52 protein-coding genes and 1 pseudogene (2 of these 53 cut by a window edge) are annotated in these 56,390 nt (G+C 66.7%); 26 read left to right on the forward strand and 27 right to left on the reverse strand.

Going from position 1 to position 56,390, the window contains the following annotated elements; all coding sequences use genetic code 11:
• Positions 1-1,171, forward strand: partial view of a thiol reductant ABC exporter subunit CydC gene (cydC, locus tag AC5P6X_RS09405; RefSeq protein ID WP_099606082.1) — the 3' portion only. The gene continues 503 nt to the left of window position 1, outside the view; 1,171 of the gene's 1,674 nt are visible here — the last part of the coding sequence; its start codon lies off the left edge, out of view; its stop codon occupies positions 1,169-1,171.
• 92 nt (positions 1,172-1,263) lie between these two features.
• Here the strand turns inward: cydC and AC5P6X_RS09410 are convergent, their stop codons facing one another.
• From AC5P6X_RS09410 to ccmA, 11 genes are all read right to left on the reverse strand, one after another.
• Positions 1,264-1,608, reverse strand: coding sequence for a DUF1294 domain-containing protein (locus AC5P6X_RS09410; protein ID WP_099606083.1), 345 nt, complete (start codon positions 1,606-1,608; stop codon positions 1,264-1,266).
• Positions 1,608-2,720, reverse strand: coding sequence for a homoserine O-acetyltransferase MetX (gene metX / locus AC5P6X_RS09415; RefSeq protein ID WP_099606084.1), 1,113 nt, complete (start codon positions 2,718-2,720; stop codon positions 1,608-1,610). The genes AC5P6X_RS09410 and metX overlap by 1 nt, the downstream gene beginning before the upstream one ends.
• A 149-nt stretch (positions 2,721-2,869) precedes the next feature.
• Positions 2,870-3,859: a tetratricopeptide repeat protein gene (locus tag AC5P6X_RS09420; protein WP_099606085.1), complete on the reverse strand. Its 990-nt coding sequence runs from the start codon at positions 3,857-3,859 to the stop codon at positions 2,870-2,872.
• On the reverse strand, positions 3,853-4,302 hold the full coding sequence (locus tag AC5P6X_RS09425; protein WP_099606086.1) for a cytochrome c-type biogenesis protein: 450 nt from the start codon (positions 4,300-4,302) through the stop codon (positions 3,853-3,855). Before AC5P6X_RS09425 ends, AC5P6X_RS09420 begins: the two co-directional genes overlap by 7 nt.
• Positions 4,303-4,306: 4 nt before the next feature.
• Positions 4,307-4,924: a DsbE family thiol:disulfide interchange protein gene (locus tag AC5P6X_RS09430; protein ID WP_005410345.1), complete on the reverse strand. Its 618-nt coding sequence runs from the start codon at positions 4,922-4,924 to the stop codon at positions 4,307-4,309.
• Positions 4,925-4,932: 8 nt separating this feature from the next.
• Complete coding sequence (locus tag AC5P6X_RS09435; RefSeq protein WP_099606087.1) at positions 4,933-6,852, reverse strand: heme lyase CcmF/NrfE family subunit; 1,920 nt, start codon at positions 6,850-6,852, stop codon at positions 4,933-4,935.
• On the reverse strand, positions 6,853-7,314 hold the full coding sequence (gene ccmE / locus AC5P6X_RS09440) for a cytochrome c maturation protein CcmE (RefSeq protein WP_005413989.1): 462 nt from the start codon (positions 7,312-7,314) through the stop codon (positions 6,853-6,855).
• Positions 7,311-7,499 (reverse strand): heme exporter protein CcmD, encoded by a 189-nt coding sequence (gene ccmD, locus AC5P6X_RS09445; protein WP_005413988.1) that lies wholly within the window; start codon positions 7,497-7,499, stop codon positions 7,311-7,313. The genes ccmE and ccmD overlap by 4 nt, the downstream gene beginning before the upstream one ends.
• Entirely contained in the window at positions 7,496-8,266 is a 771-nt protein-coding gene (ccmC, locus tag AC5P6X_RS09450) for a heme ABC transporter permease CcmC (RefSeq protein ID WP_099606088.1), read from the reverse strand. Before ccmC ends, ccmD begins: the two co-directional genes overlap by 4 nt.
• A gap of 43 nt (positions 8,267-8,309) precedes the next feature.
• A complete protein-coding gene (ccmB, locus tag AC5P6X_RS09455) occupies positions 8,310-9,005 on the reverse strand; it encodes a heme exporter protein CcmB (RefSeq protein WP_005410340.1) in 696 nt (231 codons plus the stop codon).
• Positions 9,002-9,865: a heme ABC exporter ATP-binding protein CcmA gene (ccmA, locus tag AC5P6X_RS09460; protein ID WP_407073027.1), complete on the reverse strand. Its 864-nt coding sequence runs from the start codon at positions 9,863-9,865 to the stop codon at positions 9,002-9,004. Before ccmA ends, ccmB begins: the two co-directional genes overlap by 4 nt.
• On the opposite strand from ccmA, the gene AC5P6X_RS09465 reads away from it, so the two are divergent.
• The 3 genes from AC5P6X_RS09465 to AC5P6X_RS09475 all read left to right on the forward strand — a co-directional run bounded on the left by AC5P6X_RS09465 (position 9,819) and on the right by AC5P6X_RS09475 (position 12,325).
• Positions 9,819-10,967, forward strand: a complete 1,149-nt coding sequence (locus AC5P6X_RS09465; protein WP_005410338.1) for a pyridoxal phosphate-dependent aminotransferase — start codon at positions 9,819-9,821, stop codon at positions 10,965-10,967. The genes ccmA and AC5P6X_RS09465 overlap by 47 nt on opposite strands.
• 13 nt (positions 10,968-10,980) lie before the next feature.
• Positions 10,981-11,787: an amidohydrolase gene (locus AC5P6X_RS09470; RefSeq protein ID WP_099606089.1), complete on the forward strand. Its 807-nt coding sequence runs from the start codon at positions 10,981-10,983 to the stop codon at positions 11,785-11,787.
• A gap of 103 nt (positions 11,788-11,890) precedes the next feature.
• On the forward strand, positions 11,891-12,325 hold the full coding sequence (locus AC5P6X_RS09475) for a hypothetical protein (RefSeq protein ID WP_005410336.1): 435 nt from the start codon (positions 11,891-11,893) through the stop codon (positions 12,323-12,325).
• Here AC5P6X_RS09475 and AC5P6X_RS09480 read toward each other — a convergent pair.
• Together AC5P6X_RS09480 and AC5P6X_RS09485 are read right to left on the reverse strand one after the other, a co-directional pair.
• Entirely contained in the window at positions 12,312-12,605 is a 294-nt protein-coding gene (locus AC5P6X_RS09480) for a hypothetical protein (RefSeq protein ID WP_005413984.1), read from the reverse strand. The genes AC5P6X_RS09475 and AC5P6X_RS09480 overlap by 14 nt on opposite strands.
• Positions 12,606-12,700: 95 nt before the next feature.
• Positions 12,701-13,828 carry an MFS transporter gene (locus AC5P6X_RS09485; protein WP_099606090.1) on the reverse strand — a complete coding sequence of 376 codons (1,128 nt, stop codon included), beginning with the start codon at positions 13,826-13,828 and terminating at the stop codon, positions 12,701-12,703.
• A 90-nt stretch (positions 13,829-13,918) separates the two neighbouring features.
• On the opposite strand from AC5P6X_RS09485, the gene AC5P6X_RS09490 reads away from it, so the two are divergent.
• Positions 13,919-14,707 carry an AraC family transcriptional regulator gene (locus AC5P6X_RS09490; protein WP_005410333.1) on the forward strand — a complete coding sequence of 263 codons (789 nt, stop codon included), beginning with the start codon at positions 13,919-13,921 and terminating at the stop codon, positions 14,705-14,707.
• A 116-nt stretch (positions 14,708-14,823) separates the two neighbouring features.
• Here AC5P6X_RS09490 and AC5P6X_RS09495 read toward each other — a convergent pair whose 3' ends face one another.
• Genes AC5P6X_RS09495 through AC5P6X_RS09505 form a run of 3 tightly spaced genes read right to left on the reverse strand, consistent with a single transcriptional unit; the run spans position 14,824 to position 18,239 of the window.
• Complete coding sequence (locus AC5P6X_RS09495) at positions 14,824-16,452, reverse strand: pseudouridine synthase (RefSeq protein ID WP_005413982.1); 1,629 nt, start codon at positions 16,450-16,452, stop codon at positions 14,824-14,826.
• The gene (scpB, locus tag AC5P6X_RS09500; protein ID WP_005410331.1) at positions 16,445-17,320 is read right to left on the reverse strand and encodes an SMC-Scp complex subunit ScpB; all 876 of its coding nucleotides are present in this window, start codon (positions 17,318-17,320) and stop codon (positions 16,445-16,447) included. The genes AC5P6X_RS09495 and scpB overlap by 8 nt, the downstream gene beginning before the upstream one ends.
• A gap of 13 nt (positions 17,321-17,333) precedes the next feature.
• On the reverse strand, positions 17,334-18,239 hold the full coding sequence (locus AC5P6X_RS09505; protein WP_005410330.1) for a segregation and condensation protein A: 906 nt from the start codon (positions 18,237-18,239) through the stop codon (positions 17,334-17,336).
• 374 nt (positions 18,240-18,613) lie between these two features.
• On the opposite strand from AC5P6X_RS09505, the gene AC5P6X_RS09510 reads away from it, so the two are divergent.
• From AC5P6X_RS09510 to AC5P6X_RS09555, 10 genes and pseudogenes are all read left to right on the forward strand, one after another.
• Positions 18,614-18,913 (forward strand): YciI family protein, encoded by a 300-nt coding sequence (locus AC5P6X_RS09510; RefSeq protein ID WP_049451704.1) that lies wholly within the window; start codon positions 18,614-18,616, stop codon positions 18,911-18,913.
• Between the two features lie 20 nt (positions 18,914-18,933).
• Complete coding sequence (locus AC5P6X_RS09515; RefSeq protein WP_032963317.1) at positions 18,934-19,185, forward strand: BolA family protein; 252 nt, start codon at positions 18,934-18,936, stop codon at positions 19,183-19,185.
• Positions 19,186-19,334: 149 nt separating this feature from the next.
• Complete coding sequence (locus tag AC5P6X_RS09520) at positions 19,335-20,372, forward strand: LacI family DNA-binding transcriptional regulator (RefSeq protein WP_012480808.1); 1,038 nt, start codon at positions 19,335-19,337, stop codon at positions 20,370-20,372.
• Between the two features lie 76 nt (positions 20,373-20,448).
• Positions 20,449-23,518: pseudogene (locus tag AC5P6X_RS09525) on the forward strand (TonB-dependent receptor).
• 247 nt (positions 23,519-23,765) lie between these two features.
• Positions 23,766-25,370, forward strand: coding sequence for a glucoamylase family protein (locus tag AC5P6X_RS09530; RefSeq protein ID WP_049451706.1), 1,605 nt, complete (start codon positions 23,766-23,768; stop codon positions 25,368-25,370).
• 4 nt (positions 25,371-25,374) lie between these two features.
• A complete protein-coding gene (locus AC5P6X_RS09535; RefSeq protein WP_099606091.1) occupies positions 25,375-26,715 on the forward strand; it encodes a sugar ABC transporter substrate-binding protein in 1,341 nt (446 codons plus the stop codon).
• Entirely contained in the window at positions 26,712-27,593 is an 882-nt protein-coding gene (locus tag AC5P6X_RS09540) for a carbohydrate ABC transporter permease (RefSeq protein WP_005410323.1), read from the forward strand. The genes AC5P6X_RS09535 and AC5P6X_RS09540 overlap by 4 nt, the downstream gene beginning before the upstream one ends.
• Complete coding sequence (locus tag AC5P6X_RS09545) at positions 27,590-28,426, forward strand: carbohydrate ABC transporter permease (RefSeq protein ID WP_005410322.1); 837 nt, start codon at positions 27,590-27,592, stop codon at positions 28,424-28,426. The genes AC5P6X_RS09540 and AC5P6X_RS09545 overlap by 4 nt, the downstream gene beginning before the upstream one ends.
• The gene (locus AC5P6X_RS09550; RefSeq protein ID WP_099606092.1) at positions 28,423-31,590 is read left to right on the forward strand and encodes a discoidin domain-containing protein; all 3,168 of its coding nucleotides are present in this window, start codon (positions 28,423-28,425) and stop codon (positions 31,588-31,590) included. Before AC5P6X_RS09545 ends, AC5P6X_RS09550 begins: the two co-directional genes overlap by 4 nt.
• Before the next feature lie 2 nt (positions 31,591-31,592).
• On the forward strand, positions 31,593-32,477 hold the full coding sequence (locus AC5P6X_RS09555; RefSeq protein WP_049451712.1) for an endonuclease/exonuclease/phosphatase family protein: 885 nt from the start codon (positions 31,593-31,595) through the stop codon (positions 32,475-32,477).
• 224 nt (positions 32,478-32,701) lie between these two features.
• Here AC5P6X_RS09555 and rne read toward each other — a convergent pair whose 3' ends face one another.
• A complete protein-coding gene (rne, locus tag AC5P6X_RS09560) occupies positions 32,702-36,007 on the reverse strand; it encodes a ribonuclease E (RefSeq protein ID WP_099606093.1) in 3,306 nt (1,101 codons plus the stop codon).
• 407 nt (positions 36,008-36,414) lie between these two features.
• On the opposite strand from rne, the gene AC5P6X_RS09565 reads away from it, so the two are divergent.
• A complete protein-coding gene (locus AC5P6X_RS09565; RefSeq protein WP_012480803.1) occupies positions 36,415-37,389 on the forward strand; it encodes an RluA family pseudouridine synthase in 975 nt (324 codons plus the stop codon).
• A gap of 411 nt (positions 37,390-37,800) precedes the next feature.
• On the opposite strand, the gene zupT is transcribed toward AC5P6X_RS09565, so the two are convergent.
• The 3 genes from zupT to AC5P6X_RS09580 all read right to left on the reverse strand — a co-directional run bounded on the left by zupT (position 37,801) and on the right by AC5P6X_RS09580 (position 39,472).
• Positions 37,801-38,610 (reverse strand): zinc transporter ZupT, encoded by an 810-nt coding sequence (gene zupT, locus AC5P6X_RS09570; RefSeq protein ID WP_005410317.1) that lies wholly within the window; start codon positions 38,608-38,610, stop codon positions 37,801-37,803.
• A gap of 98 nt (positions 38,611-38,708) precedes the next feature.
• Positions 38,709-39,125 (reverse strand): energy transducer TonB, encoded by a 417-nt coding sequence (locus AC5P6X_RS09575; protein ID WP_005410316.1) that lies wholly within the window; start codon positions 39,123-39,125, stop codon positions 38,709-38,711.
• Positions 39,122-39,472 carry a 4a-hydroxytetrahydrobiopterin dehydratase gene (locus tag AC5P6X_RS09580; RefSeq protein WP_005410315.1) on the reverse strand — a complete coding sequence of 117 codons (351 nt, stop codon included), beginning with the start codon at positions 39,470-39,472 and terminating at the stop codon, positions 39,122-39,124. The genes AC5P6X_RS09575 and AC5P6X_RS09580 overlap by 4 nt, the downstream gene beginning before the upstream one ends.
• Positions 39,473-39,562: 90 nt before the next feature.
• On the opposite strand from AC5P6X_RS09580, the gene AC5P6X_RS09585 reads away from it, so the two are divergent.
• Together AC5P6X_RS09585 and AC5P6X_RS09590 are read left to right on the forward strand one after the other, a co-directional pair.
• Positions 39,563-40,162: an NfuA family Fe-S biogenesis protein gene (locus AC5P6X_RS09585; protein WP_005410314.1), complete on the forward strand. Its 600-nt coding sequence runs from the start codon at positions 39,563-39,565 to the stop codon at positions 40,160-40,162.
• A gap of 10 nt (positions 40,163-40,172) precedes the next feature.
• The gene (locus AC5P6X_RS09590; protein WP_099605546.1) at positions 40,173-41,939 is read left to right on the forward strand and encodes a hypothetical protein; all 1,767 of its coding nucleotides are present in this window, start codon (positions 40,173-40,175) and stop codon (positions 41,937-41,939) included.
• Positions 41,940-42,080: 141 nt separating this feature from the next.
• Here the strand turns inward: AC5P6X_RS09590 and AC5P6X_RS09595 are convergent, their stop codons facing one another.
• Both AC5P6X_RS09595 and AC5P6X_RS09600 read right to left on the reverse strand, forming a co-directional pair.
• Complete coding sequence (locus AC5P6X_RS09595) at positions 42,081-42,494, reverse strand: barstar family protein (protein WP_099605545.1); 414 nt, start codon at positions 42,492-42,494, stop codon at positions 42,081-42,083.
• Positions 42,494-42,946 (reverse strand): guanyl-specific ribonuclease, encoded by a 453-nt coding sequence (locus tag AC5P6X_RS09600; protein WP_049451456.1) that lies wholly within the window; start codon positions 42,944-42,946, stop codon positions 42,494-42,496. The genes AC5P6X_RS09595 and AC5P6X_RS09600 overlap by 1 nt, the downstream gene beginning before the upstream one ends.
• Before the next feature lie 221 nt (positions 42,947-43,167).
• On the opposite strand from AC5P6X_RS09600, the gene AC5P6X_RS09605 reads away from it, so the two are divergent.
• Complete coding sequence (locus AC5P6X_RS09605; protein ID WP_005410310.1) at positions 43,168-43,779, forward strand: superoxide dismutase; 612 nt, start codon at positions 43,168-43,170, stop codon at positions 43,777-43,779.
• A gap of 175 nt (positions 43,780-43,954) precedes the next feature.
• Here the strand turns inward: AC5P6X_RS09605 and AC5P6X_RS09610 are convergent, their stop codons facing one another.
• Positions 43,955-44,803 carry an endonuclease/exonuclease/phosphatase family protein gene (locus AC5P6X_RS09610; protein ID WP_108270379.1) on the reverse strand — a complete coding sequence of 283 codons (849 nt, stop codon included), beginning with the start codon at positions 44,801-44,803 and terminating at the stop codon, positions 43,955-43,957.
• 163 nt (positions 44,804-44,966) lie between these two features.
• Here AC5P6X_RS09610 and AC5P6X_RS09615 point away from each other — a divergent pair, with 163 nt between their 5' ends.
• Entirely contained in the window at positions 44,967-46,532 is a 1,566-nt protein-coding gene (locus AC5P6X_RS09615; protein ID WP_005413967.1) for a POT-type proton-dependent oligopeptide transporter, read from the forward strand.
• Between the two features lie 7 nt (positions 46,533-46,539).
• Positions 46,540-47,166, forward strand: coding sequence for a rhomboid family intramembrane serine protease (locus tag AC5P6X_RS09620; RefSeq protein WP_005410307.1), 627 nt, complete (start codon positions 46,540-46,542; stop codon positions 47,164-47,166).
• Between the two features lie 55 nt (positions 47,167-47,221).
• Here the strand turns inward: AC5P6X_RS09620 and AC5P6X_RS09625 are convergent, their stop codons facing one another.
• Positions 47,222-47,383, reverse strand: coding sequence for a hypothetical protein (locus AC5P6X_RS09625; protein ID WP_005413966.1), 162 nt, complete (start codon positions 47,381-47,383; stop codon positions 47,222-47,224).
• 209 nt (positions 47,384-47,592) lie between these two features.
• Between AC5P6X_RS09625 and AC5P6X_RS09630 the strand changes: the two genes are divergently transcribed.
• The 4 genes from AC5P6X_RS09630 to AC5P6X_RS09645 all read left to right on the forward strand — a co-directional run bounded on the left by AC5P6X_RS09630 (position 47,593) and on the right by AC5P6X_RS09645 (position 50,853).
• Positions 47,593-47,895, forward strand: a complete 303-nt coding sequence (locus AC5P6X_RS09630) for a GNAT family N-acetyltransferase (protein WP_005410305.1) — start codon at positions 47,593-47,595, stop codon at positions 47,893-47,895.
• Between the two features lie 37 nt (positions 47,896-47,932).
• A complete protein-coding gene (locus tag AC5P6X_RS09635; protein WP_049451503.1) occupies positions 47,933-48,814 on the forward strand; it encodes a DUF3298 and DUF4163 domain-containing protein in 882 nt (293 codons plus the stop codon).
• 19 nt (positions 48,815-48,833) lie between these two features.
• Positions 48,834-49,949 carry a cyclopropane fatty acyl phospholipid synthase gene (gene cfa, locus AC5P6X_RS09640; protein ID WP_049451468.1) on the forward strand — a complete coding sequence of 372 codons (1,116 nt, stop codon included), beginning with the start codon at positions 48,834-48,836 and terminating at the stop codon, positions 49,947-49,949.
• Positions 49,950-50,091: 142 nt separating this feature from the next.
• Complete coding sequence (locus AC5P6X_RS09645; protein WP_108270378.1) at positions 50,092-50,853, forward strand: hypothetical protein; 762 nt, start codon at positions 50,092-50,094, stop codon at positions 50,851-50,853.
• 202 nt (positions 50,854-51,055) lie between these two features.
• On the opposite strand, the gene AC5P6X_RS09650 is transcribed toward AC5P6X_RS09645, so the two are convergent.
• Entirely contained in the window at positions 51,056-53,224 is a 2,169-nt protein-coding gene (locus AC5P6X_RS09650; RefSeq protein WP_049397923.1) for a M3 family metallopeptidase, read from the reverse strand.
• A gap of 130 nt (positions 53,225-53,354) precedes the next feature.
• Here AC5P6X_RS09650 and AC5P6X_RS09655 point away from each other — a divergent pair, with 130 nt between their 5' ends.
• Complete coding sequence (locus AC5P6X_RS09655) at positions 53,355-53,834, forward strand: glutathione peroxidase (RefSeq protein ID WP_005413962.1); 480 nt, start codon at positions 53,355-53,357, stop codon at positions 53,832-53,834.
• Between the two features lie 76 nt (positions 53,835-53,910).
• Here AC5P6X_RS09655 and AC5P6X_RS09660 read toward each other — a convergent pair whose 3' ends face one another.
• Positions 53,911-54,690 carry a ferredoxin--NADP reductase gene (locus tag AC5P6X_RS09660; protein WP_005410300.1) on the reverse strand — a complete coding sequence of 260 codons (780 nt, stop codon included), beginning with the start codon at positions 54,688-54,690 and terminating at the stop codon, positions 53,911-53,913.
• An 80-nt stretch (positions 54,691-54,770) separates the two neighbouring features.
• A protein-coding gene (locus AC5P6X_RS09665; RefSeq protein ID WP_108270377.1) for an ABC transporter ATP-binding protein crosses the window boundary here: on the reverse strand, positions 54,771-56,390 show its 3' portion. 252 nt of this gene lie beyond the right edge of the window; the window shows 1,620 of its 1,872 coding nt (coding positions 253-1,872); the start codon falls outside the window, past its right edge; it ends in the stop codon at positions 54,771-54,773.

The raw sequence follows: 56,390 nt of genomic DNA on the forward strand, positions 1-56,390 counted from the left end.
GGCGGTGCTGGCGCTGCTGATCGCCTTCGGCGTGCCGTGGCTGGGCGTGCGTGGCCATGACGACGAAGAGGCCGACCGTGCCGCGCATCGTGCCGCATTGCGCACCGCGGCCTTTGAAGGGTTGGAAGGTGCGGGTGACCTGGCCGCGCTGCATGCCGATGCAGCGTGGCAGCTGAAGGTGCGCGTGGCAGCCAAGCAGCTGGCCTCGCGTGACCGCCGTCGCCGCTGGCGCCTGATCGCGGCCTCGACCCTGCACGGCCTGGTGGCGGGGCTGGGCCTGGTGGCGATGCTGGCGTTGGCCCTGCACGCGGCCGAGCAGCAGCGCATCGCACCGGAAATGGCCGCAGGTTTGGTGTTCCTCACCGTGGCGTTGGTCGAGCTGTGGGCCGGCATGGGCCTGGCCTGGCAGTCGCTGCAGTCCGGGCGCATTGCCGCCGATCGCCTGCAGGCGATCGTCGAGCAAGCGCCGACGGTGGACGATCCGCAGGCGCCACAGGTGGTGCCGCCGGCTGCGCGCGTGCATTGGGATGACGTGCATTTCCAGTGGCCAGGCGGCGCGCGGCCGGTGCTGTCCGGCCTGCAGCTGACCCTGGCGCCAGGCGAACGCATCGCGATTCGCGGCGACAGCGGCAGTGGCAAGACCACGCTGTCGAGCCTGCTGCTGCGGTTGTGGGATCCGCAGCAGGGACGGCTGACCTACGGTGGCCGCGACCTGCGTGATTTCGCCCAGGCCGACTGGCACCGGCAGCTGGCGTGGCTGCCGCAGAACGCGCCGGTGTTTGCCGGCAGCGTGGCCGAGAACCTGCGGTTGGGTGATCCCGATGCCAGCGACGCCGCCTTGTGGGCGGTGCTGCGCCGCGTGCGCCTGGGCGAATGGGCCGAGCGCAACGGCGGCCTGCAGGCCTGGGTGGGCGAGAACGGCGCGACGATGTCGGCCGGGCAGGCGCGGCGGTTGGCGTTGGCCCGTGCACTGCTGCGCAATGCGCCGATCCTGCTGCTGGACGAACCGACCGAAGGCCTCGACGTGGATACCGCACGTGCGTTGCTGCAGGACCTTTCCGGTTTGCTGGACGGGCGCAGCCTGTTGATGATCACCCACGACGACCTGCCCGAAGGCGTGGTCGATGCGCAGTACCGGTTGCGCGACGGGGCTCTGGTCCGCGAAGCGTGAACCGGTAGTGCCGGCCGCTGGCCGGCAACCTCATGGCGCTTGATGCGGACACGGAATTGCCGGCCAGCGGCCGGCACTACCGATTGCGAGGGTTACCGCGAGAACTCGCGCAGCATCACCGCGATCGAGGCCACGTTGGCCAGCACGCACAACCAGAACACCCACTGGAATGCGGCCTTGCGGTGCTTGTGTCGGAACAGCGCCTGGCCCAGCAGCGCGCCCGGCCAGCCACCGGCAAAGGCCAGCAGTTGCAGGGGGCGTTCGGGAATGCGCCATTGCTTTCGCTGCGCCGCGCGCTTGTCCTGGCCGTACAGCGCGAACGAAACCGCGCTGGCCAGCATGCACCAGCCACCCAGCCACAGCGGCAGCACACCGCTGACCATCAGCGCGATCAACGCGCCGAACGCGGCGAGCGCCAGGTTGCGCCGCCAAGCCACTACAGCGCGTCGAGGAAGCCGCGCACGGCGGGGCCGAAACGATCGAAGTCGACCAGGAAGGCGTCGTGACCCTGCGGTGACTCCAATCCGATGAAATGGGCGTCACCGCCTCCGGCACGCAGGCCATCGGCGACCTGCTGCTGCTGCTGCACCGGGAACAGGATGTCGGTGTTGGCGCCGATGGCCAGCGCCTTCTCCACCCGGATCTTCGCCAGCCCGGCCAGCACATCGCCATCGGCGTACTCGGCCAGGTCGAACCAGTCCATCGAGCGGCTCAGGTACAGATAGCAGTTGGGGTCGAAGAAACGCACGAAGCGCCGTGCGTGGCCTTCCAGGTAGCTTTCCACCTGGAATTCGAGGCCGAACGGATCGTCGTCGGTCTGGTCCGAATCCAGCCGCACGCGGCCAAAGCGGCCATCCCATTCCAGTGCCGAACGGTAGGTGATCACGCCCAGCTTGCGCGCCATGCGCATGCCGGACTCGGGATACGCGTCGTCGTCGTAGTGGCCACCATTCCAGCGTGGATCAAGGCGGATCGCTTCGCGCTGCAGCGAGCGGATCGCGATGGAAAACGGCAGCGCCTGCGCGCTGCCGGAAATGTTGACGTGGCTGCGCGCAATGCCCGGGTGCAGCATCAGCACGGCCAACGCGGTCATGCCGCCCATCGAATTGCCGACCACGCAGGCCAGCTGTTCGATGCCCAGGGCGCGCACGACTTCGATCGCGGCGCGCGCGCCGTCTTCGATCGACAGCTCGGGGAAGTCGAGACGATACGGTTGGCCGGTGGCCGGGTTGAGCGAGGCCGGACCGGTCGAGCCCTTGCAGCTGCCCAGCGAGTTCACGCAGACCACGAACCAGCGGTCGGTATCGATCGCCTTGCCGGGTCCGACCATGCCTTCCCACCAGCCCGTTGCCGGGTTGGCGTCGTTGGCTGCCGCATGTGCATCCGGCGAGAGGCCGGTCACGATCAGGATCGCGTTGCTGGCGTCGGCCGCCAGTGTTCCCCAGGTCTCATAGGCGACGCGCGCGCCGTGCAGGGCGCCGCCGCGCTTGAACGGGAAGGGCGAGGGCAGGGCGTGGAAGCGGGTGCCGGGCGGGATGAATTCGGTCATGCAGGCATTCTAGCGGGGGCCGCATGTGGAGCTGGCGACACGCTGGTTTCCATCGGCGATGCAGGTAGTGCCGGCCGCTGGCCGGCAACCTCGCAGGCGCATCACGATTCATGAGGTTGCCGGCCAGCGGCCGGCACTACCGCGGCGCGTTACGGGAAGCGCAGCTCCACAACACCGTCGTGGGGCAGGCTCACCTTCACCGGTACGCTCTGCAGGTCATCCTCGCTGCGGTTGGCGCTGCCGGTGCGCGAGATGCGTGCCAGCACTTCCACTTCGCGATGGGCCGACAGCGGTGCGGTTGGCATCGGGCTGTCAGCGTCACCCAGCCCGACCGTGGCCGGGAATCCGGCCAAGGGCAGCTTGCGTGCGGCCACCGGCATCGGCGGTCCACCCACGGCGCGGGCCAGCACGAATACCTGGGTGCTGGCCGGCCACTCGGTGCCCTTCAACGCAGGCAACTGCACGCGCACCTGCAACAGCGCCGGTGGCGCCGCAACGGCTGCATCGGACGGTTGACCGGCGGCTTCACGGGCGATGGCGATCTGTGCCTGCAGCGCCTGCGCGGCGCCGGGCTCAAGCCGTGGCAGCAGGCCGCTCCACACATCTGCGGCCTCGGCATTCTTTCCGCGCTGGCGCAGGGCGATACCCAGCAGCCAGCTGGCACGCTCGGCATCGGGCGCCAGCGCACGCGCCTGCTGCAGCCAGGCCATCGCGGTGTCATCGAACTGCTTGCCGGCATCGGCCTGCGCACGTGCCTGCGCCGCTTCCACCAGCACGGCGGGGTCTTCCGGGGCGAGAGTGGCGGCCCGCGCGAACGCGTCCGCCGCGGCTGCGGCATTGCCCAGTTCGGCTTGCGACCGGCCCAGCAGCGCCCAGCCATCGGCCCGCTGTGGGTCACGCTTCAGTGCATCCTGCAGGGCCTGCACGCCATCGCGCAGGGTGGCTACCGAAGGCGTCGGTTGTATCTGTGCTGCACGTGGATCACCGACCAGCAGGTACAGGCAGGCACCGGCCACGCCCAGTGCGAATACGCCGACCACGAAACCGCGGCGGCCAGAGTGGCGCAGCGGCCACAGCACCAGCACTGCCATCAACGCAGCAACCAGACCGGCCAGCACCGGCAGCCAATGGCTCACCATCCGTCTCCTTCATCGGCCTTGCCGGCCGCTGCGGCGCCAACCGTGCGGCCACGGCGGCGGACGATGCCGAGCACCACCAGAGCACCCGCACCGAGCATCAGCAGGGGGCCGCCCCAGAGCAGCCAGGTGCCCGGCTGCAACGGTGGCTGATAGAGCACGAACTCACCGTAGCGCGCGACCAGGAACTGCTTGATCTGCGCGTCGTCGTGGCCCTGCTGCATCAGCTGCAGCACCTCGCGGCGCAGGTCCTGCGCGATCTGCGCGTTGGAATCGGCCAGCGACTGGTTCTGGCACTGCACGCAGCGCAGCTGCGCGGCCAGGTCGTGGAAGCGGCGTTCTTCGGCGCCATCGCGGAACTGCAGCGGCTGCGGATCATGCAGCGGCTGCTGTGCCAGCGCGGCCAGCGGCGGCATCAAGAGCAGCAGCGCCAGCAGCCAGCGCATGGGCTCAGGGCGCCGTGTGCAGCGTGCTGCCGGCATTGCCCTGGGCCTTCTCGATCTTCTCCAGCGCCGGGATCAGCTTCTCGTCGACCACGCGCTGGGTCATCGCACCGCTGTACTTCCAGCGCACGATGCCGCTGCCGTCGACAAGGAAGGTTTCCGGTGCGGCGGTCACGCCCCAGTCGATCGCGGTGCGGCCTTCCACGTCGCTGAGCACGACCATGAACGGGTTGCCCAGCTGTTCCAGCCAATGCAGGGCATCGGTCGGTTCATCCTTCCAGTTGTAGCCGATCACGCGCACGCGCTTGCTCTCGGCGAAACGGGTCAGCACCGGGTGTTCCTCGCGGCAGGCCGCGCACCAGCTGCCCCACACGTTCAACAGGTACGGCGCGCCACGCAGTTCGTCGCTGTGCACGATCATTTCCGGGTCGTGCAGCACCGGCAGCGCGAACGCTGGCGCCGGCTTGTCGATCAGCGCCGATGGCAGCACGTCGCGCTGCGGATCACCCGATTTCATAACCCCGTAGATCATCAGCCCGAGCAGGCCGAAGAAGAACAGCACGCCGATCACGATGGCTACCGGCGGCAGCGGGCGGGAGGGGCGCGGGGCGGGGGACTCGGACATGGAAACTCCTACGGACGACGGAAACGGCGGTCGGCGGCGGTGATGAATCCGCCCAGGGCCATCAGCAGCGCGCCCAGCCAGATCCAGCGCACGAACGGCTTGATGTGCACCCGTACCGCCCATGCATTGTTGCCCAGCGGCTCGCCCAATGCTACGTAGACATCGCCGTCGAAGCGTGCATCGATGCCGGCCTCGGTCATCACCTGGCCGCCGCTGGCGTACTGGCGCTTCTCCGGGTGCAGCAGGGCCAGTTCGCGGCCTTCGCGGAACACCCGCAGGTGACCGCGGTCGGCGATGAAATTGGGGCCTTCGCGATGGTCCACGCCCTCGAAGCGCACTTCGTAGCGACCGACCACCAGCTGCTGGCCCGGGGCCAGCGCCACTTCGCGCTGCACGTTCAAGGCTTCCACCAGCAGCGCGCCGGCCAGGAACACGGCGATGCCGGCGTGGGCAACGATCATGCCGAGCATTTCGGCGGTGAAGCGGCCGTTGCCGCGCAGTCGCTGCCAGACGAAGCGTGCGGTACCGAGTGCGACCCAGGCCGCAGCGGCCACGCCGATGCCGGCCTTCCAGCCGTTCTGCGGCGCCTGCCACCAGGCCAGCGCGCCCAGCAGCAGCGCCAGGCCCAGCCACGGTGCCAGCAGCGCGAAGGCGCGCGAGGGCTGGTCACGCTGCCATTTCACCAGCGGGCCGAACGGCAGCAGCAGGATCATTGGCGCCATCAGCAGCAGGAACAGGCTGCCGAAGTAGGGCGGGCCGACCGAGATCTTGCCCAGCGACAGCGCATCGGCCAGCAACGGATACAGCGTGCCGAGCAGCACCATCGCGCAGGCCGTGGCCAGCAGCAGGTTGTTGGCCAGCAGCAGGGTCTCGCGCGAGGTGGCAGTGAAGCCACGGCGCGGGTCGTCGGCGTCCACGCTCAGCTGGCTGGCGCGCAGCGCGTACAGCAGCAGGCTGCCACCGACCAGCACCGACAGGAACACCAGGATGAACAGGCCACGCGAGGGATCGGCGGCGAACGAATGCACGCTGGTCAGCACACCGGAGCGGACCAGGAAGGTGCCCAGCAGCGACAGCGCGAAGGCGGCGATCGCCAGCAGCAGGGTCCAGCTGCCGAAGGTGCCGCGCTTCTCAGTGACGGCCTGCGAATGGATCAGTGCCGCACCGACCAGCCATGGCATGAAGCTGGCGTTCTCCACCGGGTCCCAGAACCACCAGCCACCCCAGCCCAGCTCGTAGTAGGCCCACCAGCTGCCCAGCGCGATGCCCAGGGTCAGGAAGCCCCACGCGACGTTCGTCCACGGCCGCGTCCAGCGCAGCCAGCGCGCATCCACGCGACCTTCCAGCAGCGCCGCCACCGCGAATGCGAACGGAACGGCGAAACCCACGTAACCGATGTACAGCATCGGTGGATGGATGATCAGCCCCGGGTCCTGCAGCAGTGGGTTGAGATCGCGCCCTTCCAGCGGCGCCGGGTTCAGGCGCAGGAACGGGTTGGAAGTGAAGATCAGGAAGGCGAGGAAGCCGACGCTGACGATGCCCATCACCGCCAGTACGCGCGCCTGCACCGGTGCCGGCAGGTGCCGGGAGAACAGCGCCACCGCGCCGGTCCACAATGCCAGCACCAGCGCCCACATCAGCAGTGAGCCTTCATGCGCGCCCCAGACCGCCGAATAGCGGTAGATCATCGGCAGCAGCGAATTGGAGTTCTCGGCCACGTAGCGCACTGAGAAATCCTGCTGCACGAACGCGGCGGTCAGCACCGCGAACGCGCCGGCGAGCAGCAGCAGCTGCGCGAACGCGGCTGGCCGTGCCACCGCCATCCATGCCGTGTTGTTGCGATGTGCGCCGACCAGCGGCAGGCCGGCCTGCAGCAGCGAGGCCAGCAATGCGCACATCAGCAGGATCTGACCCAGTTCGGGCAGCACTCAGCGCACCTCGGGGGCCGTCACCGGCACATCGTGCTTGCGGTGGGCATCGCCCATCTTGTCGGCCACTTCCTTCGGCACGTACTTCTCATCGTGCTTGGCCAGCACTTCGTCGGCGACGAAGGTGCCGCCCTGCAGGCGGCCGCTGGCGACCACCGCCGTGCCTTCGGCGAACATGTCCGGCAGGATCCGCGAGGTGGTCACTGCCAGCTGCGCGTCGCCGTCGGTCACTTCGAAACGTGCTTCCAGCGAGCCGACCGGCCGATTGAAAGAGCCCTTCACCACCATGCCGCCCAAGCGGAAGCGCGACTGCGCATCGACATCACCGCGCAGCACTTCCGAAGGCGTGTACAGGTAGGCGATGTTGCGCTCCAGTGCCATCGCCACCAGCGCAGTGGCCAGGCCGGAGGCGAGCAGGGCCAGCAGCACCCATGCCAAGCGGCGACGCTGTACCGGGGTCATCGTTCCAGCTCCGTCGACAGCGGCACAGCTGCGTCCTGCCTGCCGGCGCGGGTCTGCTGCCGCTGCTGGCGGGCCAGTGCCAGCCGGCGTGCCACGCGCAGGCGCAGCCACGAACCGATGGCGTCGGCGCCGAGCACCAGCACGAACACGGCGTAGGCGCCGATCACATAGGGAAGGTGGGTCATGGCTGGGCCTCCCGGACCGGGCGTTCGGCACCGACGCGTCCACCGACCCAGGCCTTGCCGGCCTCGCGGTCGAGATTGTCGGCGCGCGCCTTGGCCAGCACCGAACCGGCGAACCAGAACTTGGTGCCGATCACCATCCACCACAGCGGCGCGATCATCGCGCTGCTGATCGCCGATTCACCGAACACGTTGATCGACTGGCGCTGATGCAGGCCGCCCCACCAGTCCACCGAATAGCGGATCACCGGCAGCAGGCTGACGCCGACGATGGCCAGCAGTCCCGCCGCACGTGCGGCGCTGCGGCGGTCCTCGATGGCGTGGTAGAGGCCGATCACGCCCAGGTACAGGAACAGCAGCACCAGCTCGCTGGTCATGCGCGGGTCCCAGTCCCACCAGGTGCCCCAGGTACCCTTGCCCCAGATGCTGCCGGTCAGCAGGGTGATCAGGGTGAAACCGGCGCCCATCGGCGCGCAGGCCATGGCCAGGATCTCGCAGACCTTGATCCGCCAGATCAGCGCGATGGCGGCATACAGCGCCATCAGCGCGAATACGAACAGGCTCATCCAGGCACTGGGCACGTGGATGTAAAGGATGCGGAAGCTGTCCAGCTGCTTGGCTTCCGGCGGCACCACCAGCAGCGCCTGCCACATGCCGACCAGCAGCGCCGGCATCGCCGCGAGGTAGAACACCCGCGACCAGCGGGCAGCGAAACGGTCGAACGTGGGAGGCGAACCGAGTTGGTGGAACCAGCGGACAATCGGATTCATGCGTGGCGGCTATCCAGCAGGGGTGGATTGGCTCTCAGCTCGGTCAACTCAGAGAAATACGTATTGCAGCGGCAGTGGCCAGCGGAGCCAGCACCAGCGCGAGCAGCAGGCCAGCGCCCAGCATCAGCAGCGCACCGACCGGATCCTGCCCGCGTCCGGCTGCCGCCAGGCTGCCGGCGCCGAACACAAGCACCGGCACGTACAGCGGCAGCGACAGCAGCGCCACGAGAATACCAGAGCGTCGGATGCCAACGGTCAGTGCGGCGACCACGCCACCGATCAGGCTCAGCAACGGCGTTCCCAGCAGCAACGATGCCAGCAACATCGGCAGCTGGTCATGCGGCAGATGCAGCATTTCGGCCAACAGCGGGCTGACCACGATCAGCGGCAGCGCAGTGGTCGCCCAGTGCAGGAGCACGCGCACCAGCACCAGCCAGGCCAGCGGCACCGGCGCCAGCAGCCACTGTTCCAGCGAGCCATCTTCAGCGTCGGAACGGAACAGTGAATCCAGCGACAGCTGGCCCGCCAGCAGCACAGCAAGCCACAGCACCGCGCCGGCGGTGGCGGCCAGCAGCTGTGGTTCGCGGCCTTGGGCCAGCGCGAACAGCACCACTACCAGCACCGCGAACAGCAGGGGTTGCAGCGCATCGCCGCGGCGGCGCCAGAGCAGGCGCAGGTCGCGCTTGAGCAGGGCGCCTGCGGTCTGCCACAGGCCTGGCTCGGTACCCGGCGCGATCATGCGGCACCGCCGAGGTCGAGCTGGCGGGTACGCACCGGCGGTGCGGCATAGGCGCCATGGGTGGTGACCAGCGCAGCGCCGCCGGCACGCAGGTGCGCCGAGATCATGCGGTTGACCAGGGTGATGCCCTCCAGGTCGAGGTTGGCATAGGGCTCGTCCAGCAGCCACAGCGGCGCCGGCGACAGCCAGATGCGTGCCAGTGCCAGCCGCCGCTTCTGCCCGGCGGACAGATGCCGAACGAGAGTGTCCTCATAACCGGCCAGGCCCACGATGGCCAGCGCGTTGCCGGGCATCTGCCGCGCACGCCGTCCATGCAGGCCGCACAGGAAGTGCAGGTTCTCCAGCGTGTCCAGGTCTGGCTTCAGGGCCGGCAGATGGCTGAGGTAGGCCACGTAGCGTGCACGTTCGGCATTGCTCGCCGGCTTGCCGTCGATCCGCACCTGGCCGGCGCCGGGCCGGGCCAGGCCGGCCAGCACGCGCAGCAGGGTGGTCTTGCCGGCGCCATTGCCGCCCTGCACCAGCAGGGCTTCGCCGGCGTCCACATGGAAGTCCAGCGGGCCGAACACCGGCTCGTCATTGCGGGAGAAGCTCAGGCCGCTGGCGGCCAGCAATGCAGGGGTGTTCAAGGGGCAGGGGTCTTCATGCCGGAGTGCGATGGCAATTGTAGCGGTGAATGCCGATGGTAGTGCCGGCCGCTGGCCGGCAGATGCGACCCGGCGTCGCAGATCGTCCCAGGGGGGCCGGCCAGCGGCCGGCACTACCGACGCGCGGATTGCGTAAACTCGCAGGCCTGTTCCCCCACAGCCCAGGCCGATGCAACCGAACACCAAGCTGCCCAAGGTCGGTACCACGATCTTCACCGTGATGTCCCAGCTCGCCGCCGAACACGGCGCAGTCAACCTGGGCCAGGGTTTTCCGGACTTTTCGGCGCCGCAGCGCCTGATCGACGAGACCGCCAGGGCGATGGCCGCCGGGCTGAACCAGTACCCGCCGATGACCGGCGTGGCGCCGCTGCGCCAGGCCATCGCGCAGAAGGCGCTGGACTGCTACGGCGCGCAGGTCGATGCGGACAGCGAGATCACCGTCACCAGTGGCGGTACCGAGGCCATCTTCAACGCCATCCACGCCGTGGTGCGTGCCGGCGAGGAAGTGATCGTGCTCGACCCGGCGTATGACTGCTATGAACCGGCGATCGACCTGGCCGGTGCCAAGGCCGTGCATGTGTCGCTGGATCCGCAGACCTTCGCGGTCGACTGGGACCGCGTGCGTGCGGCGATCACCCCGCGCACCCGCATGCTGATCGTCAACACCCCGCACAACCCGTCCGGCGCGATGCTGTCGGCGCAGGACATGCAGGCACTGGCCGAGCTGCTGCGTGGCACGCAGATCTACCTGATCTCAGATGAGGTGTACGAACACATCATCTACGACGGCCGCCGCCATGAATCGGCGCTGCGCTACCCGGAACTGCGCGAGCGCGCGTTCGTGATCTCCAGCTTCGGCAAGACCTATCACTGCACCGGCTGGAAGATCGGCTATGCGATCGCACCACCGGCACTGACCGCCGAGTTCCGCAAGGTGCACCAGTACAACACCTTCACCAGCTTCGGCCCGGCGCAGTACGGCTTCGCCGCGATGATCCGCGACGAACCCGAACACCACCTGGAGCTGGGCGCGTTCTACCAGGCCAAGCGCGACCGTTTCCGCGAGCAGCTGGCCGGCACTCGCCTGAAGGCGCTGCCGGTCCCCGGCGGCTACTTCCAGCTGGTCGACTACTCGGCCATCAGCGACCTGCCGGACCATGAGTTCGTGAAGTGGCTGACCATCGAGAAGGGCGTGACCGCGATCCCGCTGTCGCCGTTCTACGAAAACCCGCCGGCCGGCCAGCGCCTGGTGCGCCTGTGCTTTGCCAAGAATGAAGCAACGATGGACGCGGCGATCGAACGCCTGCGCCTGCTCTGAGCGAGGCTTGAACATGCAGGACCTGCGCATTTCCCTCGTCCAGGGCGACACCCGCTGGCACGATCCGGCCGGCAACCGCGCCTACTACGGCGCGCTGCTCGCACCGCTGGCCGGCACCACCGACCTGGTGATCCTGCCGGAGACCTTCACCAGTGGTTTCTCCAACGACGCCATTGCCCAGGCCGAAGGCATGGACGGCCAGACCGTGGCCTGGGTGCGCGAACAAGCCAGGACCTTGAACGCGGCGTTGATCGGCAGCGTGCAGCTGCGCGACGGCGAGGGCGTCTACAACCGCCTGCTGTTCGCCACGCCCGATGGCGACCTGCAGTACTACGACAAGCGCCACCTGTTCCGTTACGGCGGCGAGCACGAGCGCTATGCCGCCGGTCGCGACCGCCTGAGCGTGGAATGGAAGGGCTGGCGGATCAATCCGCAGGTCTGCTACGACCTGCGTTTCCCGGTGTTCTGCCGCAACCGCTACAACGTGGAGCGTCCGCAGCAGCTGGATTTCGACCTGCAGATCTTCGTCGCCAACTGGCCGTCGGCACGCGCCTATGCGTGGAAGACGCTGCTGCGTGCACGTGCGATTGAAAACCTGTGCTTCGTGGCAGCGGTGAACCGCGTCGGTGTCGATGGCAACCAGCTGCACTACGCAGGCGACAGCGCGGTGCTGGATTTCCTCGGCCAGCCGCAGGTGGAGATCCGCGAACGCGAACAGGTGGTCACCACCACCATCTCGGCCGAGGCGCTGGCCGCACACCGCGCGCGTTTCCCGGCGATGCTCGATGCCGATGCCTTCCACCTGGACGAACAGGCCTGAGCACCGGCCTGAACACTGCTGCACCAGCGCGTGCGCCTGCATCCAACGTGCACGCGCGCGCTGCTAGATTCGCCGGCAGTCCGACCGAACTGGAAGTCCTGCCATGAACAAGCCCTTCGCCCTGCTGCTTGCCCTGTCTGCCGCATCGCTGGCCCCGGCCGCGCACGCCGCTGGCAACCTCGACTGCGAGCTGCGCTACAACCTCTCTGGCTGGTCGCTGATCTACAAGACTGCATCCGGCAATGGCACGGTCACCTGCAGCAATGGCGCCAGCATGCCGGTGCGCATCCAGATGAAGGGCGGCGGCCTGACCGTGGGCAAGTCGAAGATCACCAACGGACGTGGCAGCTTCACCGGCGCAGTCAGCGTCAACGAGCTGCTGGGTACTTACGCCTCGGTCGGCGCGCATGCCGGTGCGGTGAAGTCCAGCAACGCGCAGGTGATGACCAAGGGCGACATCTCGCTGGCCCTGTCCGGTACCGGCAAGGGCTGGGATCTGGGCGTGGACGGCACCGCGTTCACCCTCAGCCGGCGCTGAGGCGCGACGGCGCGGCAGTTCCCCAGCTGATGCGGATGTAGTGCTGTTCGGAATCGCTCAACAACCGTTCGACACCGAAACCATTCTTCAGCAGCTGTGCGACCACATCTTCGACGAGCTGCTCGCTGGCCATCACCTGGCTGAAGCCGAACACGATGTAGCGGCGGCCATTTTCCGAGCCGATCTGGATGGCGTTGTCGAGATCGCGGTAGAACAGTTCGATCGGGCGCTTGGCGGCATCGACGTTGGCGCGGGCCTGTTCGGCGGTGATGGTGATCATGGGCATCTGCCTTGTGTGGGAGCGCGCGCACGATAGCCGGGGAATCAAAGCCGTTCCCGGAAGGCCAGCACAGTGCGCTGCTTTTGCAGCAATTCCTAGGCTGCAGCGGGACGCCGCCGTTGCAGCCACAAGGCCAGCAGGCCACACGCGATAACGGTCGGTGCCAGCATCTGTACCGCACCGACCAGCGCCATTGCCGCACCGATCAACAGGTAGTAGAGCAGGCCGAACAGCGCGCCTGCGCTGCCGAGACAGTGTGGATAGCCGCGCAGGGCCTGGCCGAGCACATTGGGAATGGCAAGGCCGAAGCCCGTCACCACCGGCACCATCGCCGCGATCAGGGCAGGGTGATCATGCAGCAGCGCGGCCAGCAGGCCTCCCGTCAGGACCAGTCCTGCAGCGATGCGGATGCGCGTGGTTGCGGCAACGCCTGCACGCAGCAGGCGGCCATTGCCCCACGCGCCCAGTGCCGAGCCCAGTGCCAGCACCGCGCCGCTGGCGCCGAACCAGGTGGCTGGCCAGTCCAGGCGCGCAAACACGAAGGGGCCGAGCACATACCAGCTGTACATTGCCACGTTGAAGGCCATCACCAGCAACGCGTGTGACCAGATCCAGCGATCGCGCAGCAGTTCCCGCAGCAACGGCAGCATGGGCGCGTGCGGGATCTGTGCAGGGCGGCTTTCGCGCAGGCCCGCCAGGCATGCGACTGCCAGCAGGGCAGCGATCAGCAGCAGGCCGGACTGTACGCCGACATAGCCATGGGCGGCGACCAGCAGCGTGCCCAGTGCAAGGCCGATGGCCGGGCTCAGGGCCAGGGCCATGCCGATCCAGGAGAATGCCTGCGCCAACGCGGGTCCCTGCAGGTGGTCGCGTAGTACGGTCTGGGTTACCACCGAGGCCGCCGCCGCACCCAGTGCGGCCAGTGCCTGTGCCAGCAGGACCTGGCCGAAGGTGCTGGCCAGCAGGCCGCCGCAGGCGGCCAGTGCGAACACGGCCAGCCCGCATAGCAGGGCAGGGCGACGACCGATACGATCGGCCAGGCGCCCCCACAGCAGCACGCCTGCAGCGAAGCCGAACAGGTACAGGCTCATGGCCTGGCTGGCGGCACTCGGCGGCAGGGCGAAGCGTTCGGCCAGATCGGCCAGGGCCGGGCTGTACAGGGTCTGTGCCAACTGCGGGAACATCAGCAGTGCAATGGTGAGCAACAACAGGCGGCGCGACATGCGGGCGCTCCAGGAACAGGGCCGCGCATTGTGGTCGCGTCCGCAATGGCGCACTCTGTCTATCCTGTCATCGAATGTATGAAATAAGACATGGCCTGGTTGCAGCCGCACGCGCACTTCGACGCCGATGCCTGGAGCGCTCCGGTGCTGGGGATTGCAGCCTCACTGGCGGATCACGACTCGGGTTGGCACCAGCATGCACGCGCGCAGCTGCTGTATACCCGGCAGGGCTGCACGCGCCTGACCTACGGTGATCGCATCAGCCTGCTGCCGCCCGCGCGCGCCGCGTGGATTCCGGGCGGGCTGCGCCATCGCGCGCAGATGCGCCAGGCGGTCGACTACCGTTCGTTGTACTTCGACGCCACGCTGTCGGCCCAGCTGCCCCGGCAGCCGGCGATCATCGGCGTGGGGTCGCTGCTGCAGGCCTTGCTGGAGCCGATCGCGCAGGCGCCGTTCGACCATGACTGGCAGTCGCCGCGCGCGCACCACCAACTGGCGTTGTGCGTGCTGGAAATCGCTGCTGCACCGGTGGCGCCGATGGACCTGCCTCTGCCTCGTGATCCGCGGATCGCACGGTGCCTCCCGGTGGCCGAACAGCTGCCGCCCGAACTGGGGGAGCTGGCCGCGCGCACGGGCCTGAGCGCGCGTACCGTCGGCCGGTTGATGCAGCGTGATACCGGCATGAGCTACCAGGCCTGGCGCCAGCAATGGCGCCTGATGCGGGCCATGGAGTTGCTGCTGCTGGGCCAACGCGTGGCGCACGTGGCGCAGGACACCGGCTTCTCCGCCGAGAGCCCGTTCATCGCCTTCTTCCGCGGCATGACCGGCACCACACCCGCCGCGTTCCAGCGCCACGCAAAAGGGGACGGAGGGGATTAAGTCGCTTTCGCCCCTTTGACACAGGCCGTGGCAAAAACGACTTAATCCCCTCCGTCCCCTTTTCAACGAAAAACCCCGGCCTGCGCCGGGGTTTTTCATTTCAGGCGTGCCGGTGATCAGCCGCCGCGCGGGCCGCTGCGGCGCGGGCCGCCCGGACCGCGGTTGCCGCCGGGGCCACCCGGGCCACGGTTGCCACCCGGACCGCCGGGGCCGCGATTGCCGCCCGGACCACGGTTGCCACCACCCGGCCCGCGACCGCCCGGACGGGCGCCCTGCGCCGGCTTGGGGCTGCCATACGGGTTGAAGCCCGGCGTGGCGTGGTCGGACGGGAAGCTCGGGGCATTGCCCGGATGGCCATACGGGTGCTTGTTGCCCTGGCCCTGCGAGCGGTTGCCGGCACCGGCCGGACGACCCTGGCCGCCTGCGCCGCCACGGCCTTCACCGCCGAAACCGCCACGGCCCTGTCCGCCACCCGCGCCCGGACCTTTCGGCTTGCCGTACGGACGGCCCTGGCCGCCTGCGCCCGGACCACGGGCACCCGGGCCGCGCGCGCCCGGACCGGCATTGCGATGGCCGCTCGGGCCCGTGCTCACGCCATCCGGCACGTACCAGGTGCGGAACGCGGCCGGGTTGCCTTCCGGCAGCGAACGGTCGTTCTTCTGGGTGCGCTGCTTGAACGGCTTCTGCGACTGCTTGGCTGCTGCTTCACCGCTGACCGTCAGGCCACCCTTGAAACCGCCGCCCTTGCCGCCGCGGCCACGGCCGCGGTCTTCGCGGACGTTGTCGAAGCGACGCAGCTCGCGGCCTTCGTCCGCGGTGTTATGGCCGTTGACGTAGGCATTGCCACGGCCACCTTCGCGCACGCGCACGGTGGTCTTGGCGGCGCGACGCTGGCCGATCACCGGCTGCAGGGTCAGAGCCGACGGCGCGCCTTCTTCCAGCTTCAGCTGCGCACGCAGGGCTTCAACCTGGGCGGTGCCCAGTTCCACCGAATGGCCACGGGCCAGTTCGCGCGGCAGGCTCACCTTGCCGTAGCGGGTGCGCTTCAGGCGGCTGACCTGGCAGCCCTGCGACTCCCACAGACGGCGCACTTCGCGGTTGCGGCCTTCCTTCACCACGACGCGGAACCAGTCGTGCGAGTCGGTGCCGCCGATGCGTTCGATCTCGTCGAACTTGGCCGGGCCGTCTTCCAGTGCCACGCCGCGTGCGAGGCGGTCGACGATGGCGTCGGAGACCTTCTCCTCGCCTTCCGGGGCGCGCACGCGCACCACGTACTCGCGCTCGACCTCGAACGACGGGTGCATCATGGCGTTGGCCAGTTCACCGTCGGTGGTGGCCAGCAGCAGGCCGGTGGTGTTGATGTCCAGGCGGCCGATGGCGATCCAGCGCGCGCCCTTCAGCGGCGGCAGCGATTCGAACACGGTCGGGCGGCCTTCGGGGTCTTCGCGGGTGGTCACTTCGCCTTCCGGCTTGTTGTAGACCAGCACGCGCGACGGTTCGGCCAGGGCGGTGGCGACGAAGCCGCGGCCATCCAGCTCGATCTTGTCGCCGCTCTTGACCGACATGCCGGTCTGCGCGACTTCACCGTTGACCTTGACCAGGCCTTCGGCGATGCGCTGTTCCAGCGCGCGGCGCGAACCCAGGCCGGCCTGGGCCAGCACCTTGTGCAGGCGCTCTTCCAGCTTGAACTGTTCGGAGGTGGCTTCGCGCTTGAGCGAGAGCTTGTTACGGGGGGTGTCACTCATCAGTTTTGCTCCGGCCGACGGTTTCGGGGTCGGCCTCTGGTTCGGAATCGGCTTGGTCAACAGCCACGGTCGTCATCGCGACGGCGTTGTCTTCGCGTTCGTTCAGGGGCACCGCGCGCTCGCCCGGCGCGGAATCGGGGTGCCCATCATCAAGGGGCGAAGGTGCTTGCTCATCGGAAGCCGACGCAGACGCTGCGTCGGCGGAATCGGGGGTGTCGCTGCCGGCCAGGCCGGCGTCATCGTTGGCAGCAGCGCCATCGGCGCCAGCCGAAATGTCCGGACCCTCGGCACTGGCGGCGGCCGGTGCGTCGCGGTCCAGGGCCAGCTGGGGTTCCAGCTCGCCCAGGTCCTTCAGTTCCGACAGCGGCGGCAACTCGTCCAGGCGCTTCAGGCCGAAGTAGTCCAGGAAGCCCTTGGTGGTGCCGAACAGGGCAGGCTTGCCGGGCACGTCGCGGTGGCCGACCACGCGGATCCACTCGCGTTCCTCCAGCGCCTGGATGATGTTGCTGCTGACCGCCACGCCGCGCACCTGCTCGATCTCGCCACGGGTGATCGGCTGCCGATAGGCGATCAGCGCCAGGGTTTCCAGGGTGGCACGGGTATAGCGGGTCTTGCGTTCGGTCCACAGCCGGCTGATCCAGCCATGCACTTCGCCGGTCACCTGGTAGCGGAAGCCGGAGGCGACCTCGACCAGTTCCACGCCACGGCCTTCGCAGGCTTCGCGCAGGCGCTCAAGCGCACGTTCGATGCTGCCCGGCGGTGCCGGCTCCTCTTCCGGGAACAGGTCTTTCAGCTGGGCCAGGGTGAGCGGCTGGCTGGAGGCCAGCAGGGCACCCTCGACAATGCGGTTGATCAGCGTTTGGTCCATCGGCAGTCAGCGCTCACTCGTTCTCGTTGGCGGCGTCGTTGTCGTCGAACTCGCTGCTGAACTGCAGCGGGGCATTGGTGTTGCCGGCGGCCAGGGACTTCACGTAGATCGGTGCCAGCGGCTCTTCCTGGACGATGTCCAGCAGCTGTTCCTTGGCCAGTTCCAGCACCGCCAGGAACGTGACCAGCACGCCCAGCTTGCCTTCTTCTGCGGTGAACAGCCCTTCAAAACGGTAGAACTTGCCATCTTCAAGCCGGCCCAGCACTTCGCCCATGCGTTGCCGCACGCTCAGCGCCTCGCGCTTGATGGCGTGGCCACTGAACAGCTCGGCGCGCTTGAGCACGTCGTGCAGGGCCAGCAGCATTTCCTTCAGGTCCACCGGCGGCGGCAGCTTCACCGCAGCACGTTCGGGCATGAAGGCGTGTGCCACCGTGGTGTCGCGGTCCTGGCGGGGCAGGGCGTCGATGTCCTCGGCGGCCTGCTTGAAGCGTTCGTACTCCTGCAGGCGGCGCACCAGTTCGGCGCGCGGGTCGGCCTCATCGCCTTCCTCGCTGACCGGGCGCGGCAGCAGCATGCGCGACTTCACCTCGGCCAGGATCGCGGCCATGACCAGGTACTCGGCGGCCAGCTCGAAGCGCAGCTCGCGCATCACGGTGATGTATTCCACGTACTGCCGGGTGATCTCGGCCACGGGAATGTCCAGTACGTCCAGGTTCTGGCGGCGGATCAGGTACAACAGCAGGTCCAGCGGGCCTTCGAAGGCATCCAGGATGACTTCCAGCGCGTCCGGCGGGATGTACAGGTCCTGCGGAATCTGCAGGACCGGTTGCCCATGCACCACGGCCAGCGGCATTTCCTGCTGCTGGGGGGCGGGCGGCCGGGTTGGCGGGTTCGCGTCGAGCGCGAGTTCGGAAGTCATCTAATGGACATCAGGATTGCATCGGACCAGTCGCGGCAGCGGGTTCACCGGGCCAACGCCACGGCGCCCCACGGCACCAGACACGCCGGGATCGGCGCGATTCCACACATATCAAACAGCAGGACGCGCCGCAGGAAACGGCAGCGACGGAACTACGGGGAGGTCGTCTACGTGGCCCGGCCAAGTGGTCCGGTTCGAAGCAGCGGGACGGTCGTCGGGGGCTGCATTGGCCGCAGAAACCGACGGGCTGCTGCATCCAGCCACGTGCAATGGTGTCTAGGGTAAGCCTTTGTCGCGCCAGTGTCCAGCCGGGCTGGGGCGAGGGCGGCATTGGCTAGAATCTGCGCACCCGACAACGCAAGCGAGGAAATGCCGTGTGGTATGTGATTGAAGGCTATGACGGCCAGGACGTGCTGGCACAGCGACTGCAAGCACGTCCGGAACACCTGGCGCGCCTGTACGCGCTGCGCGACGAAGGCCGCCTGCTGCTGGCCGGACCGTGCCCGGCAGTAGACAGCGAGGACCCGGGCCCGGCCGGCTTCAGTGGTTCGGTGGTGATCGCGCAGTTCGAGTCGCTCGTGCAGGCCCAGGCCTGGGCTGATGCCGACCCTTACGTAGCCGCGGGCGTCTACACCCATGTACAGGTGCGTCCGTTCCGCAAGGTCCTGCCGTGAACGCGGAGCGGATCGAGCGGATGCGTGACGCACTGCAGCAGGCGCTGGCCCCGAGCGTGCTGGAAATCGAAGACGACAGTCATCGTCATGCAGGCCACGCCGGTGCGCGCGATGGCCGCGGTCATTTCAACGTGCATGTGGTCAGTGAACGCTTCGCCGGACTGGGGCCACTGGCCCGGCATCGCGCGGTCTATGCCGCGCTGGGCGCGATGATGGAGACCGACATCCACGCGCTGTCCATTCGTGCATTGACCCCGTCAGAACAGGGCTGAGCCCTTGTCCCACACTGTCCTGGCGGGTCCGTCAGCGGGCCCGCCACAGACAGATTTCCATGTCCATTTCAGGACATTCGCCTAACGGACTGTTTACAAGCCCAGATGGAAACGCTTACATTCCGCGCCAATGCTGGTAGGTCCAAGCCGTGGAGGGCGGCTTCGTGAACAAGGCAGCTATCACAATCAAAGACGTCGCTCGCGAAGCCCGGGTCTCCGTGGCCACGGTTTCCCGCGCGCTCAACGGGCATGAAAATGTCGCCGAACCGGTCCGCCAGCTTGTGCTGGAGGTGGCCGCACGGCTGCGTTACACCCCGCACGCCGCCGCCCGCAGCCTCAGCAGCCGTCGCACCAATACGGTGGGCGTGGTACTGCCTGACCTGTACGGCGAATTCTTCTCCGAGCTGATGCGCGGCATCGACAACGTCGCCCGCAACCGCCGCCAGCACCTGCTGGTGTCCAGTTACCACGGTGACCAGGAGCAGCAGGGCGCTGCCCTGCGCGCCATGCGCGGCCGCGTCGACGGCCTGCTGGTGCTCTCGCCCTATGCGGAGAGCCCGGGATTCCTGACCGACAACCTGCCGCAGTCGTTGCCAACGGTGTTGATCAACACCTATCTGCCCGGGCAGGACCACCCGGTGCTGAGCATCGATGACCATGCCGGTGCGATGGCGATGACCCGCCATCTGCTTGACGCGGGTCACCGCCGTATCGCTTTCATTTCTGGCCCGGACCTCAACTTCGACGCGCGCGAGCGCCTGCGTGGCTTCCGTGACGCGTTGGCGGCTTTCGGCAGTGACGCCGAAGGCATCGAGCTGCCCGGTGATTTCGACGAAGCTTCCGGCCATCGCGCCGGTCAGGAGTTGTTGGCAGCCGGAGCGCTGCCTGATGCCGTGTTCGCCGCCAACGACATGATGGCGCTGGGTTGCCTGTATGCGTTCACGCAGGCAGGTGTCCACGTTCCGTCCGACGTCGCCCTGGCCGGTTTCGATGACATTCCACTGGCGCGTTTCGTCCACCCGTCGCTGACCACCATGCAGGTCAGCATCGCCGAACTCGGCGATCGGGCCATGACGCGCCTGATGCAGTTGATGGACGGCACCTCCACGGATGGGACAGGGGACAAGCAGACCCTGGTTCCCCGCTTGATAGTTCGCGATTCCACCACTCCGCCATCCGGCCGTTGAAGCCGGAGGCGTTCCTTCTTTTTTGATTGATCGCAGGGACCGCGCAAGCGGTTACCGCCACCCGGAGATTGAGTTGATGATGCACACCACCTTCCGCACGCCGGCGCGCCGGCTGCTGAGCACCGCACTGGTCAGCTGCCTGATGCTGGCTGCTGCTCCGAACGTCATGGCGCAGTCGGCCAATGCCAGCCTGCGCGGCCAGGTTTCCGGCGCGCAGGCCGGCGCCGAGGTGACCGCCACCAACGTGGCCACCGGCACCGTCCGTCGCGGTACCGTCCGTGCCGATGGAAGCTACTCGCTGATGGGCCTGGACCCGGGCACCTATGACGTGGTCGCCAACGGCCAGTCGCAGAAGGTCACCGTCACCGTGGCCTCGACCGCTACCCTGAACTTTGCCGGCGCTGCCAGCAGCACCCCGGGTACGACCGCAGCCACCAACCTGGACACTGTCAACGTCGTCGCGCCGACCCTGCTGCAGGAAGTGCGCACGTCCGAAGTCGGCAAGACCGTCAGCCTGCAGCAGATCCAGACCACCCCGCAGGTCTCGCGCAACTTCCTGGAGTTCGCCGACGCGGTGCCGGGCATGATCTTCACCCGCGACGCCAAGGGCAACACCTCGCTGCGCGGCGGTGCCACCAACTCCGACGGCACCAACGTGTACATCGACGGTGTGGGCCAGAAGAGCTACGTCAAGGGCGGCGGCGTGGCCGGTCAGTCCGGCAGTGCCGGTAACCCGTTCCCGCAGCTGGCCATCGGCGAGTACAAGGTCATCACCGGCAACTACAAGGCCGAGTACGGCCAGGTGTCCAGTGCAGCGGTCACGGCCGCGACCAAGTCGGGTACCAACGAGTTCAAGGGTGAAACCTTCTACCGTTATACCAACGACAGCATGCGCGCGATGACCCCGGCCGAGCGTCAGCCGGGCAAGGGCAAGGAGGATTCGGCCGAGAAGGAATACGGCTTCGCCCTGGGCGGCCCGATCGTCAAGGACAAGGCCCACTTCTTCGTGACCTATGAAGCCAAGCGCTTCGATCTGCCGGTGACCATCGCCCCGCATGGTTCGGTGACCAACAAGGCCAACCGCGTCCCGGCTGATGCCCAGGCCGGCCTGGGCCCGGCCAGCCAGCCGTTCCAGCAGGACCTGATCTTCGCCAAGGTCGACTTCGAGCCGACCGACAACGATCGCCTGGAACTGACCTTCCAGGACCGTGATGAAACCCAGCAGCAGTTCTCGGACCAGACCGCGCCGATGCACGGCAAGGAAACCAAGAACACTGACCGCCGTTACGCGCTGCGCTGGAACCACAGCGGTGAGCGTTACTACAACGAGCTGATGGTTACCCACGAGGATTCGTTCAACAATCCCAAGCCGCTGAGCATGGGCAACGGTTTCAACTACACCGCGCCGGACGGCAAGAACGAGGAGCGCGCCATCGTCTCGATCGGTGGTTCCTCGGCAATGTCGTCGCAGGTGAAGGGCCAGAAGGGCTGGTCGATCGAAGACAACCTGACCCTGGATGGCATCCAGTGGGCGGGCGACCACACCATCAAGATGGGTGCCAAGTACAAGCAGATCGACCTGTACGCCTCCGATGCGGCGCAGATCAATCCGCAGTTCTACTACACCATCGACAACCCGACTTTCCCGGACAGCATCCCGTACAAGGCACAGTTCGTGAAGCCGGTCACCGGCGTGTCCGGCGTGTCCGGCGAAGTGCGCTCGAAGGTGAAGCAGATCGGTCTGTTCATCCAGGATGACTGGCAGGTCAACGACCACCTGCAGCTGAACCTCGGCCTGCGCTGGGACTACGAGAAGAACCCGTCCTATCTGGACTTCGTGACCCCGCCGGAAGTGGTCAATGCGCTGTTCGCGCAGGATCCGCGTGCCGCCGCTGGCCAGAGCTACGCTACACGCTACACGCTACACGCTGGCGCTGAGCGGCCTGAACATCAACGATTACATCAGCAACGGCCACAACCGCAAGGCATTCAAGAATGCCTGGCAGCCGCGTCTGGGTTTCTCGTATGACATCAATGCCGACGAGCAGCACGTGATCCACGGTGGTGCCGGTCGTTCCTACGACCGCGACCTGTTCGACTACCTGCAGCTGGAAACCACCAAGCTGGCCCTGCCGCAGCCGACGATCTACTTCCGCAATCCGGCAACCGGTCAGTGCTTCCAGGGCAACGCCGCGTGCTATGACTGGAACCCGAACCTGCTCAACGGTATCGGCAACCTCCAGAGCCTGGTCGGTTCGACCAGCAATGCCGGCTTGGAAGTCGACCTGCTGAACAACAATCTGAAGGTGCCCTACGCTGACCAGTTTAGCCTGGGCATGAGCAACCAGATCGGCGACTGGCTGACCGACGCCACCATCTCGCGCACGCTCACCTATGACGGCTTCGCCTTCACCCTGGGCAACCGCTACCCGACCGGCAACTTCTTCGACGATCCGCGTCTGTGCGGTGGCACCGAAGCCGGTCTGGGCCAGGCGTGGAGCTGCAACGTGCCGGGCTTCGGCAGCCTGATCATCGGCCAGCAGGGCATCAAGACCCGTGCTACCCAGATCCTGTTGTCGGCGCAGAAGCCGTTCACCCAGGAAAGCGGCTGGGGCACCTCCATCGCCTATACCTGGACCACCGCCCGCCACAACCGTGACATCAACGAGCACTACGCGTTCGACCGTGGCGTGATCGGTGACTACCCGACCATCCGCTCCAACGGCGCGCCGCGTCACCGCCTGGTGGTGACCGGTTCGTATGCGGGCTTCTGGGGCATCACCTTCGGTGGCAAGATCACCCTGGCCACCCCGACCGCGATCAACGACTGGTACGGCGTGCCGCAGGCCAATGGCTTCGACCTGCCGACCCCGATGGCGGCGGTTCCGGGTGGCAACGGCAAGTTCCTGCTGGGTGGCAAGATCTTCGGTTATCGCTCGGTCGACCTGCAGGCGACGAAGACGTTCAAGATGCCGGGCGATACCGAGCTGTATGCGCGTATCGACATCATCAATGTGTTCAACTTCGACAATTTCTCGAACTACAACTACTACAAGAATGGCAAGTTGACCGCGAGCTACAACGAGACCGGCGACATCGTCGGTACGCCGCGCCAGGTCAAGGCCGAAGTGGGCTTCCGCTTCTAAGCCCGGATGGATGCATGACCCCGATGCCGCCGCTCCGCCGGCGGCATCGGGCGCGTGAAAACAGCAATGGCCGGCCCTGTGCCGGTCCATTGCCCATGCCGCTGCCGGTCAGGGGGCATCGGCATGGGCAATGATCGCGGTGTCAAACCACGTTTTTCGTGGTTTTTTAAGAACGCACCTTGTAAACGATTTCAGATCATTGGACGGTATGCTTTCCCATCGATCAGACCACCGGAGAAATCGCGCCATGCAGGCACGTCATCTGTTGTCCGCCGCAGCGTTGAGCCTGGCCGTGGCCGCCTGCCAGCCGGCCCAGCAGGAGCCTGCCAAGCCGCGGCCGCCGGTGATCCTGATCGAGGCCGATGCACCGCCGCGGCCGATGAAACCTGAGCTGCCGCCGCTGTTCGATGACATCGAGCGCCGCACCTTCCAGTTCTTCTGGGATACCACCAACGAGATCAATGGCCTGACCCCGGACCGCTATCCGTCGCGGCCGTTCGCCAGCATCGCCTCGGTCGGCTTCGCACTGACCGCGTATCCGATCGGCATCGAGAACGGCTGGGTCAGCCGCAACCAGGCGATCGACCGCACCCTGACTACCCTGAAATTCTTCCGCGACGTGCCGATGGGCCCGCAGCGTACCGGCAAGGCGGGTTACAAGGGCTTCTATTACCACTTCCTGGACATGCAGGAAGGCCGTCGCTACGACAGCTGGGTCGAACTGTCCTCGGTGGATACCGCGCTGCTGATGATGGGGGTGCTGTTCGCGCAGTCGTACTACGACGGTGACGATCCGCGCGAGAAGGAAATCCGCCAGATCGCCGACACGTTGTACAGGAAGGTCGACTGGCCCTGGCTGCAGCAGCGTGCGCCGCTGATCTCGATGGGCTGGTTCCCCGAGAGCGGTTTCATCGACCACGACTGGATGGGCTACAACGAGGCCATGATGGTCTACATCCTTGCCCTCGGTTCGCCGACGCACCCGGTCAGCCCGGATGCGTGGACGGTGTGGACGCGCACCTATGACAACGACTGGGGGGTCTACCAAGGCCAGGAATACCTGTCCTTCGGCCCACTGTTCGGCCACCAGTACAGCCACGTCTGGATCGACTTCCGCGACATCCAGGACGCCTACATGCGCGAGCGCGGCAGCACCTACTTCCTCAACAGCCGCTCGGCCGCACTGGCCCAGCGCGAGTACGCCATCGCCAACCCGATGCAGTGGAAGGATTACGGCGAGAACGTCTGGGGCCTGACCGCCAGCGATGGCCCGCAGAACACCACGCAGGAATACCGTGGCGAGCAGCGCCAGTTCCGCCATTACTCTTCGCGCGGCGCTGGCCTGCGCGAAAACTTCGATGACGGCACCATCGCTCCGACCGCCGCGATCGCGTCGGTGGTGTTCGCGCCGGAACAGGTGATCCCGGCCACGCTGGAGATGCACAAGCGCTACGGCGATTACATCTATTCCAGCTACGGCTTCCTGGATTCGTTCAATCCCAGCTTCAACTACGACATCCCGATCAAGACCGGCCGCGTGGTGCCGGATCGTGGCTGGGTCGCCAGCGACTACATCGCCATCGACCAGGGGCCGATCCTGACCATGATCGCCAACTATCGCAATGATTTCGTCTGGGAAGTGATGAAGAAGAACCCGTACATCCGCAAGGGCCTGGAGCGGGCGGGGTTCAGTGGTGGCTGGCTGGCGCCGGAAGGTTCGTTCCAGCCGCTGGAACTGCAGAAAGACGAAAAGGCCGCGGCGGCACGCGCGGTGGGTATCGCCGAATCACGCGCGGCTGCCGCGCAGGAACAGAAGAACAATGCCAACCGCAACACAGGCCAGGGCAAGTAACCCGATGCCGAACTGGATCGACCGTCTGCGCCGCTGGACACTGCCAACCCTGGCCGCACTGGCCGTGGCCGGCTGCGCCCGCACCGAACCGGGCACCACCACTGTGCGCTTCTGGGCAATGGGCCGGGAAGCCGAGGTGGTCAGCGAACTGATCCATGAGTTCGAAGCCGAGAACCCGGGCATCAAGGTGGACGTGCAGAACATCCCGTGGACCGCTGCGCACGAAAAGCTGCTGACCGCGTTCGCCGCCGACGGCCTGCCGGACGTGTGCCAGCTCGGCAACACCTGGGTGCCGGAGTTCGCCGAGCTCGATGCGCTGACCCCGTTGCAGCCGTTCGTCGATCACTCTGCCGTGGTCGATGAGAAGGACTATTTCCAGGGCATCTGGGACACCAACGTGATCCACGGCGAGCTGGTCGGCGTGCCGTGGTATGTCGATACGCGCCTGATCTACTACCGCAAGGACCTGCTGGCCAAGGCCGGCTACGACCACCCGCCGCGCACGTGGCAGGAGTGGGATGAGCAGATGGCAGCGATCAAGCGCATGCAGGGCCCGAACCGCTATGCGGTGCTGATGCCGATCAACGAGTTCGAGCAGCAGCTGTCGCTGGCACTGCAGCAGCCCGATCCGCTGCTGCGCGATGATGACACCCGCGGCAACTTCAGCAGCCCCGGCTTCCGCCGCACGCTGGCGTTCTACGCCAACATGTTCGAGCAGGGCTGGGCGCCGAAGATGTCCGAGACGCAGATCTCAAACGTCTGGGATGAGTTCTTCCGCGGCTTCAACGTCTTCTACATTTCCGGCCCATGGAACATCCGCGAGTTCAAGAAGCTGCAGCCGAAGGAACTGGAAGGGCTGTGGGGCACCGCAGCGCTGCCGGGGCCGGATGGTCCGGGCGCGGGCATCGCCGGTGGCACCAGCCTGGTGATCTTCCGCAAGTCGCAGCACAAGGAGGCGTCGTGGAAGCTGATCGAGTTCCTGTCGCGCCCGCAGATCCAGGCACGTTTCCATTCGATCATCGGCGACCTGCCGCCACGCCGCAGCACGTGGAGTGCGCCGTCGCTGGCCAACGATCCGCTGGCCGCAGCGTTCCGTGACCAGCTGGAGCGGGTCAAGCCGACGCCGAAGGTGCTCGAATGGGAGCGCATCGTGCAGGAAATGCGCATCGTCACCGAGAAGGTGGTGCGCGGTGGCCTGCCGCAGGACAAGGCCGTCGAAGAACTCGACCAGCGCGTGGACAAGGTGCTGGCAAAGCGCCGCTGGATGCATGAACAACAACGCCTGCAGCAGCGCGTTCCGTCGCCGCAATCGAGCAGTGCCGTGGCCGCCGGGAGCGCGCAATGAAACGTACTTCACTCGCCGGCTGGATTTTCGCCGGTCCCTCGCTGATCGTGCTGGGCGTGTTCTTCGGCCTGCCGGTGGCTTCGGCGCTGGCGCTGAGCGTGACCGACTTCGACCTGTATGCCCTGGCTGACAGCAGCAACCTGCGCTTTGTCGGCCTCGGCAACTACATCGATCTGCTGCAGACACCGATGTTCTGGAAGTCGCTGTGGAATACCACTTACTTCGTGTTGATCGGCGTGCCCTTGTCGATCGGCGTGTCGCTGGGCGCGGCAATGCTGCTGAATGCGCCGGCCGCGCGCTTCAAGGCGCTGTTCCGCACTGCGTTGTTCGCGCCGGTGGTGACCACGCTGGTGGCGGTGGCGGTGATCTGGCGCTACCTGTTCCATACCAGCTACGGCCTGGTGAACTACGGCCTGGGCCATCTGGGCATCAGCCCGATCGACTGGCTGGGCGATCCCAACTGGGCGATGCCGACCATCATGCTGTTCGCGGTGTGGAAGAACTTCGGCTACAACATGGTGATCTTCCTGGCCGGCCTGCAGGCGATCCCGCATGACCTGTACGAGGCCGCGCGCATCGACGGTGCCTCGCGCTGGAAGCAGTTCCTGCACATCACCCTGCCGATGCTCGGCCCGGTGCTGCTGGTGGTCGGCGTGATCACCGTGTCCGGCTACTTCCAGCTGTTCGCCGAACCCTACGTGATGACCCGCGGCGACCCACTGCAGAGCACCGTCAGCGTGCTGTATTTCATGTTCGAGGAAGGCTTCAAGTGGTGGAACCTGGGACGCGCCTCCGCCGTGGCGTTCCTGCTGTTCCTGATCATCCTGGCGGTGACCACCGTGATGCTGCGTTTCGGCCGCAAGAGGCAGTTGGTATGAGTCGTGAAATCGGCCAGTCGCGCTGGTACCCGTGGTTGATCAATGGTGCGTTGCTGGTGCTGGCCCTGGTCAGCCTGGCACCGCTGTTGTGGATGCTCTCGGTCTCGTTCATGCCGCAGGGCGAGGCCAGCCATTTCCCGCCGCCGCTGCTGCCTTCCAGCATCACCACGCACAACTACCATGAGCTGTTCGCGCGCACTGGCATGGGCGGCAACTTCGCCAACAGCCTGCTGGTGTCGCTCGGCATCACGGTCGGTTCGCTGCTGCTCAACACCATGGCCGGCTACGCGTTCGCCAAGCTCAACTTCGTCGGCCGCGAGCGCCTGTTCCAGGTGCTGATGGCGGCGCTGGTGATTCCGGCGCAGGTGGCGATGCTGCCGCTGTTCCTGCTGATGAAGCAGCTGGGCCTGGTCAACAGCTTCGGTGGCGTGATCGTGCCAGCGCTGGCCAGCGTGTTCGGCATCTTCCTGGTACGCCAGTACGCGCGTTCCATCCCGGACGAACTGCTGGAAGCGGCGCGCATCGACGGGGCAGGGGAGCTGCGCATTTTCTTCCAGATCGTGCTGCCGATGCTCAAGCCGGTGCTGGTGACCCTGGCGATCTTCACCTTCATGGGCGCATGGAACGATTTCATGTGGCCATTGATCGTGCTGACCGACCAGGAGCACTACACTTTGCCGGTGGCACTGGCCACCCTCTCGCGCGAGCACATCATGGACGTGGAAATGATGATGGCTGGCGCGGTGGTCACCGTGGTCCCGGTGCTGGCGCTGTTCCTGGTGCTGCAGCGGTACTACATCCAAGGTCTGTTGCTGGGGAGCGTCAAGGGATGAAGCGAACGATCGCCGTTGGACTGTGCCTGTTGTGGACTTCCCTGGCGATCGCCGCACCACCGGCGCTGCCAGCACCGAAGGTGCTGGACGACTTCGACGACATCGCAGCCTGGACGCTGGTGCTGTCCGACCAGGTCAGCGGTTCGCTGCGCCCGGTCAGTGGTGCCGGTGGTGGCCGCGCGCTGTGCCTGGACTATGACTTCCACGATGTCTCCGGCTACGTCGGCATCCGCCGCGCGCTGAACATCGAATACCCGGTCAATTACCGCTTCGGATTCCAGCTGCGTGGCGAATCGCCGGGCAACGACCTGCAGTTCAAGTTGATCGATGCCAGCGGCGACAACGTCTGGTGGGTCAACCGGCCCGGCTACAGCTTCCCCAAGGCGTGGACGCCGGTCGAGTACCGCCGCCGCCAGATCGACAAGGCGTGGGGTCCCTCGCCCGAGAAGGAGATGGCACGAAGCGCCGCCGTCGAGTTCACGATCTACAGCAAGGTCGGTGGCCGCGGCACGGTGTGCTTCGACAAGCTGACCCTGCAGGGCCTGCCGCCGCAGGATGATTCGGCGTTGGTGCCATCGGTGATTGCCGATACGGCCACCGCGCTGCAGGACCGCATGATCGACGGCAAGAGCGACACGTTCTGGATCAGCGGTGGCGTCAAGCAGCAGACCATCAGCCTGGACCTGCACAAGAGCCGCGAGATCGGCGGTGTAGTGATCGATTGGCTGCCGAACCTGGAAGCCAATCGCTACACCGTGCGGACGTCCGAGGATGGCCGGGACTGGCGCACTGTGCGCGAGGTGACCGGCGGTGCGGGGGGGCGCGATTGGCTGGCGCTGCCGGATACCGACGCGCGCTACGTGCGTTTCGATCTGCGCGATGGCCCGAACTGGCGCTACGGCATCCGTGACATCGCGCTCAAGCCGCTGGCGTTCGCCGCAACGCCCAATGCCTTCCTGTCCTCGGTGGCCGCCGATCTGCCGCGTGGCTCGTTGCCGCGTGCCTATGTGGGCGAACAGCCGTACTGGACCCTGCTCGGCCTTGATGGTGGCCAGGAGCAGGCGCTGATCAGCGAAGATGGCGCGCTGGAGCCGGCCAAGGGCAGCTTCAGCATCGAGCCGTTCATCCGCCTGGACGGCAAGCTGCTGGACTGGTCGAAGGTCGCCATCACCCAGTCGCTGCAGGATCACTACCTGCCGATCGCCACCGTCGACTGGGTGCATGAGAAGGCCGGGCTTTCGGTGACCAGTTTCGTGCAGGGCACGCCCGAGCGCGCGCAGCTGATCGGCCGCTACCGGCTGAGCAATCCGGACAAGGTCGCGCACGAGTACACCCTGGCGCTGGCAATCCGTCCGTGGCAGGTCAACCCGCCCACCCAGTTCCTCAACACCGTCGGTGGCTTCAGCCGCATCGATGCACTGGATGTGGGCGAACAGCTGGTTCGGGTCAACGGTGAGCCGCGCATCTATCCGCTGCAGGTGCCGGATGCGCGCTTTGCCAGTACGTTCGATGGCAAGCTCGATGCGATGCATCTGGAAAGCGGCAAGTACCCGGCCACGACCGCAGTGAAGGACAGCACCGGCATGGCGTCGGGTGCGCTGATGTACACGATCAAGCTCGAGCCCGGGCAGAGCCGCGAAGTGGCGGTGGTGCTGCCGCAGACCGGTGGCTGGGCGCCGCAGGCGCTGGACGTGGCCAAGGCGCAGGCGCAGGTGGCCGATCAATGGCGGCAGAAGCTGGGCGTGGTCTCGCTGCAGGTGCCGGCTGCGGGCCAGGCACTGGTCGATACCCTGCGCACGGCCGTCGCGCACATGCTGATCTCGCGGGTTGGCCCACGCCTGCAGCCGGGCACGCGCTCGTACGCGCGCAGCTGGATCCGCGATGGCGCGATGATTTCCGAGGGCCTGCTGCGCATGGGGCGCAGCGATGCCGTGCGTGACTACATCAACTGGTATGCGCCGTACCAGTTCGAGAACGGCAAGGTGCCGTGCTGCGTCGACGCGCGCGGCAGCGACCCGGTACCGGAGAACGACAGCCATGGCGAACTGATCTACAGCATTGCCGAGTATGGACGCTACACCGGCGACAGCACGTTCACCGAGCTGATGTGGCCGCACGTGCAGGGCGCCTACAACTACATGGAGCAGCTGCGCGCCAGCGAGCGCACCGAGGAGAACCGCGCACGCAATCCTGCCTTCTACGGGATGATGCCGGCCTCGATCAGCCACGAAGGCTATTCGGCCAAGCCGATGCATTCGTACTGGGATAATTTCTGGGCGTTGCGCGGCTACAAGGACGCGGCATCGCTGGCGGCCCAGCTGGGCAAGGTCGAGGCGATGCAGATCGCCGGATCGCGTGACCAGTTCCGTGATGACCTGCAGGCCTCGCTGCTGTCGGCGATGCAGCAGCACGACATCGACTACCTGCCGGGCTCGGCCGAGTTGGGCGATTTCGATGCGACCTCGACCACCATCGCGCTGGCGCCGGGCGGCGAGCAGGGCCGACTGCCCCAACAGGCGCTGGAGGCCACCTTCGAGCGCTATTGGAAGGAGTTCGTGGCCCGCCGCGACGGCAAGCGTGAGTGGAAGGACTACACCCCGTACGAGTGGCGCAACGTGGCGGCGTTCGTACGCCTGGGCTGGCGTGACCGCGCCTGGCAGGCCACCGAGTTCTTCTTCAGGGACCGTGCGCCGCAGGCCTGGAACCAGTGGGCCGAGGTGGTCTCGCGCACGCCGCGCAAGCCGTTCTTCGTCGGTGACCTGCCGCACGCCTGGGTAGCCTCGGACTTCGTGCGCTCGGCCTTGGACATGTTCGCGTACAGTCGTGACATGGACGATGCGCTGGTGCTGGCCGCCGGCATTCCGAGCGCCTGGCTGCAGGGCGAGGGCATCGCCGTGCAGGGCCTGCGCACGCCGCAGGGCCAGCTCAACTACCGCCTGCAGCGCAGCGACAGGCAGCTGGTGCTGGAGGTGCAGCCGGGCCTGGTGCCACCGGTCGGTGGCGTGGTGTTGCCGTGGCCGTACGCCGGTGATCCGGCCGAGGCGACGATCAACGGCGAAGCGGCCGAATGGGTCAACAAGGAACTGCACGTGCACCAGCTGCCGGCGCGGGTCGAGATCGATGTACCGAGCGCGGTGCGCCGCGCCGAGCGCAAGGGGCAGTAACGATGAAGCAGCAGGGGGCAAGAGTGCGCACGATCGTGCGCGCCCTGGGGCTGGCCATTGCATTGGCACTGCCGGGCGCCGTGATGGCGGCCGATCCAGCCGCCGGGGCAGCGGCTGATGTCGCCACCGCGCCAGGCATGAGCATGGTCACCTTCAATCTGCATCATGACCGCGAGGACTGGCCACGCCGGCGCCGCACCATCCTGGCCGAACTCAAGCGCCTGCAGCCGGATGCGGTTGCCCTGCAGGAGGTGATCCAACGCCGCAACGTGCGAAACCAGGCGCAATGGCTGGCCAGCCAACTTGGCTACAAGTACGTGTTCGTGTCCACCGATGCGGTCGGCGCGCCCAAGCGCTACGGCAATGCGCTTCTGACCCGGCGGCCGATCCTTGCCCAGGGGGATCATCTGCTGCAGCCCTTGGACGACTACCGCACCGTGGCCCACCTGCGCATCGACGTCGATGGCACGCCGGTAAACGTCTACGCCACGCATCTGAACGAGCGCAGTGATGAGAGCGGACAACGCATCCGTCGCAGCCAGGTCGAGGACCTGCTGCGCTTCATCAGCGCGACGTCGGCGGGCGCGCCGGTGGTGATCGCAGGTGACTTCAATGCACTGGTGGATGCCGGCGATCTGAGCGAGCTGCGCAGCCACTACGGCGACAGTTACGGTAGCGTGCACGTCAACACCGATCTGTCCGGGGTCAGTACGCTCAACCGCCACTATTACCAGGCGACGTCGCGGATCGACCACATCTTCTTCCAGCAGGACGAGATGGTCGCGCGCGAGGCGAAGATCCTGTTCGACCAGCCCGACGACAGCGGTCGCTGGGCCTCGGACCACTACGGCGTGTGGACCCGCCTGCAGTTCGCGCCGAAACCCTGACGGGACACGCCTGGGTAGGTGCCAACCTTGGTTGGCACGGGCGTGTCCGCGTGCACTCGATCAACGGCGCCAACCAAGGTTGGCCTCTACCAAAGCGGTGACCGTGCGCGGGTTGTGCCCTGGTGGGTGCCAACCTTGGTTGGCACGGTTCGGCCCGAAGCACAAACAAAAACGGCGGGGATCATTGATCCCCGCCGGTTCGTTTTCACGCTATCAAGGAGCGATCAGTTCGCCGGCGGCGTGCGCTTGGCGGCCTCTTCGTCTTCTTCATCAGCCTTGGCTTCTGCAGCCTGGGCTGCAGCGTCGGCATGGCCATCGGCGACCGGATCGATCGACGGCGTCACCACCGCATCAGCGCTCGGGGCGGCGGCTTCGATCGGTGCGGCTTCGACCGCCACCGGAGCGACCGGCTGTTCCACGATCGGCGCAGTCTCGACGACCGGCGTGGCTTCAACGGCCGGCGTGGCTTCAACGGCCGGGGCGGCCTCCACCACCGGGGCACTCTCACTGGCCACCGGCTTGGTTTCAACCACCGGGGTTGCTTCAACCACCTGCGGCTTCGATTCCACGACCGGCGCGGCCTCGACTGCGACCGGCTTCGCTTCGATCACCGGAGCGGCTTCAACCACCGCGGCCGTTTCAGCCACAACCGGCTTTGCTTCGATGGCCGGCGCAGCAGCGTCCACCACCGGAGTGGCGTTGGCGACCGGTGCGGCAGCGGCGACCGGCTGGACCGGGGTCGCGGCGTCGATGGCATCGAGCATGCTGGTCTGCACCGGCGAGGACACCACTTCGGTCTTCGCAACTTCGACCGGTGCCTGCACTTCAGCCACGACCGGGGCGGCGGCTTCGACCACAGCGCTGCTCACCACGGCAACCGGCGCGGCGACAACAGCGGCGGCAGCACGGGCTGGCTTCTCGGCTTCGACAGCGACCGGCTCGGCTTCGTCATCGAAGTCGAACTCCGGCTGCGAACGCGTGGGCTGCACAGCCGCGACCGGCGCAGTGCCGGCAGTGCTGTCGATGTTCGGCTCGGCGCCGTCGGCGTCATCACTGTCATCACCCTCGTCCTGGTCATCACCCAGGGCGTCGCTGCCGGCGGCGTTCTCGGCGCCACCGCGGCGACGACGACGGCCACCACGACGGCCACGGCGACGGCGGGTTGCGCCTTCGCCAGCCTGCTCGCCATTGGCGTCGGTTGCAGCCTCTTCAGCGGCAACTGCGACCACGTCGGTCGCACTGGCCGCATTGGCAGCGGCGTCGACCGGTGCGGCCGCTTCCACCGGGGCGACCGGGGCGACCGGGGCGGTGGCTTCCTGCGCGTTCACCCCATTGGCGGCGACGGCCGTAGCGGCTACGGCTGCAGCTGCGGTCACGGCTTCGGCAGGTGCTTCGGCGGCATTGCGCTGCGGCTTCTCGGCCGGCTTGTCACCGTCCTGCTGCTGCGGGCGCGGCTGCTTGGGCTGCTTCAGCTTCGGTTGCTGGTTCTGGTTCTGGCCCTGCTGCTCGTTGCGCGGCTTGTTCTGCTGCTGCGGCGGCTGCTGGCCATCCTTGTGCTGCGGCTCCTTCTGCTTGCCCTGCTGCGGCTGCTGCTGCGCATTGCCGTTATTGCCGTTGCGGCCGTCCTTGCGCTGCTCGCCGCGGTCCTTGCGGTTGCCGCCATCCTTCTGCTGCTGCGCGTTGCCATTGCCACGATTGTCGTCGCGACGGTCCTTGCGGTCCTTGTTGCGATCCTTGTTGCGGTCCTTGCGACCGCCGTCCTGCTGCTGGCGTGCAGCCGGGGCAGCCGGTGCCGGCGCGGGCGCCGGTTCGCCACCGAACACGCGCTTGAGCCAACCGATCACGCCGCCCGCCGGGGCCGGCGCAACAGGGGCTGCAGCGACCGGGGCCGGAGCGGCCGCGGCCGGCTCCACTTCCTCGCGCACCGGGGCCGGGGAGGTGTGCTTGACCTGGGTCACCGCCGGCGGCGGGATGTTCAGCTGGCCCTTGGTCAGCGCGTGCACCGGCAGCTTGCGCGGGGTGCCGCGCTGGTAGCTGGGCTTGCTGCTTTCTTCACCCAGCTCGTTCTCGCGCAGGCGGGTCACGGTGTAGTGCGGGGTGTGCAGCTGCTCGTCGGCGACGATCACGATCGGCGCCTCGTGGCGCTGTTCGATCTCGCGCAGGGCGCTGCGCTTCTCGTTCAGCAGGTAATTGGCGATCTCCACCGGGGCCTGCACCAGCACCTGCCCGGTGTTCTCCTTCATCGCATGCTCTTCAGCCACGCGGATGATCGACAGCGACAGCGACTCGACGCTGCGCATGCGGCCGTGGCCGTCACAACGCGGGCAGACGATCTGGCTGGACTCGCCCAGGCTCGGGCGCAGGCGCTGGCGGCTCATTTCCAGCAGGCCGAAGCGCGAGATGCGGCCGACCTGCACGCGCGCGCGGTCGTACTTCAGCGCGTTGGCGAGGCGGTTCTCGACTTCGCGCTGGTGCTTGTTGGAGGCCATGTCGATGAAGTCGATCACCACCAGGCCGCCCAGGTCACGCAGGCGCAGCTGGCGGGCCACTTCCTCGGCCGCTTCCAGGTTGGTCTGGAACGCGGTGTCCTCGATGTCGCTGCCCTTGGTGGCGCGCGAGGAGTTCACGTCGACGGCGGTCAGCGCTTCAGTCTGGTCGACCACGATCGAGCCGCCCGACGGCAGGCGCACGTTGCGCTCGTAGGCGCCTTCGATCTGCGATTCGATCTGGAAGCGGTTGAACAGCGGAATGTCGTCCTTGTAGTGCTTGAGCTTGCGCAGGGTCTGCGGCATCACCTGCTGCATGAATTCGCGGGCGTGCTCGTACATCTCCTCGGTGTCCACCAGGATCTCGCCGATGTCGGCGCGCAGGTAGTCACGCAGGGCGCGCACGATCAGGCGCGATTCCTGGTAGATCAGGAACGGGGCGGGCTTGCTCAGTGCCGCTTCGGCAATGGCGCGCCAGACATTGAGCAGGTAGTCCAGGTCCCACTGCAGTTCTTCCGCATCGCGGCCGACGCCGGCGGTACGGATGATCACGCCCATGTCGTCGGGGATGTTCAGCTTGTCCAGGGCGTCCTTCAGCGCGGCCCGGTCTTCGCCCTCGATGCGGCGCGACACACCGCCGGCGCTGGGCGAGTTCGGCATCAGCACCATGTAGCGGCCGGCCAGCGAAATGAACGTGGTCAGGGCGGCGCCCTTGTTGCCACGCTCTTCCTTGTCGACCTGGACGACGATCTCCTGGCCTTCCTTCAGCAGCTCGCGGATGCCGGCCTTGTTGTGGTCGACACCGGCCTGGAAGTAGTCGCGGGAGATTTCCTTCAGCGGCAGGAAGCCATGGCGGCCACCGCCGTACTCGACGAAGGCCGCTTCCAGCGAGGGCTCGATGCGGAAGATCCGGCCCTTGTAGATGTTGGACTTCTTCTGTTCCTTCGACGGCTGTTCGATGTCGATGTCATACAACGACTGGCCATCCACGATGGCAACACGCAGCTCTTCAGCCTGCGTGGCGTTGATCAGCATTCGCTTCATTGTTGCGTTCCTCGCAAGCGGCTACCGCGCGGAACGCCATGGGGTTTCGCCTCTGGACACGGCTCGCCGCCCATTCGCGCAAGCGCGGGGAGGGCGGCTTGGGTTTCCAGCGCTACGACACCACGGCAGGCCGCGGGAGCGCTTCACTCTTATGGTTTTTGGGTGTTGCAGGGCCGCAGGCAGCTGTCAGCCAGGCTGGAGCGCCACGCGGGACATGTTCAGCACGGTTGCGTGTCAGGCATCCGGCGATGGCCGGGAAGGCCGGTGAGCCGCTAACATGGCCGCCCCGCGGGCGGTGGTCGCGCACTGTGCCGGATTCGTCGGAAGCTGGGCTTCTGGCCCTGAGTAACTTCCAACGAAATCAATCCCTTATCTCGCCCCCCGAGTGTAACAGAATAAACAGCCTGATGACCGCCCAAGACCCCACCAAGCCCGCTGGCGACAAGCCTTCCGTGCGCATGATCACCGTTCCCGCCGACCGCGCCGGCCAGCGCCTGGACAACTTCCTGCTCGGCCAGCTGAAGGGTGCCCCGCGCAGCCTGGTCTACAAGCTGGTGCGCAGTGGCCAGGTACGGGTGAACGGCGGCCGCGCCAAGGCCGAGCGCAAGCTGGAGGCGGGCGACGAAGTGCGCGTGCCGCCGGTTCGTCTCACCGAAGAGGGAGACAAGGTGGGTCCCCCGGAGGCATTCATGCGCCGGCTGGAGCAGGCCATCGTCTTCGAGGACGCGCGCCTGCTGGCCCTGAACAAGCCCACCGGCGTGGCCAGCCACGGCGGCAGCGGCATCAGCTTCGGCGCCATCGAGACCCTGCGCGCGCTGCGCCCGGGGCAGACCCTGGAGCTGGTCCACCGGCTGGATCGCGACACCTCGGGCCTGCTGATCGTGGCCAAGAAGCGCTCGGCGCTGAGCGAACTGCAGGCGCTGCTGCGTGAAGACCACGGCGCCGGCATCCGCAAGCGCTACCTGACCCTGCTGGCCGGGCGCATGCCCGACGGGGTGATGACGGTCGATGCGCCGCTGCATGTCGGCCTGCGCCAGGGCGGCGAGCGCCATGTGCAGGTCAACGCGATCGGCAAGGAATCGATCAGCCACTTCCGGGTGCTGGAGCGCCGCGGCGGCCATTCCTATTGCGAGGTGCGCATCGAGACCGGCCGTACCCACCAGATCCGCGTGCATGCCCAGCACCTGGGGCATCCGGTGGCCGGCGACGACAAATACGGCGATCCGGCGGTCAACAAGCGGCTTCGTGAGCAGATCGGGCTGAAGCGTCTGTTCCTGCACGCGGCCTCGCTGGAGTTCGCGCTGGACGACGGCAAGAGCCCGTATGTGCTGAACGCGCCGCTGGCCGATGAGCTGGTCGAGGCGCTGGACCGCCTGCGCTGACGGCAGTTCGGCGGCGCCGGGCGCTTGGTCGGCGCCATTCGCAGCGCTCAGACACCCGCGCCTCTTCGCCCTCGCCGGACCTGCGGTGCTCGGCTCGCTACAAGGCGGACCCGGACATCCGCAGCGTAGGCCCATACCCGCACGCAGCCTTTGTAGACTCGAGTCGTACTCGACTCACGCGCGCAGCGCGCGCTTCGCTCTTCAATCTTTTCATCGCGCGGCTGGCGTGCACGGAAGAATGACGGGGCACGGGCGGGGCCGGCTTGCAGGGGTGTCTGCGGCATGGATGCCGCGGACAAGCCCCCATGGACGGGTTCACGGCGTCCCCTGCAAGCCGGCCCCGCCCGTGACCTTTCGATACTGCGGAACGTGCCAGCCGCGAGGGGGCTCAGCCCGTTGGCCGGGAACCCCTCACCACTTGAACAGCACCAGACTGATCGCCAGGGTGCCCATGCCGGCCACCAGGCCATATACCGTCTCGTGGCCCTTGGCATAGCGCTTGGCTGCCGGCAGCAGCTCGTCCAGCGCCAGGAACACCATCACGCCGGCGATCAGTCCGAACACCCAGCCAAACGTGGCGTGCGACAGCGATCCTGACAACAACCAGTAGCCCAGCACCGCGCCCACCGGCTCAGCCAGGCCGGACAGCAGGCTGGCACTGAACGCATAGAACTTGTTCTGGGTGGCGAAGTACACCGGCACCGCGATCGCGATGCCCTCGGGAATGTTGTGGATGGCGATGGCGAAGGCCAGCGGCATGCCCACCGACGGGCTTTCCAGCGTAGCGAAGAAGGTCGCCAGGCCTTCCGGGAAATTGTGCGCGGTGATCGCCACCGAGGTCAGCAGCGCGACCCGCTTCAGGTACTCGCGGCTGTTCTCGCGGAACGCAGGGTCCTGTTTGTCCAGGCTGTCATGCGGATTGGGAATGAAGTGATCGATCAGCACGATCACGATCACGCCGGCCAGGAAGGCCAGCGTGCCGTAGGTGAAGCCGGTGCGCTCGCCATAGGCCAGGGCGAACGAGGCGATGGATTTGTTGAGGATTTCCGATAGCGACACGTAGACCATCGCGCCGCCGGCGAAGGCCAGGCCGAACGCCAGCAGGCGCGGATTGGGGCGGCGCGAGAACAGCACCAGCAGGCTGCCGATGGCAGTGGCCAGGCCGGCCGCGAGGGTGACCGCCAGTGCGATCCAGACATTTTCGGGGGGAATCTGCAGCATGTACCGACGCGGTCCTGGTCAACAGACAGCCGCCCCGGATGAGCCCGGGGCGGGGAGGGCGAGGCGGGCGTCGGCTGGCCTCGTCGGGGCGCGCGCGATCAGCCGCCGCGGCGCAGGCGTTCTTCGATGGCGAAGCACTGATCGGGCTTCGGCTGCGGCGGGTTGAAGCTGACCGGCACCTGGATGGTGGCCGGCACGGCAGCGCCATTGCGGGTGGCGGCCTTGAACTGCCAGCCCTGAACGGCCGTTTTGGCCAGTTCGTCCAGCTGCGGGTTGCCGGCGCCGGTCAGCAGGGCGACCTCGCTTGGCTTGCCGTCGGTGCCGATGGTCACCTTGAAGGTGCTGGTGCCGCCTACGCCCATGCAGGCCAGTTCAAGCGGGTACTGCGGTGGCGGCGTCTTCACCGCGGCCACTTCGGTCGGCGGCGGCGGCGGTGGTGCCGGCGGTTCCGACGGGCCACAGCCGGCCAGGCCGGTCGCAGCAATCAGGGACAGGCTCAGCAAGCGTACGTTCATGGCAGTTGCTCCGTCAGGGCCGAAGTCTTCGCAGCGCAGATGAAGTCGTTCTCGCTCAGGCCGCCCACGTCGTGGGTGGAAAAGCGCACCACGGCGCGGTCGTAGTGCACGCCCAGGTCCGGATGGTGGTCCTCGCGGTGGGCAATCCAGGCCAGCGCGTTCACGAAGGCCATGGTGGCGTAGTAATCCTTGAAGCGGAAGGTGCGCGTCAGGGCCTGTCCGCCCTCGCTCAGCTCCCAGCCGGGAATCTGCGGCAGCAGTTCGGCCAGGCGGGCTTCGCCGAGCTTGTGGTCGCTGCCTTTGCGCGGCACGCAACGGGCCTGGGCCAGTGGAATCAGGTCGGCCATGGGAATCTCCACCTCGTGTTGACTGAACAATGCGCCGGACGGTGTATAAATCGAATGAGCGGCTGACGCTTACTTGGCTAGAATAGCCTGATGATCCAGATCTCCGACACTGCCCAGACCCATTTCCGCAAGCTGATCGAACGCGAGGGCGTGCCCGGCATGGGTGTGCGCTTGAGCGCGGTCGATCCCGGCACCCCGCGCGCCGACGCCCGGCTGGAGTTCGCCGAACCGACCGACCTGCTCGGCGACGAGTGGGCGGTGGACTGCGATGGTTTCACGCTTTACGTTGATGCCGGCAGCGTCGGTTGGCTCGATGGCGCCGAGATCGACATCGTCGCCGGCAGTGCCGGTACCCAGCAGCTGACCATCAAGGCGCCGCGCATCAAGGGCGAAGCGCCCGGCGATGCCGCTTCGCTGGTCGAGCGCGTGCACTGGGTGGTGGAAAACGAAATCAATCCGCAGCTGGCCTCGCATGGCGGCAAGGTGGCCGTGCAGGAAGTTTCGGCCGAAGGCGTGGTGCTGCTGCGCTTCGGTGGCGGTTGCCAGGGCTGCGGCATGGCCGACGTGACCCTCAAGCAGGGCATTGAAAAGACCCTGATGGGCCGCGTGCCGGGCGTGACCGCCGTGCGCGACGCGACCGACCACGACAGTGGCCACGCGCCGTATATCCCTCGCGGCAACGCCGCCTGATCGCTGACGCGTGCCTCTGACCCGGGCCGAGCAGTTCATCGACCTGCTGCTGGCCCGCCAGCAGCCCAGGGCCGTCCTCGAGAAAACCACGCGCCTGCCGTATGGCTGGGCGCTGTGGCTGCGCTCGCTCGGTCCGTTGCCGCGGCCGCTGCACGCCAGCGAGTTGATCGCGGTGCTGCTGCCGCGTCCGCTGCCAGGGCCACCCGGGCAGTTGCCCCGGCTGTCACCCTGGCAAGCGTTGCGCCGTCTGTTCTGGCAGGACTGGGATGCTGCGCCGCGCGACCAGCGCTGGATGCGTTGGGTCTCGGCCTTGGCCAGTGCGCTGCTGCATCTGCTGTTCTTCATGCTGCTGCTATGGGTGGCAGTGATCCGCACCTCGGCACCGGAAGAACAAGGCGCCGAGGGCGAGCGCGTGGAGGTGGAGTTCGTCGGTCGCGCTACCCAGGAGGGCGGTGGCGATCAGCCAGGTGCGGAAGCGGCGGCCGCTGCACCGCCGGGCCAGGTTGCAGCTGGCCAGAACGCAGGGGCCGCAACGGCGCCTGAGCCGCGTCCGGCGTCCGCGTCGGCAGCTGCGTCCGCACCCGCTCCGGCTGCAGTGGCCAGCGTGCCACCGCCGCCCGCCGAATCCGAGCCGGCGCCGGTCGCGGCACCGCCGCCGTCTCCGGTGCAGGCCACCGAAGTAGCCGAGGCCAGTGCGGATTTCGTGGTGCCACCTGTCAGCGTGCCGCGCACGGAGATCAGCATCGTGCCGCGCGACACGGTACCGACGGTGCGCGAGCGCAGTGTGCAGCCGGTGCAGGTGCCGCCGGCCCCGGCCGCACTGCGTGCGCCGGAGATCGCGGTGCGGACGCCGCAGCTGCGTGACATCCCGGTGCAGGAGCGTGAAATCAGTACGGTCGATGCACCGGCGATATCGCAGCCGCTGCGCACGGCCGATGTACAGGTCCGTGTGCCGCAGCGCGATGTGCAGGTGCGCGAGCGCGAAGTGCAGGCCGTGGTCGATCCGCAGGTACGGATGGCTGCTGTGGCCGGGCGCGAGCCGACCGTGCGTGCGCCGGCAGGCCGTGACCTGCAGGTGCGCGAGCGCGAAGTTGCGTCGGCACCCGCGGCGGCGCCTTCAACGTCCAGTGGCAGCGCGCCAGCGGCAACGCCCGCGCCTGCGGCCAGTAGCACTGCAACCCAGGCCAACAGCAGCACGCCACGGCCATCCACCTCCAGCACGACACCGGCCCAGGCCGGCGCGCGTCCGGCTCCCAACCCGGGCAACTGGGCTACGCCTGCCAAGGGCGACGACTGGGGCGCGTCGAGCCGCAACCACGACGGCGCCAGCAGGGGCGCAAGCCAGGCCAGTGCCGCCGGCAAGGGCAATGGCCTGTTCAATGCCGACGGCAGCGTGCGCGTGCCGGGGCAGGAAGGTGGCGGTCACGCCGAACGTGGTGCCCCCGGTGGCGCCAACGATGGCTGGAGCAAGGAGCGCATCGCGCAGTCTGGCACCTGGTTGAAGCGACCGCCGTACGACTACACGCCGACCTCGTTCGACAAGTACTGGGTGCCGCAGGAATCACTGCTGGCCGAATGGGTGCGCAAGGGCATCAAGTCGATGGAGATTCCGTTGCCGGGCACCGGTACGAAGATCTCCTGCGTGATCTCGATCCTGCAGGCGGGTGGCGGCTGCGGCCTCACCAATCCGAACATGCAGGACCAGCCGGCGGTGGCGCGGCCGCCACCGGACATTCCATTCAAGAAGGAACTGCAGGAAGACAACGGGAGCCGCTAGGCAGGGGAGCCGCGCCCCACACGTTGGCCGGCTCGCGCTTTGGTAGGGGCCAACCTTGGTTGGCACAGAAGCGCCGACCAAGGTCGGCATCTACCGGAGCATGCGCGTCGACCAGGGGCGGCGCCTGCCAGGGCGTTGCCCTTACGCGCTCTGTGACAGGAACACCCAGAACGGCACGTCGCGACCGACCCAATCGCGGCTGGCTTCATCCAGCACGTCCAGAAGGGTGTCGAAGTCCTTCTGCGTGGCGGCACGCAGCGCATCCACATCGGCCAGGAACAGCGCGTAACCGTCGGCCGGCAGCCATTGCAGATCACGCAGGTTGTCCGACAGTGCATCCCAGTTGCCGCCGAAGCCAGCCGGGAAATCCAGCTGCGCCGCCAGCCGGGCGAGCAGGGTGCGCTTGTCGGCGACGCCTTCCAGGTCGATGCGGATCACCTTCAGGCCGGCATCGCGCATCGCTGCGGCCAGTGCGCCGATGTCGTCGCTGTCGATGGCGTAGACGCCGGCATTGTTGATGTCATGCAGGCCGAGGCCGAAATCGTCGTGGCTCATCACTGCGCTCCCTGGGCCGGTACGGTGAAGCTGCGGAACGATTCGTAGTGGTCGTCGGTGTAGTACCACGCCTCCGGCGGATCGCCGCCGGTGACGATGCGGCGCGTGCCACGGGTGCGCGCGCCGGGGGTGTCCACGGTGTATTCGCGGTAGTAACCGCGCGGACGCTGCGGCAGCTGCTGTTCGCGGTTGCCGAAGGCGCTGCCATCCTGGCGGTGCGGGAACGGCCCGCCGCGCTGGATCAGCGCGATGGTCTGCCGGGCTTCGGCGGGCAGGAACGCGGGCAGGCCATTGTCCTTGCCGGGCGTGGCCGTGGCCGGTGCGCGCGCGGCAGGCGCACCCTGCAGGTCCGGCGCGAACTGCGGCGCCGGCGGGCGCTGCATGAAATGGTTGACGACCAGGCCGAGCAGCAGCAGGGCGATGGCGGTGATCAGCAGCCGGGGGTTGCGCATGGGCAAGGAAGCGGGCGAGGGTGGTGCTCGCACTGTAGCGCCTGCGCGCTGCACGGTGCATGAGGACGGCGCTGCGTCACCGCTGCGTAACAATTGCCGTCGTGCTCACCGGCAGGACGCAATTTCCTTTACATCCCCCTTGGTAATCTGGCGGTCTGTCCCCATCATTCACCGCGCAACGCCCGACACCGTCGGGTGCCCTCGCAATCAGGAGATGCATCATGGCCTATACCCTGCCCAAGCTGTCCTACGCCTACGACGCGCTGGAACCGCATATCGATGCGGCGACGATGGAAATCCATCACACCAAGCATCACCAGACCTACATCAACAACGTCAACGCGGCGCTGGAAGGCACCGAGTACGCTGACCTGCCGGTCGAAGAACTGGTGAAGAAGCTCAAGTCGCTGCCGGAGAACCTGCAGGGTCCGGTGCGCAACAACGGTGGCGGCCATGCCAACCACTCGCTGTTCTGGACCGTGATGGCTCCGAATGCTGGCGGCAACCCGGTGGGCGACGTGGCCAAGGCCATCGACAAGGACCTGGGCGGCTTCGACAAGTTCAAGGACGCCTTCACCAAGGCTGCGCTGACCCGTTTCGGCAGCGGCTGGGCGTGGCTGAGCGTGACCCCAGACAAGAAGGTCGTGGTCGAGAGCACCGGTAACCAGGACAGCCCGCTGATGGAAGGCAACACGCCGATCCTCGGCCTGGACGTGTGGGAACACGCGTACTACCTGAAGTACCAGAACCGCCGTCCGGAATATATCGGCGCGTTCTTCAACGTCATCGACTGGAACGAGGTCGAGCGCCGTTACCAGGAAGCGATCGCCTGATCGCGGTGATGGGATGAACTGAAAAGGCCGGGGGAGACCCCGGCCTTTTTGTTTGCCAGCTTCTGGACGTCGGGCGGGACCTGGTGGGTGCCGACCTTGGTCGGCACGGGAGAGGGTGCGAGCGCGGTGGGAATGTACCGACCAAGGTCGGCACCCACCGGGGCCGAAGGCGGGGCTATTCGGCGGTGGCTGTATCGCCCTGCAGGCGCAGGGTGGCCATCACGCCCAGGCGCAGGCCGGGCAGGTCGCCGTCGGCCGGCAGCAGGATCGGCTGCTGGCGGATGCCGCCGAAGTGCTTGACCTGGAACAGCACATCCAGGCCATGACCGCTGCTGCCGCCACCACTGGCCGCAGGCGCCTCGGCGCGACCGCCAGGATTGCGCCGGGCGGGCTGGAACCCCGGGGTGCTGCGCACGAGCTCGACGGTGGTTGCCGAGAAATCGCCGGCGATCAGGCTGGGCATGCCCTCGGCGGTGGCGCCGATCCAGGTCATCAGGTCGCTGGTCTGATGCTGGCGGGCGGTGGCCTCGTCCGGGTCCGGGCGCAGCCGTGCCACATAGATGTTGACCAGTGCCTCGCCCAGCTTCAGCCGCATCATGCCGGCGGCGCTGAAGGTGCCGGGTGGGTGCAGCAGGGTCACGCCATCCTCGCTGACCGGCAGCCGGGTCAGCATCGCGTTGCCATGCCGCAACGGCTGGCTGGGCGGATCGGCGGTAACGAAGTCGCAGCTGTAGCGTAGCCGGCTGGCCAGCCAGCAGGCCGGATTGCGGCCCTGCTGCTGCAGCACCTGCTGTACGGAGATCACGTCCGGCTGCAGCTCGGTGAGCAGGTGCGCCACCTGTTCGCGGCGCTGCTTCCACTGCGCATCATCGCGGCTGGGCAGTTCCAGCGCGGCCACGGTCAGCTGCCGGGGCTCGGCCTCACCGCTGGCGGCGGCCGGTGCCTGCGGCCGCGCCTGTGCCTGCAACGCCAGCAGCAGCACGAGACAGCTGAGCAGGAGACGGGCGTGGGCGAGGGGGCGCATAACGATAAGTTTACGCTTTTGTCGTGCAGGTGCCGTGACTTCCGGCATGTAGTGACGTTGCCTGCCACGGATTGGCACCGTTGTCATGCAGCCCTGCAGCGTGCTTCGCAAGCCCCGCTTCCGGTAACCTTGCGCCTTTCGCTTTGCAGGATTGCCTTACAGGATGAGCCACGACGCAGTTGCCCCCATCGCCGGCCAGGGAAAGATGCCGCGCCAGATCCCGTACATCATCGGCAATGAGGCCTGCGAGAGGTTCAGTTTCTACGGGATGCGCAACATCCTGGTGCAGTTCCTGATCACCTCGCTGCTGCTGCAGGAAATCACTGCGGAAGGCCGTGCCGGTGAAGCCAAGGACATCATGCACAGCTTCATGATCGGCGTGTATTTCTTCCCGCTGCTCGGAGGCTGGCTGGCCGACAGGTTCTTCGGCAAGTACCACACCATTCTCTGGTTCAGCCTGGTCTACTGTGCCGGCCATCTGTGCCTGGCGCTGTTCGAGAACAGCCGCGAGGGCTTCTTCCTCGGCCTGGGCCTGATTGCGCTGGGTGCCGGTGGCATCAAGCCGCTGGTGGCCTCGTTCATGGGCGACCAGTTCGACCAGAGCAACAAGCACCTGGCCAAGATCGTTTTCGACGCCTTCTACTGGATCATCAACTTCGGCTCGCTGTTCGCCTCGCTGCTGATCCCGCTGGTGCTGAAGAACTGGGGCCCGCAGTGGGCGTTCGGCATCCCGGGCATCCTGATGTTCATCGCCACTTTCGTGTTCTGGCTGGGTCGCAAGCGCTACGTGCTGGTACCGCTGCCGCCGAAGGACCCGCATTCGTTCGCCAACGTGGTGCGTACCGCACTGACCACGCGCGTGGCCGGCCAGGGCCGTCCGGGCCTGGTGATCGCCGTGCTCGGCCTGGTGCTGGCAGCGGCCTCGTTCGGCTTGGTCGGCTCGCTGGGCATCGTCATCTGCCTGTGCCTGGCGCTGGTGTCGATCCTGGCGGGCATCGGCGGTGGCACCTGGCTGCAGCTTGATCGCGCCCGTGGCCAGCATCCGGCCGAAGCGGTTGAAGGCGTGCGCTCGGTGCTGCGCGTGCTGGTGATCTTCGCCCTGACCACGCCGTTCTTCTCGCTGTTCGACCAGAAGGCCTCGACCTGGGTCCTGCAGGGCCAGCAGATGCAGATGCCGAGCTGGTTCACCGCCTCGCAGATGCAGGCGCTGAACCCGCTGCTGGTGATGATCCTGATTCCGTTCAACAACCTGGTGCTGTACCCGGCCCTGCGCCGCTTCGGCTTCGAGCCGACCGCGCTGCGCCGCATGACCGCCGGCATCGCCTTCAGCGGCCTGGCCTGGATCGTGGTCGGCGGCATCCAGGTGGTGATGGACGGTGGCAATGCCATGTCGATCTTCTGGCAGATGCTGCCGTATGCGCTGCTGACCTTCGGTGAGGTGCTGGTCTCGGCCACCGGCCTGGAGTTCGCCTACAGCCAGGCGCCGCAGGCGATGAAGGGCGTGGTGATGAGCTTCTGGAACCTGACCACCACCATCGGCAACCTGTGGGTGCTGCTGTCCAACGCTGCTGTGCGCAACGATGCGGTGACCCACAAGATCGCCAGTACGGGCCTGAGCGAGGCGGCATTCCTGATGTTCTTCTTCGCCGGTTTCGCCTTCGTCGCGGCGTTGGCCTTCGGTTGGTACGCGAAACGCTATCGTATGGTCGACAACTACCGTAGCGCCTGAGCCTGACATGACCCCCGTCAATCTGCTGTTGATCGCCATCACCGCCCTCCTGTCGTGGATGGCGTTCAACAACCGCAAGCTGGCCGACCGCCTGATCCTGTGGCCGCCGGCCATCGACCGTCACCGCCAGTACGACCGGCTGGTGACCTATGGCTTCATCCACGCCGACTGGTCGCACCTGATCTTCAACATGATCACCCTGTTCTTCTTCGGGGGATTCATCGAGAGCGTGATGGTGCAGCTGACCGGCAGCTACCTGACCTACCCGGCGTTCTACATCGGTGCGCTGCTGGTCTCGATCCTGCCCAGCTACCTGAAGAACCAGAAGAACCCGAACTACCTGAGCCTAGGCGCGTCCGGGGCGGTGTCGGCGGTGTTGTTCGCCTTCATCCTGATCAAGCCGTGGTCGATCATCCTGGTGTTCTTCATCCCGGCACCGGCCATTGTCTATGCCGCGTTCTACGTGGGCTACAGCATCTGGATGGACAAGCGCGGTGGTGATCGCATCAACCACAGCGCCCACCTGGCGGGCGCGGCGTTCGGTGTGATCTTCATGCTGGCCATGCAGCCGAGCATCTTCACCCACTTCCTGCGCGAGCTTTCCAACCCGACCTTCCGCCTCGGCGGCGGTTGAGGGGCCGGGGTCGGATCCACTGGATCCGCCCCCGGGGGCAGGGACCCGCTCCTGGTCAGGCGCGGGTCTGCTGGCCGTAGGTGTCCAGCAGGCGGGCGAATACCTCTTCGCCGATGCGCTGGAAATCCTGATCTTCGGTCTGCCCTTCCACCGCCAGCTGCAGCAGGCCCTCCAGCAGGGCGCGGTCGGTGTCGGAATGGGAATCGCTGGGGTGCATCGGAGCCTCCGCGGTGGTGCGCATGATCAACGGTCGCAAGGGCCGTGCCAGCATGGCCGTACCCCTCCACAGGCGATAGCGGCCGCCCTCGCTCCAGCTTGAGGGTCGAAAACTGACGTGAATGGATTGGACTTGCCCCTGTTCAGGCTTCACGCGATCATGGCGCCCGGCTGCGCACCATCCACGCAGTCGCCGCAGGAGACAGTTCCATGGCTTCGGTCACGCCCCCCGGTCTGGCCTACGAGGTCGAACACGACCTGGCCAACCATCGCTTCACCGCCCGTGTGCGCGGACAGCTGGCGGTGCTCGATTACCAGATCAAGCGCAGGCGCATGGTCATCACCCACACCGAGGTACCTGAGCCGATTGCCGGCCGTGGCATCGCAGGTGAGCTGACCCGCGTGGCACTGCGCTTTGCCCGCGAGCAGAAGTACAAGGTGGTGCCGGCATGTTCCTACGCCGAGGCCTTCCTGCAGCGGCACGAGGAGTACCACGACCTGCTCGCTGGCTGAATGCCAGCGGGCCACGCTTCAGCCATGGCAGGCGATGATGTGCAAACATGAACAGGGGATCCCGATGAAGATTGGAAACAACCGGCCATTGCACGGCAGCGTGCTGGCCGGCGTGGTGGGCGTGCTGTTGCTGGCCGGTTGCCAGCGTGAAAGCGAGCCGGCACCGGCGACCGACGCGGCCCCCGCCGCCGAGGCCACTGCCGCAGGTGAAACGCCGGCCACGGAAGCGCCGCTGGACCTGCGCGACGTGATCGAGAACAACGAGCGCGAAGTGGTGGGCATCAGCTACCCGGCCGGCATCGATCGCTACCCGGGCCTGGCGCGCGCGCTGCAGAACTACGCAACCAGCGCACGCAGCGACCTGCAGCAGGCACTGGACGGGCTCGGCAATGACAAGCCGACCATGCCCTACGAACTGTCGCTGAGCTTCGAGAAGCTGCTGGAAACGCCGCAGCTGGTGGTGGTCAGTGCCGATGGCAGCCGCTATACCGGTGGCGCCCACGGCGAGCCGCTGGTGGCGCGTTTCGTGTGGCTGCCGGCGCAGCAGCAGATGCTCAGTGCCGACAAGCTGGTGGCCGATGCCAAGGGCTGGAAGGCGATCAGTGATTTCGTCGCCGACCAGCTGCGCGAACGCGTGGCCACCCGCCTCAGTGGCGAGGACATGGACCCGGCCCAGCTGCAGGAATCGCTGCGTAACGCATCGCGCATGATCGCCGACGGTACCGGCCCCCAGGCCGACAATTTCAGCCAGTTCCAGCCGCTGACCAACGACAAGGGGCAGATCACCGCGCTGCGCTTTGTTTTCCCGCCGTACCAGGTGGGTCCATACTCGGACGGCACCCAGACCGCCGACGTACCGGCGGCGGTGCTGTTGCCGCACGTGGCCAAGGACTACGTGGAGCTGTTCGCACGCGGTTGACCGCAGTCGAGGAGGTGGCGTGGATACAGGGTTGCAGGAGCGGGTCGCCGGCCTGCTGCAGGAAGCCGGGGTCCGCATCGGCGGCACCCAGCCACAGGACATCCAGGTGCATGACCCGCGTTTCTTCGCGCGGGTCATGGCGCACGGCTCGCTCGGCCTCGGCGAGAGCTACATGGACGGTTGGTGGGATGCCAACGTCCTCGATGAATTCCTCGTCCACCTGATGCAGGCACACCTGGATGAACGGGTGCACGGTTGGCGCGAAGTGGCCGATGCGCTGAAGGCGCGCCTGTTCAACCTGCAGGTCGGGCAGGGCAGCTACGAAGTGGGCCGCCGCCACTACGATCTTGGCAACGACCTCTACCAGGCCATGCTCGGCCAACGCCTGGTGTACAGCTGCGGCTACTGGCGCCATGCCGGTGATCTCGATGCCGCGCAGGAGGCCAAGCTGGACCTGGTCTGCCGCAAGCTGGGGCTGCGCCCCGGGCAGCGTGTGCTGGACATCGGCTGTGGCTGGGGTGAGGCCCTGAAGTTCGCAGCAGAGCGCTACGGCGTCAGCGGCGTCGGCGTGACCATTTCGCAGGAACAGGCCGGGTTCGCACGCGAACTGTGCGCCGGCCTGCCGATCGAGATCCGCCTGCAGGACTATCGCGAACTGGATGAGCCGTTCGATGCGATCTTCTCGATCGGCATGTTCGAGCATGTCGGCGACAAGAACTACGCCAGTTTCTTCGAGGTGGCCAGGCGCTGCCTGTCTTCGCGCGGGTTGCTGCTGCTGCACACCATCGGCACCAACATCTCGCGGCATCGCACCGATCCGTGGATCGCGCGCTACATCTTCCCCAATTCAATGCTGCCGTCGGCGGTGCAGATCAGCAAGGCGTTCGAAGGGCGCTTCGTGCTGGAGGACTGGCACAACTTCGGCACCGACTACGACCTCACCCTGCAGGCTTGGCGACGCAACGTGGAAGCGGCGTGGCCGCAGCTGGACGCGCGCTACGACGAGCATTTCCGCCGCATGTGGCGGTTCTACCTGGCCGGATCGATGGCCACCTTCCGCTGCCGGCACGCGCAGCTGTGGCAGCTGGTGCTGTCGCCGGAAGGCGTACCGGGTGGGTACGTGGCGCCACGCTGAGGGTGCGCAGGGGTAGATCAGGCCGGATGCGATACTTACTGACGCCAAATCCGTGTGTTGCACGGTCAGCTCCGCGCGTGGGCGTCGTCGACGCTACGCTGTTGGGTCGGCGGGATTACCGCATTCCTGAAGGCGTTGCAGCATGGGTTGGGACATCACCTACCATCCAGTCGCGGATTCGGAGGTCCGTGACATCTATTTCCGTGCTCTGGAGGACGTGACGCTGGTCGAGGCGCTGCAACAGCGGTTCCGGATCGAGCCGTTCTGCATGGAGCAGTTGCAGGAACGCATCGACGAGGCTCGCTCGATCAGCGCCGACGTGCCTTTCGAGAAGGGGCACGCTTTGTACCTGGCGATCGTGGCCGGCCACCTTCGGCGGTATCACTATCTCCGCGGGAGCGCCCTTTCGTTTTTCATCGACGATCCGGTGGTCGCCCGGTATTTCGCGGACTGGCGGCAACTGGTGCCGTTGCAGTGGGCGGATGCTGCCGCCGGCAACCATCTACGTGAAAACTATGGTGGTGGCGTGTTCATCACGCATGCCCGGCTGAAGCAATTACGCGCTGATTATGCAGTGGACAGCGCACTTGCTGCGCGCCTGGAGGAGCTGTTCTCCGATGGACGCCTGGTCGTTTTCTGGCGTGTTGTCGATGAAGCGATCGCCAGCGGATGCGGATTGCTGGAGGCCAGCGAGGTGGTCGAGCCGAACCCGATGGATCTCAATGCATCGACCAGCTTGAGCAATCTGCTGAACTGCGCGCCGGATGGCGCGATCCTTTATGCGGAAGCCGCAGCGGCCCAGCTGGCGGAGTTCGTGGCGGCGCACCCGGATATCGCATCGACTGCCGCTGCCGCGCCCGGTGCGCCGAAACGACGGTGGTGGGAGCGACTGTTTCGGCGCTGATCTGGAAGCGCATCCACGCATGGCGCGGATCTACTGGAGTGCGTCATGTGTGGATCGATGATGCCGGGGTTCGTGGCGCGAATGGATCGTGCCGACCAACGGTCGGCACCCACCAGTAGATCCACGCCATGCGTGGATGTCCCAACAAAAAAACCGCCCGGTTTCCCGGGCGGTTTTTCGTTTCAGGCTACTGCGCGGGCGATCAGTTGCCGGCGCCGGTCAGGCCACGCTTTTCCAGCAGCGGTTCGATCTGCGGCTCGTGGCCGGCGAAATCGCGGAACAGCTGCATCGCGTCGACGCTGCCGCCCTTGGACAGCAGGGTGGCGCGGAAGTGGTCGCCGTTCTTGCGGCTCAGGCCGCCGTTGTCCTTGAACCACTTCTGGGTGTTGGCGTCGAGCACTTCCGACCAGATGTAGGCGTAGTAACCGGCCGAATAGCCGCCCATGATGTGGCTGAAGTACGGGGTCTTGTAGCGCGGCGGCACCGGCGCGTAGTAGATGCCGTCCTTCTCCAGCGCGGCGCGCTCGAAGGCCATCACGTCCTTGGCGGCCGGCACCTGGTCGGCGCCGATCTGGTGCCAGCGCTGGTCCAGCATGGCCGCACCCAGGTACTCGGTGGTAGCGAAGCCCTGGTTGAACTTGGCTGCCGCCAGCACCTTGTCCAGCAGTGCCTGCGGCATCGCCGAACCATTCTGGTAGTGCTTGGCGTAGTTCTTCAGGATGACCGGGTTGTCGGCCCACATCTCGTTGACCTGCGAGGGGAACTCGACGAAGTCACGCGGCACCGAGGTGCCCGAGAAGTACGGGTACTTCACGTTGGAGAACATGCCGTGCAGGGCGTGGCCGAACTCGTGGAACGTGGTGTTCACCTCGTCCCAGGTCAGCAGGGTCGGCTGGCCGGCCGGCGGCTTCGGAATGTTCAGGTGATTGGCGACCACCGGCTTGAAGCCGGTCAGCTTGGACTGCGAGACGTAGGAGTTCATCCACGCGCCACCGCGCTTGGAGGCGCGTGCATACGGGTCGAAGATGAAGATCGCCAGCTGGCTGCCGTCGGCGTCGAACACGTCGTAGACGGTGACGTCATCGTGGTAGACCGGCAGGTCGGTGCGCTGCTTAAAGGTCAGGCCGAATTCCTGGCCCGCGGCGTAGAACACGCCGTTCTCCAGCACGTTCTTCATTTCGAAGTACGGCTTCAGCTGCGACTCGTCGAAGTTGTACTTGGCCTGGCGCACCTTCTCGCTGTAGAAGGCCCAGTCCCACGGTTCCAGCTTGAACGTCGGCTTGCCAGCGGCCTTCTGTTCCTGGTCGATCATCGCCTGCAGGTCGGCGGCTTCACGCTTGGCGTTGGCCACCGCGGCCGGGGCCAGCTTGCCCAGCATCGCGTTGACCGCTTCGGGGGTCTTGGCGGTCTGGTTGGTCAGGTTGTAGGCGGCGAAGTTCGGGAAGCCCATCAGCTTGGCCTTGTCGGCGCGCAGCTGCATGATGCGCGAGACCAGCGCGGTGTTGTCGAACTCACCGCCGCGGCTGCCGCGGCTCACCGATGCTTCGTAGATCTTCTGGCGCAGGGCGCGGTTGGCCAGGTTGGTCAGCGGCGGCTGGCCGGTGGTGTTGAGCAGGGTGATCACGTACTTGCCGTCCTGGCCGCGGGCCTTGGCGGCTTCGGCGGCGGCGGCGATCTGCTCCTTGGACAGGCCGTCCAGTTGCTTGACGTCGTCGACGGTGATCGCCGAAGCGTTCACCTCCGACTGCACGTTCTGGCTGAACTTGGTACCCAGGTTGGCCAGCTCGGCGTTCATCTCCTTCAGCTTGGCCTTGTCGGCGTCGGACAGCTTGGCGCCTGCGCGCACGTAGTTGTCGTAGTACTTCTCGACCAGGCGCACGCCTTCGGCGTCCAGGCCCAGCTGGCTGCGGGTGTCATACAGCGCCTGGATGCGGGCGAACAGCTTGCCGTTCAGCGCGATCGCATCGCTGTGCGCGGCGAACTTCGCCGAGTAGTCGGCCTGCAGCTTCTTGCGGGTGTCGTTGGTGTCGGCACCGACCAGGCTGAAGAACACGGTGGTCGCGCGGTCGAGGACATCACCGCTCTTTTCCAGGGCGATGATGGTGTTGTCGAAGGTCGGCTTGGCCTTGTTGTTGGCGATGGCCTCCACTTCCTTCAGCTGCTGCGCCATGCCGGCGTCGAAGGCCGGGGCGAAGTCGCTGTCCTTGATCTTGTCGAACTGCGGGAAGTGCAGCGGCAGCGGGCTTTCGGCGAAGAAGGGATTGGCCTGCTGGGCGGTGCTGCTGGCGGCCGGGGTGGCGGCGCCGGCCGAGAAGGCGGGCAGGGCAAGGCCGAGGGACATGGCCACGGCAAGGGCAAGGCGGGTGGTCAAGGCAGGAACTCCGGTAAGGCAAACAAGGGCCCGAGGGTAACCCGGCCGGCGGCGCCCGCACTTGTGTCAAAAGGCATGTTGCCGCGGCCGGGCGCGGGTACCATGCATTCACCGCCCACGGTTCACCGCCATGACCACTGCCTACGATTTCAGCTTCCGCGACCTCGACGGCCAGCCACAGGCCCTCGCCGGGTACCGGGGTCACCCGCTGTTGCTGGTCAATGTCGCCAGCCGCTGTGGCTTCACCCCGCAGTACACCGGGCTGGAACAGCTGTGGCAGGAGTATCGCGAGCGTGGCCTGGTGGTGATCGGCTTCCCATGCAACCAGTTCGGCGCGCAGGAGCCGGGGGACGCCGCGCAGATCCGCCAGTTCTGTTCGCTGGATTATCCGGTCAGCTTCCCGCTTTCGGAGAAGATCGAGGTCAACGGCGAGGGGGCTGATCCGTTGTGGGCATGGCTGTCACGCGAGAAGCGCGGCCTGCTGGGTAGCGCCCGCATCAAGTGGAATTTCAGCAAGTTCCTGGTCGATCGCCAAGGGCGGGTGGCTGCGCGCTTTGCGCCAACCACCAGGCCGGAACAGCTGCGCAGCGCGATCGAAGCGCTGCTGTGAAGGGGGTAGTGCCGGCCGCTGGCCGGCAATCCCGGAGCGCACGGAGAGCCGGCCGGCGGCCGGCTGCCGTTGCAGATCATTTCTCGACGAACGCGCGCTCGAACACGTAGTGGCCCGGCTGGCCGATGCGCGGCGAGACCTGGAAGCCGCGGGCATCGAGCACGCTGCGCAGATCAGCCAGCATCTGCGGGCTGCCGCAGATCATCGCGCGGTCGTTTTCCGGGCTCAGCTCCGGCAGGCCGAGGGTGCGCTGCATCTGGCCGCTTTCCATCAGCTGGGTCAGGCGGCCCTGGTTGGCGAACGGCTCGCGGGTGACCGCGGGGTAGTACAGCAGCTTGTCGCCGATCATCTCTCCCAGGAACTCGTGCTCACGCAGTTCCTTCTCGAAGTAATCGCGGTAGGCCAGATCCTTCTCGTAGCGCACGCCGTGGCAGAGGATCACCTTCTCGAAGCGCTCGTAGGTCTCCGGGTCCTTGATGACCGACAGCCACGGCGCCATGCCGGTGCCCGTGCCCAGCAGGTACAGGTTCCTGCCCGGGTGCAGGTCGCTGATCAGCAGGGTGCCGGTGGGCTTCTTGCCGACCAGCACCTTGTCGCCCGGCTTGATGTGCTGCAGGCGCGAGGTCAGCGGGCCGTCCTGCACCTTGATGCTGAAGAACTCCAGGTGCTCTTCCCAGTTGGCGCTGGCGATGGAATAGGCGCGCAGCAGCGGCCGTGCCTCGGTTTCCAGGCCGATCATCACGAACTGGCCGTTCTCGAAGCGGAAGCCGCTGTCGCGGGTAGTGGTGAAACTGAAGTAGGCATCGGTCCAGTGACGGACCTCAAGCACCGTTTCGGCGCCGAAAGCGGAGGACATGGGCGTATCTATCGAAAGTCGTCGGGGGTGATTCTATCTCAAATGAGACGGGTTCTCATTGGGCGGAACGAGAGGCGTTCTCAGCGGTAACCCGCCGCCTGCAGCTCGAACAGCTCGGCGTACCGTCCTCCCTGGGCCATCAGCTGCGCATGGGTGCCGCTGGCCTCGATGCGGCCATCGGCCAGCACCAGGATGCGATCGGCCATGCGTACCGAAGAGAAACGGTGGGAAATCAGCACTGCCGTACGATTATCCGCCAGCTCCCTGAACCGCTGGAACACTTCGAACTCACTGCGCGCATCCAGCGCTGCCGTTGGCTCATCCAGGATCATCACCTGCGCATTGCGCATCCACGCGCGGGCAATGGCGATCTTCTGCCACTGGCCACCGGACAGGTCCACGCCCTGCTTGAAGCGGCGCCCGATCAGCTGGTCGTAGCCGCCGGGCAGGTCGTCGATTACTTCCTCGGCCATGCCTCGTCGCGCGGCATCGGCGATTCTTGCCTGGTCGTCCATCGCCTCGACCTGGCCGACGCCGATGTTCTCGCCGGCGCTGAGGTTGTAGCGCACGAAGTCCTGGAAGATCACCCCGAGGTTGGCGCGCAGGTCGTCCAGGTCGTAGTCGCGCAGGTCGCGGCCGTCGAGCAGGATGCGGCCTTCGTCGGGCTCGTACAGCCGTGCCAGCAGTTTCACCAGCGTGGTCTTGCCCGCGCCGTTCTCGCCGACCAGGGCCAGCACTTCGCCGGCCTGCAGCTGGAAATCGAGGTGGCGCACCGCCCACTGTTCGGCATCGGGATAGCAGAAACCGACGTTCTCGAACACGAAACCCTGCTGGATCGGCTGCGGCACGCGCACCGCACCTTCGCGCGAGTGGATTTCCGGCTCGATCTGGAAGAACGAGAACAGGTCGTCCAGGTACAGCGCCTGGCTGGCCACCTGCGAGAAGCCGATCAGCAGGCCTTCCAGCAGCTGGCGCAGGCGCAGGAAGCTGCCGGCAAGGAAGGTCAGGTCGCCGATCGAAAAGTCGCCGCGCACCGTGCGCCAGGCAATGTAGGCGTAGGCGGTGTAATACCCCAGCGTGCCCAGCGCAGCCAGCAGCGTGCCCCAGAACGCGCGGCGCCGGGCCAGTGCACGGTTGGCCTGGAACAGCGCCACCGACAGCCGCCGGTAGCGTTCCACCAGGAAGCGGTGCAGGTTGTAGATCTTCACTTCCTTGGCCGTTTCCACGCTGGCACCGAGCTGGCGCAGGTAGTCGAGCTGGCGGCGCTCGGGCGTCCACTGGAAGTTGAGGCTGTAGCCGGCCGCGTTGAAGTGCGATTCACCGATGAAGGCCGGCACCAGTGCCAGCGCCAGCAGCAGGATCAGCCACGGCGCGTAGACCAGCAGGCCGACGGCGAGGCTGGCCACGGTGATTGCGTCCTGGACCTGGCCGAACAGCTGGCTCATCAGGTTCATCCGGCCCATGGTCTGGCGCCGCGCACGGTCCAGCTTGTCCTGCAGGTCCGGGTCCTCGAAGTCCTCCAGATCCAGCGTCGCCGCGTGTTCCATCAGCCGGATGCTGGTGACGTTGGCGAACAGCTCGGAGAGCAGGGCATCGGCGTAGCTGACCAGCCGGCCGAGCAGGTCCGAGGCGATGGCCAGGCCGAATTCCAGCGCCAGCAGGCCCAGCAGCGGATTCAGCACGCCGCTGGACAGCGCTTC

The sequence above is a fragment of the Stenotrophomonas sp. YJH_SMC_40 genome (assembly GCF_059368615.1).

Coding starts and splice junctions, on each gene's coding strand:
- metX (WP_099606084.1), bottom strand. CDS start 2,720: ATGACCGAATTCATCCCGCCCGGCACCCGCTTCCACGCCCTGCCCTCG.
- AC5P6X_RS09420 (WP_099606085.1), bottom strand. CDS start 3,859: ATGGTGAGCCATTGGCTGCCGGTGCTGGCCGGTCTGGTTGCTGCGTTG.
- AC5P6X_RS09425 (WP_099606086.1), bottom strand. CDS start 4,302: ATGCGCTGGCTGCTGGCGCTGCTGCTCTTGATGCCGCCGCTGGCCGCG.
- AC5P6X_RS09430 (WP_005410345.1), bottom strand. CDS start 4,924: ATGTCCGAGTCCCCCGCCCCGCGCCCCTCCCGCCCGCTGCCGCCGGTA.
- ccmE (WP_005413989.1), bottom strand. CDS start 7,314: ATGACCCCGGTACAGCGTCGCCGCTTGGCATGGGTGCTGCTGGCCCTG.
- ccmD (WP_005413988.1), bottom strand. CDS start 7,499: ATGACCCACCTTCCCTATGTGATCGGCGCCTACGCCGTGTTCGTGCTG.
- ccmC (WP_099606088.1), bottom strand. CDS start 8,266: ATGAATCCGATTGTCCGCTGGTTCCACCAACTCGGTTCGCCTCCCACG.
- ccmB (WP_005410340.1), bottom strand. CDS start 9,005: ATGATCGCGCCGGGTACCGAGCCAGGCCTGTGGCAGACCGCAGGCGCC.
- AC5P6X_RS09465 (WP_005410338.1), top strand. CDS start 9,819: ATGCAACCGAACACCAAGCTGCCCAAGGTCGGTACCACGATCTTCACC.
- AC5P6X_RS09470 (WP_099606089.1), top strand. CDS start 10,981: ATGCAGGACCTGCGCATTTCCCTCGTCCAGGGCGACACCCGCTGGCAC.
- AC5P6X_RS09475 (WP_005410336.1), top strand. CDS start 11,891: ATGAACAAGCCCTTCGCCCTGCTGCTTGCCCTGTCTGCCGCATCGCTG.
- AC5P6X_RS09480 (WP_005413984.1), bottom strand. CDS start 12,605: ATGATCACCATCACCGCCGAACAGGCCCGCGCCAACGTCGATGCCGCC.
- AC5P6X_RS09485 (WP_099606090.1), bottom strand. CDS start 13,828: ATGTCGCGCCGCCTGTTGTTGCTCACCATTGCACTGCTGATGTTCCCG.
- AC5P6X_RS09490 (WP_005410333.1), top strand. CDS start 13,919: ATGGCCTGGTTGCAGCCGCACGCGCACTTCGACGCCGATGCCTGGAGC.
- AC5P6X_RS09495 (WP_005413982.1), bottom strand. CDS start 16,452: ATGAGTGACACCCCCCGTAACAAGCTCTCGCTCAAGCGCGAAGCCACC.
- scpB (WP_005410331.1), bottom strand. CDS start 17,320: ATGGACCAAACGCTGATCAACCGCATTGTCGAGGGTGCCCTGCTGGCC.
- AC5P6X_RS09505 (WP_005410330.1), bottom strand. CDS start 18,239: ATGACTTCCGAACTCGCGCTCGACGCGAACCCGCCAACCCGGCCGCCC.
- AC5P6X_RS09515 (WP_032963317.1), top strand. CDS start 18,934: ATGCGTGACGCACTGCAGCAGGCGCTGGCCCCGAGCGTGCTGGAAATC.
- AC5P6X_RS09530 (WP_049451706.1), top strand. CDS start 23,766: ATGCAGGCACGTCATCTGTTGTCCGCCGCAGCGTTGAGCCTGGCCGTG.
- AC5P6X_RS09535 (WP_099606091.1), top strand. CDS start 25,375: ATGCCGAACTGGATCGACCGTCTGCGCCGCTGGACACTGCCAACCCTG.
- AC5P6X_RS09540 (WP_005410323.1), top strand. CDS start 26,712: ATGAAACGTACTTCACTCGCCGGCTGGATTTTCGCCGGTCCCTCGCTG.
- AC5P6X_RS09545 (WP_005410322.1), top strand. CDS start 27,590: ATGAGTCGTGAAATCGGCCAGTCGCGCTGGTACCCGTGGTTGATCAAT.
- AC5P6X_RS09550 (WP_099606092.1), top strand. CDS start 28,423: ATGAAGCGAACGATCGCCGTTGGACTGTGCCTGTTGTGGACTTCCCTG.
- AC5P6X_RS09555 (WP_049451712.1), top strand. CDS start 31,593: ATGAAGCAGCAGGGGGCAAGAGTGCGCACGATCGTGCGCGCCCTGGGG.
- rne (WP_099606093.1), bottom strand. CDS start 36,007: ATGAAGCGAATGCTGATCAACGCCACGCAGGCTGAAGAGCTGCGTGTT.
- AC5P6X_RS09565 (WP_012480803.1), top strand. CDS start 36,415: ATGACCGCCCAAGACCCCACCAAGCCCGCTGGCGACAAGCCTTCCGTG.
- zupT (WP_005410317.1), bottom strand. CDS start 38,610: ATGCTGCAGATTCCCCCCGAAAATGTCTGGATCGCACTGGCGGTCACC.
- AC5P6X_RS09575 (WP_005410316.1), bottom strand. CDS start 39,125: ATGAACGTACGCTTGCTGAGCCTGTCCCTGATTGCTGCGACCGGCCTG.
- AC5P6X_RS09580 (WP_005410315.1), bottom strand. CDS start 39,472: ATGGCCGACCTGATTCCACTGGCCCAGGCCCGTTGCGTGCCGCGCAAA.
- AC5P6X_RS09585 (WP_005410314.1), top strand. CDS start 39,563: ATGATCCAGATCTCCGACACTGCCCAGACCCATTTCCGCAAGCTGATC.
- AC5P6X_RS09595 (WP_099605545.1), bottom strand. CDS start 42,494: ATGAGCCACGACGATTTCGGCCTCGGCCTGCATGACATCAACAATGCC.
- AC5P6X_RS09600 (WP_049451456.1), bottom strand. CDS start 42,946: ATGCGCAACCCCCGGCTGCTGATCACCGCCATCGCCCTGCTGCTGCTC.
- AC5P6X_RS09605 (WP_005410310.1), top strand. CDS start 43,168: ATGGCCTATACCCTGCCCAAGCTGTCCTACGCCTACGACGCGCTGGAA.
- AC5P6X_RS09610 (WP_108270379.1), bottom strand. CDS start 44,803: ATGCGCCCCCTCGCCCACGCCCGTCTCCTGCTCAGCTGTCTCGTGCTG.
- AC5P6X_RS09615 (WP_005413967.1), top strand. CDS start 44,967: ATGAGCCACGACGCAGTTGCCCCCATCGCCGGCCAGGGAAAGATGCCG.
- AC5P6X_RS09620 (WP_005410307.1), top strand. CDS start 46,540: ATGACCCCCGTCAATCTGCTGTTGATCGCCATCACCGCCCTCCTGTCG.
- AC5P6X_RS09625 (WP_005413966.1), bottom strand. CDS start 47,383: ATGCACCCCAGCGATTCCCATTCCGACACCGACCGCGCCCTGCTGGAG.
- AC5P6X_RS09630 (WP_005410305.1), top strand. CDS start 47,593: ATGGCTTCGGTCACGCCCCCCGGTCTGGCCTACGAGGTCGAACACGAC.
- AC5P6X_RS09635 (WP_049451503.1), top strand. CDS start 47,933: ATGTGCAAACATGAACAGGGGATCCCGATGAAGATTGGAAACAACCGG.
- AC5P6X_RS09645 (WP_108270378.1), top strand. CDS start 50,092: ATGGGTTGGGACATCACCTACCATCCAGTCGCGGATTCGGAGGTCCGT.
- AC5P6X_RS09655 (WP_005413962.1), top strand. CDS start 53,355: ATGACCACTGCCTACGATTTCAGCTTCCGCGACCTCGACGGCCAGCCA.
- AC5P6X_RS09660 (WP_005410300.1), bottom strand. CDS start 54,690: ATGTCCTCCGCTTTCGGCGCCGAAACGGTGCTTGAGGTCCGTCACTGG.